This window comes from Microbacterium meiriae, from assembly GCF_040686935.1.
Classification (GTDB): domain Bacteria; phylum Actinomycetota; class Actinomycetes; order Actinomycetales; family Microbacteriaceae; genus Microbacterium; species Microbacterium meiriae.
The window spans coordinates 112,231-169,901 of record NZ_JBFBMF010000004.1; the positions used below are offsets into that span (position 1 = coordinate 112,231).

The window sequence follows — 57,671 nt, forward strand, 5'->3', positions numbered from 1 at the left end:
GAGCCCGGCATCTACTTCCCGGGAGAGTGGGGCGCCCGCATCGAGGACATCGTGGTCGTGACGGCGGACGGGGTCGAACGCCTGAACACGGCACCGCACGGACTCACGGCAACCGACGGGTGAGGTGAGGCGGGGGAGAGGATGGTGGAGCCTAGGAGATTCGAACTCCTGACATCCTGCTTGCAAAGCAGGCGCTCTACCAACTGAGCTAAGGCCCCCTGAGGGAATTCTTGAATTGAAAGGGTGGGGCTACCAGGACTTGAACCTGGGACCTCTTCATTATCAGTGAAGCGCTCTAACCGCCTGAGCTATAGCCCCGTCAACCTCCAGAACTTTACCGGAGTTTCGGCGAAAATCCGAATCGAGGGCGGGGACCCCGCACGGGAGCCCCGCCCTCGCCCGGTTCATCGTCCGGGGTCGACGTTCACACTGCCGGCCGACACGGACACGTCGATCGTGCGACGGGCGCTGGGCGACTCGTCGACACGGGCATCGAACGACCCCGCATTGACGTCCCGACTGATCCGGTACTCCACATCCGGAAGGGTCAGGTTCAGGGATCCGGCGCTCACGTCGATGGTGGTCGTCGTCGGCGCGTCGCCGGTCAGCTCCACCGTCAGATCACCCGCGGCGATTCCGAGATCCGCCTGGTCGACGCCGTCGAGGAGGACGTCCGCCCGCCCCGCGTTCATCTGCACATCGACGGCCGAGGCCGCTCCGGAGACATCGAGGGATCCGGCGTTGATCTGCACCTCGAGGGTGCCGAACTCGCCGGAGACGTCGAGAGCGCCGGCATCGAGCGTGAGGCTCGCGTCGAGGTCCGAGCTGCTGAGCTCCTTCGGAAGGGTGAGCACGGCGCGCTCGTCGTCACCGAACCAGTTGCCGAACCACCAGCCGAAGGCGGGCCGAGGGCTCCGGACGACGAGCTCGTCCGCTTCGCGCTCGAACGTCCACGAACCTCGACCGTTGGTCACGGAGAGCTCCGCCGCGTCCACATCTCCGAAGTCGATGCGGACCATGCTCGCATCGGCGTCGAGATCGATCGCGGTGACGCCGTCGACGTCCACCGTCTGCACCGAATCCGGTCGGCTGGAGGACAGAAGGGTGCCGGTCGCCGCGACCGCCGCCGTACCTCCGGCTCCGAGCAGGGCGATCCCACCGACCACGGCGGTGACGATCATGACGGCGGTCGCTCCGGATGAACGCCGCGGTCCGGGCGCGCTCGGCGACGTCGTGGGGGAAGCCCCGGACGGCGGCGGCGGGGGAGTGATCGGGGTGTGCCCGCCCTGTGCTCCGGTGTTCTCGGTGGTCATCGTGAGACTCCTGTCTGGCCGTTCGGCGGCGTCGTGCCGCCCGTGTTCTCGAGGTGGGCCAGCGCGGCGAGCACGCGGCGGTTGCCCGCCTCGTCCTGTTCGAAGCCCAGCTTCTGGAAGATGGAGGTGATGTGCTTCTCGACGCTCGCTCCCGAGAGGAAGAGGAGGGCAGCGATCGCCTGGTTCGACTTGCCCTCGGCGAGCAGCGCCAGCACGGTGCGCTCCCGCTCGGTGAGCCGCATCATGCGATCGTCGCGGTTCCGGCGGGTCAGGAGCTGGGCCACGACCTCCGGGTCCAGCACGGTGGCGCCGTCGGCGATCCGCTGCACCGAATCGATGAACTCGGCGACATCCGCCACCCGGTCCTTCAGGAGGTAGCCGAGCGGACCGCCCTGCGCGGCGATGAGATCGGACGCGTAACGCTCCTCCACATACTGGGACAGCACGAGGATGGCGAGCGACGGATGCACCGCCCGCAGATCGAGCGCCGCGCGGATGCCCTCGTCCGTGAAGGTCGGCGGCAGCCGCACGTCCAGGATGCAGAGGTCGGGCGTGGTCGAGACCACGGCCTCGCGGAGACCGGTCGTGTCGGTGAGGGCCGCGACCACCTCGTGGCCGGCGTCCTCGAGCAGACGCACGAGCCCCTCGCGCAGGAGGACGGAATCCTCACAGATCATGATGCGCATGGCACGTTCACCTCCAGGCTGGTCGGACCGCCCTGGGGGCTGTCGAGTCGGAACGTTCCGCCCGCGGCGAGGATCCGGTTCGCGATGCCGTCGAGGCCCCCGCCCGGGATGACCTGGGCGCCGCCCATGCCGTTGTCCTCGACCCGCGCCCAGAGGATGTTCCCCTCGCGGAGCCGGACGCTGACCCGCGCTTCGCTCGCTCGGGAGTGCTTCGCCGCGTTGGTCAGCGATTCCGCGATGGAGAAGTACACCGCCGCCTCCGCATCACGTCCCGGCCGGCTTGCCCCGGCGCCGCCACCCTGGGTCCCTGAGCCGTACCCCTGGGTCCCTGCCCCGCCACCCTGGGTCCCTGAGCTTGTCGAAGGGTCCATCCGCACGTCCAACTGCACGGGGATGGGGGAGCGGCTGGCGAGCGCGGACAACGCGGCGTCGAGTCCGCGGTCGTCGAGCACAGAGGCGTGGATCCCGCGGGCGAGCTGCCGCAGTTCGGTGATGGCGGCCTTCGTCGACGTGTGGGCCTCGGAGATGAGCTCTTTCGCGGCGCCCGGGTCGGTGTCGATCTTCTGCTGGGCGAGCCCGAGCGTCATCCCGACGGAGACGAGCCGCGGCTGGACGCCGTCGTGCAGATCGCGCTCGATCCGCGTCCGTTCCACATCGGCCGCACGGACGGCACCCTCACGCTGGGCGGTGGATGTGCGGACACGCTCGGTGAGCTCGACCTCACGAGCCCGGGCGACGATCGCCAGCGCGAGTGTCCGGGCCAGGAGCGCGAGGCCGATGATCCCGGCGGCGGAGGCGAGTGCGCCGAGGACGCCGATCACGGGCGCCCAGGACACCGGGATCTGCCCGCCACCGAAGGGGCCGACGATGGTCTCGGCCGAGGTCAGCGGTGCGAAGGCGATGATCATCGACCAGAGGAGTGCCCAGAACAGTCGGAGCACCACGAAGCCGAGGACCGCGGTGATGGCGAAGTTCGCCACCGCACGCCACATCCGCCCATCGATCGCCTGCCTCCCGAGCGCGCGGAGCCAGCCGCCGAAGCCGGGACGGTCCCGCGGCTGGAGCCGCAGCGGGGCGTTCGGCACCCGGTACAGGGCGGCGACGCGGGCGATCTCGAACCAGCCGACGCCGAAGAGCGCATATACGAGGCCCACGAGCACCACGATGCCGACGCCGAAGACGAAGAGGAGGCCGAGTCCGGTGCCGAGGAGCCCGCCGAGCATGCCGAAGATGGCGCCCCCGATCACCCCGACACCGGCGAGATGCAGGATCGTGAGCGGGATGCGCAACGGCGGCTTCACCGCCGGCGCGGTGCCCGGGGTCGCAGTCTGTGTGGTCATGCTTCCACGGTAGGGCCGCCGTCGGACCTCGCCCACCGAGTCAACCGGACACTCCCGTTCGGGTTTTCCCTACCCCCACCCGCCGAGACCCCGCGCTATCGCCGAAACCCCGGCCTGCATCGGTGCGCAGGCCGGGGTTTCGGCGGAAAGACGGGGTTTCGGGTCAGTTCGACATGAAGCCGACGAGCAACCCGCCCGTGACCTTGACGGCCAGGTTGTAGATGCCCGCGACGACGGCGCCGAGCACCGTGAACACGATGAGGTTGAGGATGGCGACGACGGCCGCGAACGCCATGACCTGCGGCAGCCCCACGAGCTCGGACAGCGGGATCGCGCCGTCGGTGAAGCTGCGCACGAACTCGTCGGCGGTGGACATGATGCCGGTCGCCTGCAGCACGAGGAAGATCAGGAAGAACGACACCATCGTGACGACGGCCAGAGCGACCGCTCCCAGGAACGAGAGCTTCACCGCGGACCAGAAGTCGACGTAGACGAGCCGCAGCCGGACCTGCTTGCCGCCGGTCTTGCGTGTCGACTTCTTCGCCAGCTTGTCAGCCACTGTGCTCATGCGTCTGTATCCTCGGGTGTCTCAGTCGTCTGGGGGGCCTCGGCGTCGGCATCCGGCTCGGTCTCCTCTTCGGTGAGACCACGTTCGCCGTTCCGGGCGATGGCGAGGATGCGGTCGGCCTCCGTCGTGCGGGCGAACACCACTCCCATGGTGTCGCGACCCTTGGCGGGGACCTCGGCCACGGCAGAGCGTACCACCTTGCCGCTGGACAGAACCACCAAGACCTCGTCGTCCTCGGACACGATCAGACCACCCGCGAGAGTGCCCCGATCGTCGTTCAACTTGGCGACCTTGATGCCGTATCCGCCACGCCCCTGGACGCGGTATTCCTCGACGGCGGTGCGCTTCGCGTAGCCCCCGTCGGTGACCACGAAGACGTACTTCCCGGGTGCGGCGACGGAGGCGGACAGCAGGCTGTCACCCTCACGGAACTTCATGCCCTTCACCCCGGCGGTGGCACGGCCCATGGGGCGCAACGCCTCGTCGGTCGCCTGGAATCGCACCGACATGCCCTTGCGGCTGATGAGCAGGATGTCGTCCTCGGCGTTGACGAGGAGGGCGCTGACCAGCTCGTCCTCGTCGTTCAGACGGATCGCGATCACGCCGCCCTGGCGGTTCGTGTCGTAGTTGTCCAGACGGGTCTTCTTGACCAGGCCCTCGCGCGTGGCGAGGACGAGGTAGTCCGCCACCGCGTAGTCGCGGATGTCGAGGACCTGCGCGATGCTCTCGTCCGGCTGCAGCGCGAGGAGGTTCGCGACATGGGTGCCCTTCGCGTCGCGCCCTGCTTCCGGCACCTCGTACGTCTTCGCGCGGTAGACCCGGCCCTTGTCGGTGAAGAACAGCAGCCAGTGATGCGTCGTCGTGACGAAGAAGTGCTCGACGATGTCGTCCGCGCGCAGCTGGGCGCCCTTGACACCCTTGCCGCCGCGGTGCTGCGAGCGGTAGTTGTCGCTGCGCGTGCGCTTGATGTAGCCCTCGCGCGTGACCGTGACGACCATCTCCTCCTCGGCGATGAGGTCTTCCATCGACACGTCGCCGTCGAAGCCGTGCAGGATGTGCGTCCGCCGCTCGTCGCCGAACCGCTCGACGATGCCCGTCAACTCCTCGCGGATGATCGAGCGCTGGCGGCCCTCGTCGGCCAGGATCGCCTTGTAGTCGGTGATCTGAGCCTCGAGCTCGTTGGCCTGATCGATGATCTTCTGACGCTCGAGAGCGGCGAGTCGACGCAGCTGCATCTGCAGGATCGCGTCGGCCTGGATCTCGTCGATGTCGAGGAGCTTCTGCAGTCCCTCGTTCGCATCCGCGGTGGTCTGCGAACGACGGATCAGGGCGATGACCTCGTCGAGCGCGTCGAGCGCCTTCAGGTAGCCGCGCAGGATGTGCATGCGCTTCTCGGCTTCGCGGAGGCGGAACTCCGTGCGTCGGACGATCACATCGATCTGGTGAGCGATCCAGTGCGAGATGAAGCCGTCGATCGCGAGCGTCCGGGGGACACCGTCGACGATCGCGAGCATGTTCGCGCCGAAGTTCTCCTGCAGCTGCGTGTGCTTGTACAGGTTGTTCAGCACGACCTTCGCGACCGCATCGCGCTTGAGCACCACGACCAGGCGCTGACCGGTGCGGTCCGACGACTCGTCACGGATGTCGGCGATGCCGGTGATCTTGCCGTCACGGGCGAGGTCGCCGATCTTCACCGCCACGTTGTCGGGGTTGACCTGGTAGGGCAGCTCGGTGATGACGAGGCAGGTGCGACCCTGGATCTCCTCCACGTTGACGACTGCGCGCATCGTGATCGAGCCGCGACCCGTGCGGTACGCCTCATGGATGCCCTTGGTGCCGAGGATCTGCGCGCCGGTCGGGAAGTCCGGGCCGGGAATGCGCTGGATCAGACCCTCGAGCAGTTCCTCGCGCGAGACCCCGGGGTTGTCGAGAGCCCAGAGCGCCGCGTCGGACACCTCGCGCAGATTGTGCGGCGGGATGTTGGTCGCCATCCCGACCGCGATGCCGACCGAGCCGTTGACGAGCAGGTTCGGGAAGCGGGCGGGCAGGACCGTGGGCTCCTGCGTCTGACCGTCGTAGTTGTCGGTGAAGTCGACGGTGTCTTCCTCGATGTCGCGCACCATCTCGAGCGCGAGCTGAGCCATCTTCGTCTCGGTGTATCGCGGGGCTGCGGCACCCATGTTGCCCGGGGAGCCGAAGTTCCCCTGGCCGAGGGCGAGCGGGTACCGGAGCGACCAGGGCTGCACCAGACGGACGAGGGCGTCGTAGATCGCCGAGTCGCCGTGCGGGTGGTACTGACCCATGACCTCGCCGACGACGCGGGCGCACTTGGAGAACGACTTGTCGGGGCGGAACCCACCGTCGTACATGCCGTAGATGACACGGCGGTGCACCGGCTTGAGGCCATCGCGGACGTCGGGGAGGGCGCGGCCGACGATGACCGCCATGGCGTAGTCGAGATAGCTGCGCTGCATCTCCGACTGCAGATCGACCTGGTCGATCTTGCCGTGCTCGTGACCCTCGGTGATGTCGGGGCGTTCTTCGTCAGTCATGTGTCTTTCCTGGTGGGCTGAGCTGGTCGGAGCAGCGGGTCCCGTTCGACGGACTCAGGGACCCCGCGGTGATCAGATGTCGAGGAACCGGACGTCCTTGGCGTTGCGCTGGATGAAGCTCCGACGCGATTCCACGTCCTCGCCCATCAGCACGCTGAAGATCTCGTCCGCGGCGGCGGCGTCCTCGATGGTCACCTGACGAAGCGTCCGGGTGGTGTGGTCCATCGTGGTCTCCCACAGTTCCTTGGCGTTCATCTCGCCGAGACCCTTGTAGCGCTGGATGCCCGCGTCCTTGGGGATGCGCTTGCCGTTCTCCAGGCCGTAGGCCAGCAGCGCATCGCGCTCGGCGTCGCTGAACACGTACTCGTGTGCCGCGTTCGACCACTTGAGGCGGTAGAGCGGCGGCATCGCGAGGTACACGAAGCCGGCCTCGATGAGTCCGCGCATGTAGCGGAAAAGCAGGGTGAGCAGCAGGGTGGTGATGTGCTGACCGTCGACGTCGGCATCGGCCATCAGCACGATCTTGTGGTACCGCGCCTTCTCGATGTCGAACTCCTCGCCGATGCCCGTGCCGAAGGCCTGGATCATCGCCTGGACTTCCTTGTTGCCGAGCGCCTTGTCGAGACGCGCGCGCTCGACGTTGAGGATCTTGCCGCGCAGCGCCAGGATCGCCTGCGTGTGCGGGTCCCGACCCTGCACCGCCGAACCACCGGCCGAGTCGCCCTCCACGAGGAAGATCTCGCTGATCGACGGGTCCTTGCTCGTGCAGTCCTTGAGCTTGTCGGGCATCGCCGCGGATTCGAACACGCTCTTGCGACGCGCGGTCTCGCGTGCCTTGCGCGCGGCGAGGCGTGCCGTCGCCGCGTCGATGGCCTTGCGGATGACGTTCTTCGCCTGGTTCGGGTTGCGCTCGAACCAGTCGCCGAGCTGATCGCCGACGACCTTCTGCACGAAGGCCTTCGCCTCGGTGTTGCCGAGCTTCGTCTTGGTCTGACCCTCGAACTGGGGCTCGCCGAGCTTGATCGAGATGACGGCGGTCAGCCCCTCGCGCACGTCGTCTCCGGAGAGGTTGTCGTCCTTCTCCTTGAGGAGGTTGTTCGCACGGGCATAGCGGTTGACGAGAGTGGTGAGCGCCGCCCGGAAGCCCTCCTCGTGCGTGCCACCCTCGTGCGTGTTGATGGTGTTGGCGTAGGTGAACACGTTCTCCGTGTACGACGTCGTCCACTGCATCGCGACCTCGAGCGAGATCTTGCGCGCTGTGTCCTCGGACTCGAAGGCGATGATCTCCTCGTTGACGACCTCGGCGTGGCGCACCTTGTTCAGGTACTCGACGTAGTCGACGAGACCGCGCTCGTAGAAGAAGACGTCGCCCGGCTGCTTCGTGACCGCCTGGCCGTCTTCCTCGGTCTCGTACGCCGACTCCGGCCGCTCGTCGGACAGCTCGATGCGGAGTCCCTTGTTGAGGAACGCCATCTGCTGGAACCGGGTGCGGAGCGTGTCGTAGTCGAACTCGACGGTCTCCTGGAAGATCTCCGCGTCCGGCCAGAACGTGATGCTGGTCCCGGTCTCCTCGGTGGCCTCGCCCTTCTCGAGCTTCTGCTGCGGGACGCCGCCGTCGGCGAAGCTGTGCCGCCAGACGAAGCCCTTCTGCTTGACCTCCACGTCGAAGCGGGTCGACAGGGCGTTCACCACCGAGGATCCGACGCCGTGCAGACCGCCGGAGACGGCGTAGGCGCCGCCACCGAACTTGCCGCCCGCGTGCAGGATCGTGAGCACGACCTCGACGGTCGACTTCGAGGGGTCCGACGAGTGCGGGTCGACGGGGATACCGCGACCGTTGTCGACCACGCGCACGCCGCCGTCGGCGAGGAGGGTGACGAAGATCGTGTCGGCATACCCGGCCAGCGCTTCGTCCACCGAGTTGTCGACGATCTCGTAGACGAGGTGGTGCAGTCCGCGGGGACCGGTCGAGCCGATGTACATGCCGGGTCGCTTGCGGACCGCTTCGAGTCCTTCGAGGATCTGGATCGAGTCGGCGCCGTACTCGCCGGGCTGCTGCTTCTTCGGTGCGGGTGCCGCCGATCCTCCGGCCTGTGAGCCCGACGAAGCGTCGTTGTTCGGTTCCGTCTCGTCAGCAGGGGATTCAGGCGTCATCAGAGGGCATTCTCCAGATCGATATCTCGAACTCCCATTCTAGCCGGGTTTCGAGTCGAAATGCCGCTCAACGGCCGCGTGTGGCCCTCTGAGCGTTTCGGACCCCTTGCATGGTGCCCTACCCGTAGGTATCGCGCGGGCCCCGCCCTGGAACGGCTCTGGGACCCCATTTCCACGAGGGGACGTCCGGTCCGATGAAGCGGAGGTTCTCCACTCCCGCCTCCGGGTACCGTCGTCCGATCTCCGTGAGGATCGTCGCGCGCATGAACTGGAGGTTCTTCGCCCACGCGGTGGAATCGCACTTGACGGTGAGCAGTCCGCGCTCGAGAGACACCGGCTCCGAGTGCTTCGCGGTGTCCGCCCCCGCGAGGTCAGCCCACTGGCGGACGAGGTCCTCCCGGGCGAGCGTCGTCTCCCAGCCGGATTCGCGGCTGAGCGTGTCGAGGACGGAGCCGAGGCTTCCCGGATCGCGGCCGGGGGTGAACGGCGCGTTGTCGTCGTCGACGGAGATCCGCCTTTTGCGCTTCCAGTTCTTGGCGCTCGGCTTGAGTCCCCGCAGTCGCAGGTAGGTGGCGACGGTCTCGGGAGCCTCCGCCGAGGCCGCGCTGTCGGTGACCACGTCAGTCATTCGGCGCACCGTCCTCTCCCTGCAGCCGGTCCCGCTCATCGGTGATGGTCCCCGCCGTGATGCGGACGACGTGAGCATGGAGCACGTCGGGGATATCCTCCTCCACCGCTGCCGTGACCACCACCTGCTCGTAGCCCGCGGTGAGCGCGGCGAGCCGCTGCCGCCGATCGGCGTCCAGCTCCGCGAAGACGTCGTCGAGGATCAGTACGGGGTCGCCGGCCGGGGACTCGCTGCGGAGCAGCTCGGCGGACGCTAGTCGCAGGGCGAGTGCGACCGACCAGGACTCGCCGTGGGAGGCGTACCCCTTCACCGGCAGGTCCCGGACCCGCAGCACCAGGTCGTCCCGATGGGGTCCGGTGAGGGTGAGGCCGCGATCGAGTTCGTTCGAGCGTTTCGCCGCGAGAGAGGCGCGGAACATCTCGGCGATGCGACGGGCGTCCCCGCGCACGTCGTCGACGGGAGCGGCACCGTCCGCGTCATCGCGGTCGTCGTCATCCTCGGGATCGCTGCCGGCGACCGACAGCGTCCAGTCGAGCCGGGGACGGTGGTCCGCGCCGGCGATCGCCGCGTATGCATCGGCGACGGGCTGCTGCAGATCGGACGCCAGCCGCTGCCGTGCCGTGATGATCTCGGATCCGAGGGAGACGAGCTTGTCGTCCCAGACGTCGAGGGTGCTCAGCGCTTCACCGCGGATGCCCCGTGCCCGCGCCGACTTGAGCAGGGCGTTGCGCTGCTTGAGCACGCGATCGTAGTCACCCAGCACGGCGGCGAGTCGCGGGGTGCGCTGGATGAGGAGCTGGTCCGCGAACCGGCGGCGGGCCGAGGGGTCGCCCCGTACGATCTGGAGATCCTCCGGCGCGAACAGCACGACATGTGCGTAGCGGGGGAGCTCGTTCGTCTTCGACGGGGAGCCGTTGATCCGTGCCTTGTTCGAACCCTGGCGATTGAGCTGCACCTCGACGAGCACGCGTCGCTCACCGTGCGCGAGCCGGGCCCGGATGACGGCGAACTCCTGGCCGTCCCGCACCATCGGCGCGTCCGAGGACACCCGATGCGATCCCAGCGTCGCGAGGAACACCACCGCCTCCGCGAGGTTCGTCTTGCCCTGGCCGTTCCGCCCGACGAGGACGTTCGGCCCGCGGTGCAAGGCGAGTTCCGCGGTCGCGTAATTGCGGAAATCGACCAGGCTGAGATGCTCCACAATCACGGAGCCAGCCTACCTTCCGGGTCGGACACTCCCTCGGGGCCGGGGGCGCTCAGCGCAGGAGGAGGTTGGGCTGAAGGAGGTACTTGAACGAGTCCAGACCGGCCTGGTCGACCGACGTCTGACTGGTGATGAGGACCGGGCTCAGCTTGTTGGCGTTGTCGCTGGAGGTGAAGGTCACCCGCACGAACTCGCTCTTGACCGCACCGAGGGCTTCGATGAGGTACTGCGGGTTGAGACCCAGCGTCACCTCGTCGCCGCCGGAGAGGATCGCGTCGACCGACTCGGACGCGCGGGCGTGCTCGCTGCCCGATGCATCCATCGTGACGCTGTCGGTCGAGAACGTGAAACGCAGTGGCGCTGCGCGGTCGAGCACGAGGGAGACACGGCGGACGGCCTCGATGAGATCGGCCGTGTTGACGACGGCGTAGTGGTCGGTCTGCTCGGGGAAGAGGCGGCGGACCGGGGGGAAGTTGCCCTTGATGAGCAGCGACGTCACGGTCTTGTTGCCGGCGGTGAACGCGATGATCTCGCGATCCCCGGCACCCGAGAAGGCGATCTGGATCGTGCCGGCGTGACCGAACGTCTTGCCGACCTCGACGAGGGTGCGGGCGGGAACGAGTGCGGTGGCCTCGACGGCCTCGCCGTCCCAGGGCACGTCGCGGAGCGAGACCCGGTAGCGGTCGGTGGCGACGAGGCTGAGCGTCTGGCCGGTGACCTCGAGCTGGACACCCGTCAGCACGGGAGTCACGTCGTCACGGGACGCGGCGAAGCCGACCTGCGCGATCGCCGTGCCGAAATCGTCGGCCGGGACGACGCCGGAGGATCCGGACACCTCGGGAATGGACGGGTATTCCTCGACCGGCATGGCCGCGAGGGTGAAGCGAGCCGAGCCACAGGTCACGGCGATTCCGCCGTCATCCTCGACGGCGATCTCGATGGGAGCGTTCGGGAGGCGGCTCGCGATGTCGGAGAGCAGCCGCCCGTGGACGAGGATCGTGCCCGGTGTCTCGACCGTCGCCTCGATGGTCGTCCGTGCGGATGCTTCGTAGTCGAAGGCCGAGAGCGTGAGTCCGGAGCCGTCCGCCTCGATCAGGACACCGGCGAGGATCGGCTGTGGATTGCGCTGGGGCAGCAGCTTGACGACGAAGGACACAGCCTCGCTGAAGACATCGCGGTTGACCTGAAACCTCACGGGTGCTCCCTTGTCGTCGAACATGACGGGTCGTCGTCGGGTCCTGCCACTGCAGGGAATCCCATGCTAGCCCCACAGTCCTGCGGTTCCCTACGCCGGAGGACTTGTCATGCCGCCGCCGGTTCTCCCCACCGTCTGGTGATCGGATCGCACCCTGAATGACTTAACTCCTTAACGGTGTTAACACCTGTGGATACTGTGGATAAGTCGGTGGAAAGCAGGCGCGAGTAGGGAACTACACACGTGTCACTTGTGGAGACCCTGAGGAATCCGCGGGTGGACAGGGGTCGGTCGTCGTTTCGCCGTCCCGCGGTTATCCACAGGTTTCCCCGATCGCCCCACATTCGCGACGGCGCGTTCCACGTTCATCCACAAGTTATCCACATGTGCATAGACGCATCTATCCGGCGGATGCATGTCGCCGAAACGCCGAGAGGGACGCCGTCCGGTGTCGGATGCGGCGTCCCTCTCGCGGGTGCAGGTCGTCAGCGACGACCGAGCTGCGTGGTGATCTCGGTCACCTGGTTGTAGATCGAGCGACGCTCCTTCATGAGTTCGCTGATCTTCTTGTAGGCGTACATGACCGTCGTGTGGTCCCGGTTGCCGAAGAGCTGACCGATCTTCGGGAGGGAGAGGCTGGTGCGCTCACGGCAGAGGTACATGGCGATCTGCCGTGCGGTGGCGATCTGCTGCGAACGGCTGGAGCCGTAGAGGTCGTCGACGGTGAGCTTGAAGTACTGCGCGGTCGCGGTGATGATGTCGGTCGGCGAGATGATGTTGTCCTCGGCCGTGTCGATGATGTCCCGCAGCACGGTCTGAGCCAGGGAGATGTCGAGGGCAGAGCGGTTCAGGCTCGCGAACGCGGAGACGCGGATGAGTGCACCCTCCAGCTCGCGGATGTTCGAGGACACGACCGTGGCGATGTATTCGAGCACCTCGTCCGGGATGTGGAGGGCCTCGCTCTGCGCCTTCTTCCGCAGGATGGCGATACGGGTCTCGAGGTCGGGCGCCTGCACGTCGGTGATGAGGCCCCACTCGAACCGGCTGCGCATGCGGTCCTCGAAGCCGGTCAGGTGCTTCGGTGCGACATCGCTGGTGATGACGACCTGCTTGTTGTGGTCGTGCAGCGTGTTGAACGTGTGGAAGAACGCCTCCTGCGTCTCCGCCCGTCCCTGGAGGAACTGGATGTCGTCGATGAGGAGGATGTCCACGTCGCGGTACCGCGCTTGGAACGCGGCGCCGCGGTTGTTGGCGATGGAGTTGATGAAGTCGTTCGTGAACTCCTCGCTCGATACGTACCGCACCTTCACCCCGGCGTAAAGGGACTGCGCGTAGTCACCGATGGCGTGGAGGAGGTGTGTCTTGCCCAGTCCGGAGTCGCCGTAGATGAAGAGCGGGTTGTAGGCCTTGGCCGGAGCCTCGGCCACGGCCACGGCGGCCGCGTGGGCGAACCGGTTGGACTGGCCGATCACGAAATTGTCGAAGGTGTACTTCGGATTGAGGCGGGACTCGTGACGCAGCGCCGTCGGCTGCTCCATCGGCGACTCGGCGCGCACCGGCTCCTGGCGACCGAAGTCGGCGACCGCGATGGGGGCCGTGGGCTGGTCCGCGAGTTCGTGGTTCACGACCACCCGGTAGGACGTGACCTCTTCGCCGACGTGAGCGAGGGCCTCCATGATGGGCAGGCGGAGGCGCTTGTTGATCTGGGCGGCGGTGAGGTCGTTCGGCACCTCGAGGTACAGGGTCGCCGACATCACCCCGGCCGGCACCGCGAGGCTCAGGAAGCCCTGGAGCTGCGGCGTGACCCGATCGTCGGCTTCCAGCAGCTCCTGCACCGTGGTCCAGATCGGGACTTCGGGCTGGGCTGGTGAGGACATGGTGCTCCGGACGACGGATCGGGTCGGGGTCGACGTGCCGTTCCCCTGTGGATAACTTCGGATGCCACGGTAGTCACACCGGCTCGGAACGGCAACCTGCCCTTGAAAACACGCGGGCGTGTTGGATGTGGCGGATGCGTTCGGCTTGTGGATAATGGCTGTGCGGTACGCATGGGATGAGAAGCGGTACAGGTCGCAGATTTGCCCTGTCCGCCGCCAAGACGTACCCTTAGTCGGTTGACTTATGCCTGTTTGGCAGTTCCCTATGTCTCCGGTCGAAGTGAATCCGGTGACAGCATTCCCGGAGTGATCTCATGAGCAAGCGCACCTTCCAGCCCAACAACCGTCGTCGCGCCAAGAAGCACGGCTTCCGTGCCCGCATGCGTACCCGCGCCGGCCGTGCCATCCTCTCGGCACGCCGCGCGAAGGGCCGTACCGAGCTTTCCGCGTAAGCAGCTGTGCTCGCCCGCCCGTTCCGTTTGACCCGCGGGAGCGACTACCGACTGGTCGTTCGACGCGGATCGCGTTGTGGCGGGGCCCGCGTCCTCACCTCCATGCTGGCGACGGGCGAGAGCAGGGCCGCGCGGTTCGGCTTCATCATCAGCAAGCAGGTGGGCACGGCCGTGGTGCGCAACACCGTCCGTCGGCGACTCAAAGCCGTCTGTGCGGAGGCGCTCCCGCGTGTTCCTCAGGGCACGGATGTCGTCATCCGTGCCCTTCCTGCGTCCGCGACCGCCTCCTACGCGGAACTTCGGAGTGACGTGCACCGCTGTCTGGCGCGGCTCGCGCCCGTCGAGGCCACATCATGACCGCGTTGCCAGCGTCGTCGGTGGGCACGGGGGAAATGCACGGACGCGACGTGCTCCGGAGCATTCCCCTCCTTCCTCGCAACGCCGTGCTGGCTTTTCTCGCGGGGTACCGCAAGGTGGTCTCGCCGATGTACGGAGACGTGTGTGCGTACTATCCCTCCTGTTCCGCCTACGCTGTAGGTGCGGTGCAGCAGCACGGCGCCGTGCGGGGGGCTCTGCTCTCGGCGTGGCGCATCCTCCGCTGCAATCCCTGGTCTCGCGGAGGCGTCGACGACGTCACACCGCACCGACACTTCCGCTACGACCTGACCGCACACGGTTTCGTCGTCCCCTCCCGAAAGGACTGATCGGTGGGTCTTGACCTTCTGTTCGCCAGTGCCACCCCCAGCCCGGAGCCGGCATCCGGCGGATTCGACCTGCTCGGCACGATCCTGTGGCCGCTGAAGTGGGTCGTCGAGCTCATCCTCGTCGCCTGGCATTGGCTGCTGACCGCCGTCGGTCTTCCTGCGGCCTCGGGCATCACCTGGGTCCTCTCGATCGTCGGCCTCGTGATCGTGGTCCGTGCAGCGCTCATCCCGCTGTTCGTGAAGCAGATCAAGAGCCAGCGCAAGATGATGGAAATCGCTCCTGAACTGCGGAAAGTTCAGGAGAAGTACCGCGGCAAGAAGGATCAGCTCTCTCGTGAGGCGATGAGCCGCGAGACGATGGCGCTGTACAAGAAGCACGGCACGACGCCGATGTCGAGCTGTCTGCCGCTGCTCGTGCAGATGCCGATCTTCTTCTCGCTCTACAGCGTGCTGAGCGACGTCAGCAAGCACGCCCGCGACAACGTGGGTGGCGTGGGCCTGCTGAGCCCGGAGCTCACGAAGGAGTTCTACGACGCGAAGCTCTTCGGCGTCGCGTCGCTGCACGAGAACCTCGGCAATGCGATCGAGGCCCAGAACGTCACGGCGATCATCATCCTCGTCACCCTGGTCGTCCTGATGATCGCGTCGCAGTTCTTCACCCAGCTGCAGATCATCTCGAAGAACCTCTCGCCGGAGGCCAAGACCGGCCAGGCGTACCAGATGCAGAAGATCATGCTCTACGTGCTGCCGCTGGGCTTCATCTTCTCCGGTGTCTTCTTCCCGCTCGGTGTCGTCGTGTACTGGTTCATCTCGAACCTCTGGACCATGGGCCAGCAGTTCCTCGTCATCCGTGAGATGCCCACCCCGGGCTCGGAGGCGGCGAAGGCGCGCGAAGAGCGTCTGGCGCGTAAGGGCAAGGCCATCGATTCCTCGGGCAAGGTCGTGCCGATGTCGGTGTACGAGGCAGAGCAGCAGCGTCTGCTGGAGCAGGCCGAGAAGGCGAAGGCCGAGGCACCGAAGCGACAGCAGCCGGTCGGCAAGAAGCGCGCGAAGAAGAAGGGGAACGCGTCATGAGTGAGGTCGTGACCGGGAGCACGGAGCCCACTGTGGCGCAGCTCGAGAACGAAGGCGATGTGGCCGCGGACTACCTCGAGGAGCTGCTGGACATCGCCGACATCGACGGCGACCTGAACCTCGATGTCCGGCAGGGGCGTGCCTACGTCTCGGTCGAGGCCGAGGGTGACGGCCTCGCGCTGCTCTCCGCTCCAGACACGGTGCAGGCGCTGCAGGAGCTCACGCGTCTCGCGGTGCAGAACAAGACCGGCTCGTTCTCGCGTCTCATCCTCGACATCGGAGGATCCCGCGACACGCGCCGCCGGCAGCTCGTGACCCTGGTCGAGGCGGCGGCCGCCAAGCTCGATGAGGGCTCGTCGCAGGCGTCGCTGCCGGCGATGTCGAGCTACGAGCGCAAGCTGGTCCACGACATCGCTGCCGAGCGAGGGCTCGTCTCCGAGTCGTACGGCGAGGGCGCGGACCGTCACACGGTCCTGCGTCGTCACTGACGTACCGAAGGCGAGTACTGGCGGGTGTCTGAGACGAGCGATTCCGGCGAGAAGACCGTCGAGCAGGAGCCGACTGTCGCTGCCGATCTTTTCGGAGACCGCCTGGAGATCGCTCGGCGGTTCACGGACTCCCTCGCCCGTGAGGGGGAGGAGCGGGGTCTGATCGGACCGCTCGAACTGCCCCGCCTGTGGACGCGTCACATCCTGAACAGCGCGATCGCCGCACCGCTCTTCCATGGTTCCGTGGCGGACATCGGGTCTGGTGCCGGGCTGCCCGGTCTGGTGCTCGCCATCGCCCGCCCCGATGTGTCGTGGACACTGGTCGAGCCGATGGAGCGTCGGATCAACTGGTTGACGGAGCAGGTGAACGATCTCGAGCTCTCGAACGTCACCATCCTCCGGGCGCGTGCGGAGGACGTCCGTGCGAAGGGTGCCTTCGACGTCGTCACGGCTCGCGCGGTGAGCGCGCTGCGTACCTTGATTCCACTGACGGCTCCGCTGGTGCGCGATGGTGGTGAACTCGCCCTCTTGAAGGGCATGAACGCCGCGAACGAGATCGAGGCGGCGCGGAAGCAGATCGCGAAGTTCACACTCTCCGACGTTCGCGTCGAGGTTCTGGGCGAGGGACTGCTTCCCGAGACGACCCGGGTCGTCCGTGCCCACGTGCGCTGAGGACATTGTCGTTTCACGTGAAACTCTGCCGTCAGAGTGGCCTGCTTTGGTGGGCACTACCTCTTGATCGACTGATCCGAAAAGGCTGTGCCCCCTCACGCATGGAGTCCGCCCGGACAGGCCATGTTTCACGTGAAACAACAACGAGTGTCGGAGCAGTGCGGTAGGACGCTACTCTCGGCTCCGAAGGCGCTGAGTCGGGAATCGCGTTCACTGGGTGCATCGGCGACGTCGGTGTCTGGTTGCTCCAGTTACGGTGAACCGGAAACGGTGACCGACCTCTGTCTGACACGGTTGTCGGGAGCGCTGGGTTCGGCGGCGTAAGGTTCATCCATCGCGGGAGCATCTTCACCGAGGCGGTCAGAGGCGAGTATCACGTCTCCGGAGGCAGGCCTCGGAGGAGGGAATGGGTAGGCGCCGCCACACAACTCCCTGGCATCGGAGCTGTGGACGGGCGTACTCATCAACGTCCCCGAGTCCTTTTTGAAAGCGCGTGTGGAGACCGGTGGGGCATCCACCGATCGAGCCAAGGAGCGTGGGGCGCTGCCCCCGGGCGGTCCGTGGGTCAGAAGTGATGGTCTCCGGCGAGGTCATCGGACGCACTGCTCGTTGAGTGCCCTTCTGCTCGACACTGATACCTGCCCGTGCTGGTGGGTCAGCGGGCGGGGTGTGCTGTCTTCACGGTGCGGCGTGGTGGGCTGCGGATCGCAGAACCTCCCGTGGGTTAGACGCGGGAGGTGGGATCGCGGTCGGCGTGGTCACATCAGACACACAACTGTTTCACGTGAAACGTCGCGCGATTCGCTTCGACGAGTTATCGCACGCGGCGTACCTCGTCCGCTGACCATCTCCGACCGTTTGCCATGGCCCATTCGGAAGTGGGGGAGGTATCCCTCAGTCACAGCGATCTTGAATGACTGTTTCACGTGAAACAGTCGGTTTCTCGGGGTGGCTCCCACGGTGCCCGAGTGCCCGTCCTTGCGCTGAGGGGCACTGATCCTCAGCGCGTGCGCAGCGTGTGGTGACGGTGAGCGCGGCACGGGGCGAACGTGTCATCGGTCGTCGGGGGGAGCCCTCGTCAGAGTCGACTGGGTCGTACCGCTGGCTCCTGCAGGTCGCTGCGGCAGTGGAGGTCCCCGCGGGGGTGTCGACAGGCAAGAACGTCATCCGCGCGGCGAAGCTACCGCAGGGGTGCCTCGGTGCCTCGTTTCCTCTGCCGGCTGAGACGGACATGGTGCCACCAGTCCTGTCAGTGACGTTCGGGGTGTGCCTCGAAGCCTGGACTGGAGCCGGCGGGCGGCATTCTCGTGGGAAAGTGTGATGGTGTCGCCGGGTTCTGCGGCTGGGGAGGCGGCGCGATACTTCGTCCCGTGCCTGGTCAATGACGACTCGGGGCAACCGGGCCGGGCCCTGGCGTTCGATGGTGTGTCGACGTGTAAAGGCACCCGGTGAGTGGCCTTCTTCGGAGGAGTGGCCTCTGAACCTTTCTGCGGCGCTATCGGATCCCTCGTTCCTCGTCTCGAGTGTCGTCGGGGGAGACGGGGTGTAACCGGTGCAGGCCTGGCATTGGATGGTGTGTGTCCATGTGTGGAGGGGGCCGGTGAGTGCCTTGACGCGGGACTGGGCTTTGGAGCTTTTGGCCGCTGCGGCAGAGGCGCTCATGCCTCGTCTCGTGTTTCGTCCGGGGAATGACTCCGGACACCCGGGGCTGGCCTTGATGCTCAACGGTGTCCCTCGAAGTGTGGGCACGCCCCGGTGATCGGCCTTCCCGCGGAGGATTGGGCAACGGTGTGACCGAGCGCCGCTGTGGCAGACGTGCCGTGGTGCCTCCTCTCTATAGGGGTCCGCGGCGGACCTGCTGCGACGAGCTCTGATCCTCGCTATGGACGGTGTGGACAGGAAGGGGAGTGCGGCGTTTGCGCGAAAGTCGGGCGTGAACGTGCCCAGCCGCCGCCGGGGGGCTATCGCTGGCGTGACGCAGATGGCTCTTGAGCGACGGTCGTTCCACACACTTCGAGTACGCATGCCGAGTGATGTGCGTGGATGGGCGACGCCACGTCGTTCGATGGGCATCGCCGTGAAGGGAAATCCCTCCGCGCCAGAACTGCTCCCAGGTGTGCTCCGTCGTCGTGGCGACCCGAGCAGCGGCTGGGAACACGTGCTGCTGTGCGTGGCCGAGATGGTGAACGGATGTGAACAGGTCAGGACGGGTCGTGTTTCACGTGAAACAGACCGCGATCAGGCGGCGGATTCACGGGAGACGAGCCGTCGCAAAGGGCGAAGGGACGGGCCAGATTGGGGGTCGGTGCCCCCATGCCGCGCTATCCTTCGTCCACCTGCCGGCTCGGACGCTGGCGGAGGCAGCCGTTCGATGCTCCGCGAGTTGTGCGGGCGGGCAGGTCATGGAGAGGCGAGAACGACGCGGCGCGCCTGTCGCGCTGTCATACGGAGCACGGGGCACCCGCGGACCGGATCGGTGCCGCGCGACGCTGGCGTCCTCCCGGCCGAAGGTGTAAGCGTGAAGGATCCGCGTGCTCTGCGGGGGAGGTGCCCGGCAGAGCGGTGGCTCGCGGGTGTAGGCAGGGGTTATCCAGAAGGACGCGGTCGCGGATTCGCCTGACCGCGGCAGGCACCCCGCGTGGAAGCTGCGACAAGGTACCCGAGTGAGGTGGGGAGGCGGAGGTTTGCGAGCGCGGGACTGGGCCTCGAGAAATGTGGCGTCGAGCCGGACGACGCGGAGAAGCTACGCCGGACCGCCAGGCGCTCTCATCGAGGAGGGGCACGAGGTCGGCTCGCGAGCACGCTTCGGTGGCGAGGTCGGGTCCCCAGTCGCGTGACTCACCCACCCGTCTCAGCACGGGACGCCGCTACCAGCGCTGGGGCGTCCCTTCGCCCTTCGTCGGCATCGAGTTGCGCGAAGCCACCGGTGACGAAAGCCGCGTTCAGCGGGCCGTGCTGAAGCCGTCGTTTCACGTGAAACGAACCTCACCGGAGCTGACTGTCGGCGTGTATGCGGAAGTGCGCGGACGGGAAGCATCTCTGCCGCCCGGTCGTGCCTGTGATCCGACGTCGGTCGCTGCGATTAGAGTGGAACGCGGTCCCGAAAGGAGTGGATGTTTCACGTGAAACAGTCCGAGAAGGCATCGTCGAACGAATCGTTCGGGATGGACACCCCCCTCGCGCGAGAAATCGCGGATCTCTCCGTTCGTCGCCGCGCGCTCGAAGCAGTCACCGTGGAGTTCGGGGGAGACACGCGAATCCTGACGGTGTCGAACCAGAAGGGTGGCGTGGGTAAGACCACGAGCGCCGTCAACATCGCTTCGGCATTGGCAGGTCTGGGTGCGAAGGTGCTCGTCATCGACCTGGACCCTCAGGGGAACGCCTCCACGGCGCTCGGGGTGCCGCACAATGCCGACACACCGAGCGTCTATGACGTCCTCATCGACGAGTTCCCGCTCGCGGAGATCGTGCAGCCCAGTCCGGAGAGCCCCAATCTCTTCTGTGCGCCGAGCACCATCCACCTCGCGGGTGCCGAGATCGAACTCGTCGCACAGGTCGCCCGGGAGCACCGACTTCGCCGCGCTCTGGAGGACTACCTCGTCGACAACCCTGTCGACTTCGTCATCATCGATTGCCCCCCATCGCTCGGACTCCTCACGATCAACGCGTTCACCGCGGCGAACGAGGTCTTCATCCCGATCCAGTGCGAGTACTACGCCCTGGAAGGCCTGAGCCAGCTGCTCGGCAGCATCCAGATGATCCAGAAGCACCTGAATCCGAGCCTCCATCTCTCGACGATCCTCCTGACGATGTTCGACGGGCGGACGCGTCTGGCGCAGCAGGTTGCGGAGGAAGTGCGCTCGCACTTCCCGTCACAGGTGCTGGACACCGTGATTCCGCGGTCCGTACGCGTATCGGAAGCCCCCAGTTTCGGCCAGACGGTCATCGCCTACGACGGTCAGTCCGCCGGAGCGATCGCCTACCGTGAGGCCGCCGTCGAGATCGCGTCGCGACAGACGCAGAGCAAGGAGAAATAATGGCGAAGCGCACTGGACTCGGCCGCGGCATCGGCGCCCTCATCCCGACGGCGGACCAGGCAGAACGTCCTGTCGACGTGTTCTTCCCGGGCGCGAAGCTCGCTCCGGCACCCGAGGCTCCCTCCGCGAAGACCGACGCGGCACCCGAGGCTGAGCTCGAGGCGGTGCCCGGGATCCACCTGATCCAGGTCGACCCGCAGGCGATCGTCCCCAACCCCCGCCAGCCGCGCACGCACTTCAACCCGGAGGACCTCGCGGAGCTCGTGCACAGCGTCCGCGAGTTCGGCGTGCTGCAGCCGGTGGTGGTCCGGAAGAACAGCGACGGCGAGTACGAACTCATCATGGGGGAGCGGCGCACGCGGGCTGCCCGCGAGGCCGGACTCGAGTCGATCCCGGCCATCGTCCGGGATACCGCCGATGAGGACCTGCTGCGGGACGCGCTGCTGGAGAATCTCCACCGCTCGGAGCTGAATCCGTTGGAAGAGGCGTCGGCCTACCAGCAGCTCCTCGACGACTTCGGCATCACGCAGGAGGAGCTCGCCACGCGCATCGGGCGTTCCCGTCCGCAGATCAGCAACACCATCCGCCTGCTCAAGCTTCCTGTCCCCGTGCAGCAGCGGGTGGCCGCTGGTGTCCTGTCCGCCGGACACGCGCGCGCGATCCTGAGCGTGGACTCGCCGGAGGCCATGCAGCGCCTGGCGGACAAGGTCGTCAACGAAGACCTCTCCGTCCGTGCCACGGAAGAGGCGGCCAAGTCGCAGCCCTCCGCAGGGAAGACTCCCAAGCCCACCCCCGGGGCGCGGCGGGCGTACCTGGATGAGGTCGCCGGCAAGCTGGGGGACCGGCTCGACACCCGCGTCCGGATCGCACTGGGCGCTCGCAAAGGCCAGGTCACGATCGATTTCGCTTCGATCCAGGACCTGAACCGCATTCTCGAGGAGCTCGGCGAAGAAGGGTACGGCTCCGCGCGCTGACCCCGCCCCTGGTCGGGGGTGACATAGACTCGCGTCATCTTGTCGATGCGAGGGGGATGTCATGTCCAGACCAGCTGATCCAGCGAGTATCAAGCGTCGCGTGATCGCCGTCAGTATTGCGGCGGCTCTGGGCGGATTCCTCTTCGGATTCGACACCGCGGTGATCAACGGTGCTGTCGACGCCCTGGCGGGAGATGTCTCAGGGTTCGACCTCGGCACGGGTCTCAAGGGCTTCGCTGTCTCCTCCGCCCTGATCGGCTGTGCGGTCGGCGCCTGGTTCGCCGGCCCGGTGTCGAACAAGTTCGGACGCATCCCGGTGATGGTTGTCGCCGCGGCGATGTTCTTCGTCTCGGCGATCGGCTCCGGACTCGCGTTCAGCGTCGTCGACCTCATCGTCTGGCGTGTGATCGGCGGCCTCGGCGTCGGCGCGGCTTCGGTGATCGCCCCCGCCTACATCGCGGAGGTGTCTCCCGCTGCGATCCGCGGTCGTCTGGGCTCGTTGCAGCAGCTCGCCATCGTCCTCGGCATCTTCGCCGCCCTGCTGTCGGACGCCCTGCTCGCCGGCATCGCGGGGGAGGCCGACCAGCCGCTCTGGGGCCTGACCGCCTGGCGATGGATGTTCATGGTCGCGGCCATCCCCGCGCTCGTCTACGGGTTGATGTCGCTCCGGCTGCCGGAATCCCCGCGCTACCTGGTGCGCAAGGGCGAAGTGAAGCGTGCCGCGGAAGTGCTCCAGACCGTGACCGGGACGATCGATACCGAGGCGAAGATCAAGGAGATCACGGGCACGATCGACACGGAGCGCTCCGAGTCGCTGCGAGACCTGCGAGGCAGCCGTCTCGGCCTCAAGCCGATCGTCTGGGTCGGCATCCTGCTGTCGGTGTTCCAGCAGTTCGTCGGCATCAACGTGATCTTCTACTACTCCACGACGCTGTGGCAGTCGGTCGGATTCGACGAGTCCAGTGCCCTCCTCACGTCCGTCATCACCTCTGTGACCAACATCGTCGTCACGATCGTCGCGATCCTGCTCGTCGACCGGATCGGACGCCGGATCATGCTGCTCGTCGGCTCCGTCGGCATGACGGTGACCCTGGGACTCATGGCGCTCGCCTTCTCGTTCGGCACGCTGGACGCCTCGGGCACCGCGACGCTTCCCGACCCCTGGGCCACCGTCGCCCTCGTCTGCGCCAACGGCTTCGTGGTGTTCTTCGGTGCGAGCTGGGGGCCGCTCGTGTGGGTGCTCCTGGGCGAGATCTTCCCCAACTCGATCCGTGCGGGCGCTTTGGCCGTGGCTGCCGCGGCGCAGTGGGTGGCGAACTTCTTCATCTCGACGACGTTCCCCGCGTTCGCGGAGATCGGCCTCACCTTCGCGTACGGCTTCTACGCCTTCTTCGCGCTGCTGTCGTTCTTCTTCGTGTTCTTCAAGGTGCCGGAGACCAAGGGCCGCGAGCTCGAGGACATGAGCGAGGATGCGAAGGTGGAGCGCCGACCCCGTCGCGCACGCGCGTAGGCTGGAGGGATGACCGAGTCCGTCCCCCGTCGCGCCAGCCTGGAAGTGCTGCGCGCCGAGGCCTCGGACGAACTCGCCGTCCTCGTCCAGGAGCGCCTGCTCGGCGGTGAGGACCCCTGGGAGTTCATGGAGGAGCTGCCCAGTGTCGACGAACTCGTCGTCTACCTGCTGCGCGCCGACAACATCGCCGCCAACGACGGGATACGTCCCAACGCCGCGCGGCATTACCGCGTGCTGCGCCAGATCGCCCTGGAGTACCCGGAGCTCACACCGGCCGTCTGGGGACTCCTGGACGAGAAGCAGCGCCATCGTCGCTGGGACCCTCGCATCGCCGACGCCTCCTGACGACCGATGCTCCTCGTTCCCTACGACCCGTCATGGCCGCAGCGATTCGAGGAGTTCGCGGCCTCGATCCGTGCTGCGGGGGTGGACGGCTGGATCGTCGAGCACATCGGTTCGACGGCCATTCCTGGGATGAACGCGAAACCGATCGTCGACCTTGCGGTGCGGGTGCAGACAGGAGGGGAGTTCGACGCGTACCGGTCCGCGTTGGAGTCGGTGGGATGGCACACCGGCAGCGGAATCCGCACTCATCCGGTGATGATCATGGAGGCGGCCGGGGAGCGCCTCGCCATCGCACACTTCTTCACGGCAGCCGAATGGGATGCCGCGCCTCAGCGCCTGCTGCGGGACTGGTTGTGCGCGCACCCGGACGATGCGGAGCGATACGAACGCGTCAAGCACGACGCAGCGCGGGCGGCGGAGGAGCGGAACTCCTCCTACAACGCAGCGAAGACCGCCGTCATCCAGGAGATCGTCGACAGGGCGCGGGCAGCACGCGGGCTCGAGCCGGTGGACGTGTACGACAAGCGCTGATCACCCTAGGCTGGCCGAGCATGCGAGAAGGGCCGCGCCCGGAGGCGCGGCCCTTCTCGTGGTCGTGGGGATCAGCCGAGGAAAGCGGCGAGATCCTGCTCGAGGGCGAACTTCGGCTTGGCGCCGATGATCGTCGTCTTGACCTCTCCGCCCTGGAAGACCTTCATCGCCGGGATCGACGTGATCTGGTACTTCATGGCCAGCTCCGGGTTCTCGTCCACGTTGAGCTTGAGGATGGTGATCTTGTCGGGGTTGTCGGACTGGATCTCGTCCAGCACCGGCGCGACCATACGACACGGACCGCACCACTCGGCCCAGAAGTCCACCAGCACGGGACCATCGGCCTGCAGCACGTCCTGCTCCCAGGTCGCCTGGCTCGTTGCCTTTGCACTCATCAGAGTTCTCCTTGTTCGAGGTTCGCCTGTTGCAACAACGGGCGGGGGGAAAGTGTTCCCGGCCGTCGTCAGGCCGTGATGACCTCGGCGGCCTCGGCCGCGGGGACCTCGACGGAGGAGTCCTCGAGGTCGGCGAGGAAGTGCTCGGCGTCGAGGGCCGCGATCGTGCCCGTCCCGGCGGCGGTGATGGCCTGGCGGTAGGTGGGGTCGATCACGTCACCGGCGGCGAAGACACCGGGGACCGACGTCCGCGAGGAGCGTCCGTCGACCCAGATCGTCCCTTCGGGCGTGAGCTCGAGCTTCTCGTGCACGAGGTGCGTGCGCGGGTCGTTGCCGATCGCGATGAACAGGCCGTCGAGAGGGAGGTCGCGCAGCGACCCGTCCTCCGTGGAACGCAGCTGCACGCCGGAGACGGCGGTGTCGCCCAGGATCTCGACGACCTCGCTGTTCCACACGAACTCGATCTTCTCGTTCGCGAAGGCGCGCTCCTGCATGATCTTCGAGGCGCGGAGGGAGTCCTTGCGGTGGATGACGTACACCTTGTCCGCGAAACGCGTGAGGAAGGTGGCTTCCTCCATCGCCGAGTCGCCGCCGCCGACGACCGCGATGGTCTTCTGACGGAAGAAGAAGCCGTCGCAGGTGGCGCACCAGGAGACGCCGAAACCGGAGAGACGCTCCTCGCCCGCGATCCCGAGCTTGCGGTAGGCCGAACCGGTGGCGTAGATGATGGTCTTGGCCTCGTGGGTGGCGCCCGAACCGAGGGTGACCTTCTTGACGGGGCCGGCGACATCGAGCTCCGTGACGTCGTCGTAGAGCACCTCGGTGCCGAACTTCTCGGCCTGCTCCTGGAACTTCGCCATGAGCTCAGGGCCCTGGATGCCCTCCGGGAAGCCGGGGTAGTTCTCCACCTCGGTCGTGTTCATGAGCTCGCCGCCGACCTCGACGGAGCTCGCGATGAGGAGCGGCTCCAGGTTCGCGCGCGCCGCGTAGATGGCAGCCGTGAATCCGGCGGGGCCGGAGCCGATGATGATGACCTGACGCATGTGATCTCCGTTAGAAAAGCGGTGCCGTCGAAAGACGTCCGACTGCTTCAACCCATGGTAACCGCGGGGCATTCCCACGTCAGCGGCCGGGCAGGAAGCGGCGGACGAGCCCGCCGGCGGCCTTCAGCTCCGGGGCGCGGAAGACCGCGAGGATCGCGACGTAGACGATCACGACGACGAGGCCGACGACGGCGGTCGCCAGGGCGCCGGGGATGACTCCGGACGTGGCCCATCCGGTCGTCCCCCCGATCAGGAGGAACGTTCCCCATCCGGCGAGCCCCGCCGGGATCGCGGCGACCGCGAACAGCGCGAGCGCACGCAGCCAGGACAGGATTCCGATGCCGCCGATCTTGCGATGCAGCAGCCAGGTGGCGACGATCGTCTGCAGCGTGCTGGCGATGGACTGCCCCAGAGCCACGGCGGCGGCCAGCTGCGTGAGGTCGATGACCTCCGCCGACAGCAGGGCGACGGCTCCCAGCGCGGTCACGACGATCAGCGCGCACTGGAAGATCGTGAACCAGAAGGGCGTGCGAGTGTCGTCGTACGCGTAGAACGTGCGCTGCACGATGAACAGGATCGTGAGGGGGATCAGGCTCACCAGGTAGCAGAGGAGGACGACGGCCGCCCCCTCGGCGTCGGAAGCACTCTCGGTGAAGACACGGGAGGCGGGGATCGCCGCAGCGGCCACCGCGGCGACGGCGGCGACGATGAAGAACAGCAGCGTGCGGATGCTGCGCGAGATGTCTCCGCGGACCTCGTCGTGCCGCCCGGCGGCGGCGTGCTCGCTGATCTGCGTGAAGTACGGGGTCCCGATCGACAGCACGATGACCGAGTAGGGGAGCATGAAGATGAGCCAGGCGTTCGTGGTCACGGCGAGCGAGGCGCCCGACTCCGAGGCGTTGCTGACGATGTTGCCCTGCAGCACGCCGGCGGACAGTGAGGCGAACGCCATCAGGAACGTCCATCCCGCGAGCTTTCCCACGTTGCCGAGGCCGACGCCCCGCCACTGGAAATCGGGGCGGAGCGAGAGGCCCGTCCGACGCCAGAAAAGCAGCAGGACGAGCGCCTGCACAGCGATGCCGAGGGTCGCCGTGCCGCCGAGCAGGGCGATCATCTCCGGCGTCCAGTCGGCGGAGTCGCGGGACACCGGCGAGAACGCCCATCCCAGGATCAGGAATCCGATGATCGAGACGATGTTGTTGACGACCGGCGCCCAGGTGAACGGACCGAAGATGCGCCGCGCGTTCAGGGCTTCGCCCAACAGGGCGTACAGACCGTAGAAGAGGATCTGCGGGAGACACCAGTACGCGAGCGCGGTCGCGAGCGCCTGGGTCGCCGAGGAGAGCCCGCCTGCCACGATCTGCACGAGCCAGGGCGCTGCGATCGTGGCGAGAGCCGTGACGGCGACGAGCACGACCGTCCCGAGGGTGAAGAGCTTCGAGATGAACGCGTTGCCCCCGTCGGCGTCGGCGGTGGCCTTGACGATCTGCGGCACGATCACCGCGGTGAGGATGCCGACGGAGATGAGGGAGAAGACGCTGTTCGGGAGCGTGTTCGCCGAGGCGAAGGCGTCGGCCGGGCCCGACTTGAACGAGCCGATCACGGCCACGAGGACGATGCTGCGCAGCAGCCCGGTCACGCGGGAGACCAGGGTGCCCGCGCCGATGATGGCGCTGGCGCGCCCGAGACTAGTCACGCGACTCCTTCGTGGGAGGGGCATCCGGGCCGTCGGGGCGCTCCTGCACCGCGGCTTCCGCTTCCTTCTCCTCGATCAGTTCCTCGACGGCGGCCTCCACGGCCTGCTCCTCGATGGCCTCCCGACGCTTCCGGCGCACCGTGCGCACCACCCCGAGGGCGATGAGCAGCACGGCGAGGCCGCCGAAGACCACCAGGCCGATGGTCTCCCATTCCGCGCGCACCGCGACCCGGATGGTCTGCTCGGACTGGATCGGGACACCGGTCGGGCTGGTCAGACTGAGGCGCAGGTCGAGCTCGCCGCTGCCGACCCGGGCCGACACCGGCACCTTCGCCCTCGTGGTCGAGCTCGCCTGGACGGCGACGTCGATCACAGGTGTCACCTCGAGGCGCGGATCGGTGGGGGAGGCGTACAACCGCACCGTCACCGGCCACGGGAGGTCGTTGCGCACGGCGATGGGGAGGTCGGCGTTGGCCGTGAGGAGCTGGATGGTGCTGGAGTCGGGGATGCTGACGGCGCCGAGGGTCTCGGTGGTGCGCGCGCGATGGGCCGCGACCTTCTCGGTGAAGGCTTCCGCGGAGGAACCGACCGCGATGGTGCGCAGGATCCGGATCCGCTCCGGGCTCAGCAGCACGAGGGGGTCACTGAGGATGGTCGCGAAAGCGGTGAGGGAGCGCTCATCGGCGAGGAGGTTCGTGAGGTCGGACGCCCGGGTCGCCGCGGCCGTCTCCGGCAGTGTCACCGCGACGGCAGGGGCCGCCCGCACCGCCGAGAGCTCGAAGCCGATGGAGTCCGCGGTGGAGATCGCGTCACGAAGGGCCTCTGCGGGACGACTCTCGTCGCGCTCCAGGCCGATGAGGAGCGGAGCGCCAGGCGCCCGGGCACCGGCGAGGAAGAGCCGCGCTGCCGCCTCTGCCAGCAGCCCCTGGCGGGGAGCCGAGCCGGATTCGGTCGCCGCTGCGGAGAGGGCCGCCGACGTGGCCCCGTCGGTGACGAGCAGGTCCTGTCCGCCCGCCGTCGCATGAGCCGCACTCTGACCGCCGACCGTCTCGGACGACACGACCGTCGTGGCGGTGCCGCCCAGGTAGCCGGTGAACGACGCGAGGTCAGCCTGCGTGAGGTCGCTCTCCGGCCAGACGATTCCCGGGACCGCGCCGTCGATCTCCGCGAGCTCGTCGTCGGTGGGAAGCGCGGGCCCGTCGGTCGGCGTCGCCGAGGGATCGGCGGTGGCGGCGGGGGTGTTCGTCGGTGTCACGGCGCGCTGCTGCGGGAAGGCCGCGGGATCGAGCAGCGAGGTCAGCGGCAGCGGCGCCAGCGCCTCGGGCAGACCGGCCTGCGCCTGCACCGTGAGGTCGGCATCGCCGAACTGCAGGGCGAAGCGGGCGTTGGGGAGTTCGTCGAGCCTCTGCAGCCAGTCGCTCGCCGTGGAGGGAGCCGCGGTGCCCAGTGCGCGGATCGAGGTGAGGATGGCGGGATCGACCGCGAGCACAGCCGTCGTCCCGGCGACGCCGTCGAGCTGCGCGGTGAGGTCGCCGTCCGGGGCGGTCAGCTCCGTGAGCTCGTCAGCGCTCAGGAGGGCGCCGCCGGCCGGGGTGGCGGTGATGGGCACGAGGACGCCGACCGGACTGGTCGGGCTGGAGCTGACCACGAGGACGCTCGTCGCGCTGGTGTCCCAGGTGGTGGTGCGCTCCCCCTCGGCGTCCTCCGTACCGGCATCGCTCAGGGTGGCCCGCAGCGGGTACACCCCCGGTTTCAACGGCTTCAGCGTCTCCTGCGGCACGAACACGGTGGTGGTGGCGGATCCGCCCGCCTCCGCCGGCTTGGTGGCCTCTTCGCCGAGGGAGAGGAAGGAACCGGCGGCCTGTCCCTCGTCCAGCCATCCGGTCACGGCATCGTCGTCGGTCAGTGGCGTGCTCCCGAGCTCGATCTCGACGCGACCCGCGGAGAGCTCCGCCTCGGTCTCGTTCTCGATCGTGACCACGGCCGACGTCGACGTGCCCGGCGCGACGGTGCCGCGTAGACCCGCCGTGACGTGCAGTTCGACACGGTGGTCGTCGTCCGCGGCGGGCTGGTCGGCCGCCATCGCGGGACCGGCGACACCCACCGCGCAGACGCCGGCGGCCACCACGAACGCCGCGAGCCGGCGCGCACGCGCGCGGAGGCCCGTCGGGGGAGTGATCGCGGTCATGAAGGTCTTCCTCGAACGCCGGGGAGAGGCGGATCGTGAGTACTGACCCTGTGATTCTAGGAGGCCGGACGGAGGAGAACCCTGAAGACGCGTAGAGTGACGGCCGTGTCCGACACCCCCGCCCCCCGCCCCGACCCGCTCCGCAGCGCTGCGTTCGCCGCGGATCTCGATGCCGCCGATCTCCGATCCGAGCCGCTGCGACGTCTCTGGGGCGAGGAGGCGGATGATGCACTCGCCCGTGGTCTGCGCGAGCCCATCCTTCGGGCGATCGCCGAGGATGAGGGGGTCCTCGCGACCCTCGGACGCCTCCTGGTGCTCGGGCTTCCGCAGCCCCGAGCGGCGGTGGAGCGCGCCCTGCCCACCCTCGGCGTGGACGGGCTGGAGGCTCTGGGGATGGCGACGACCGACGCCGACACCGTGACGCCGAGCGCGCTGCTGCGCCCGCAGTCGTTCGTCGACGAGGACGGAGTCGGGGAATGGTGGATCGCCAGCGACCTGGACGAGGTCGCCCTCGACGGCCCGCTGCCCGCCGACCACGTCCTCGGTGTGGGCGGAGCCTCCCGCACGCTCGCTGAGACGGTCGTCCCGCTCGCGGTGGATCGTGCCCTCGACCTCGGCACGGGCTGCGGCATCCAGGCGCTCCTCGTGGCACGACGCGCCGGCCGGGTCGTGGCCACCGACGTCTCCCGCCGCGCCCTCGCCTACGCCGCGCTGAACGCGCAACTGAACGGGGTCACGAACATCGAGTTCCGTCACGGGAGCATGTTCGAGCCGGTCGCCGGGGAGGCGTTCGACCTCATCGTCTCGAACCCGCCGTTCGTGATCACCCCGCGCACGGCGGGGGTGCCCGCCTACGAGTATCGCGACGGCGGTCTGGTCGGCGACGCACTGGTCGAGCAGTTCGTCCGCACGGCACCGGCGCACCTCACCCCGGGCGGCATCGCGCAGCTGCTGGGCAACTGGGAGTCGCGGACGGGCATCACCGGCCTCGCGCGGCTGGACGCGTGGGTGCCCGCTGACCTCGACCTGTGGGTCGTGGAGCGGGAGGAGCTGTCCCCTCTCGCCTATGCCGAGCTGTGGATCAGGGACGGCGGGATCACACCGCGCGATGCCGCCTTCACTCCGCTGCTGACCGCGTGGCTCGACGACTTCGCGGCGCGCGGCGTGACCGCGATCGGCTTCGGCTATGTGCTGCTCCGCCGCGGGCGGGGCGAGCCGCTGCGGCGATCGGAGCGGGTGACGCAGCCCGTGGCGAACGTGGGCGCGGCGCTCGGCCTCGGGCTCGCGGCCCACGATGCGCTCGCCGCAGGGCTGCCCGACACCCTCGTCGTGGCTCCGGACGTCACCGAGGCGCGCCACCTTCTCCCCGGTAACGACGACCCGAGCGTGATCGAGCTGCGTCAGGGCGGCGGGTTCGCGCGCACCGTCGCGGTGGACCCCGCGCTGGCCGGCTTCGTCGGCGCGTGCGACGGCGAGCTCCAGGTGCTGCAGATCGCCCCCGCCCTCGCGGACCTCTTCGAGGTGCCATTCGCGCAGCTGTGGGCGGAGCTCGAGCCGCGCATCCGCGGGCTCGTCCTCGACGGCTTCCTGCTCCCGGGGGAATAGTCCCGGCTTCCATGCGTTCGAATACACCATGAAGGCTTTCGGATTCCTCTCGTTCGGTCACTACGCCGACGTGCCCGGCTCGGCCACCCGCACGGCGGGCGACATGCTGAAGCAGACCATCGAGATCGCGGAGGGCGCCGACGAGCTCGGCGTCAACGGCGCCTACGTCCGCGTGCACCACTGGGCACGCCAGGCGGCGTCCCCGATGCCGCTGCTGACGGCCATGGCCGCGCGCACCGAGCGCATCGAGGTCGGCACCGGCGTGATCGACATGAGGTACGAGAACCCGTTCCAGTTCGCCGAGGAGGCGGCCGCACTCGACCTCATCGCGGACGGCCGTATCGCGCTCGGCGTGAGCCGCGGGTCACCCGAGACGGCGCTGCGCGGCTACGAGACCTTCGGCTTCCGCGACGAGGAGGACCCGGAGCGCGGCAGCGTGCTCGCACGGGAGAAGTTCGAGATCTTCCTCCGCGCCATCGACGGCGAGCGACTCGCTCCCGGCGACCCCCGGATGGTGGGTGCGGGACAGTACCTCGCGATCGAGCCGCAGTCCCCCACGCTGCGCGACCACATCTGGTGGGGCTCGGGTTCGCGCGCGACGGCCGAGGAGACCGGCCGCAAGGGGCTCAACATGATGAGCTCGACGCTCGTGACGGAGGCCACCGGTCAGCCCTTCCACGAGCTGCAGCGCGAGCAGATCGAGCTCTTCCGCTCCGCCTACCGTGAGGCCGGCCACACCGGGACGCCTCGCGTGTCGGTCAGCCGGAGCGTGTTCCCGCTCGTGTCGGACATGGACCGCGCCTATTTCGGGCTGCGCAGCGAGGAGAACGGCGACCAGATCGGCATCATCGACGGGTTCCGCTCCACGTTCGGCAAGACCTACGCCGCGGAGCCCGATGTGCTCATCGAGCAGCTCCGGCAGGACGAAGCCGTCATGGCCGCGGACACCCTCATGCTGACGATCCCGAACCAGCTCGGGCCGGAGTACAACCTCCACGTGCTCGAGGCGTTCGCGGAGCACGTGGCGCCGGCCCTCGGGTGGAAGCCCAACACGGAGGGACCGGTCCAGGGCGACCCCGTGGTCTGATCCGGTACGGCGGTCCGCTCTTGACAGCGGCCGCGGAACGCCCGACGCTGGGGACGGCGCGCCGACCGGTGCCCATCCCCACCGCTTCGGAGGCACCATGACCCGCGTGCGCGTCGACCTCAACATCACTCTCGACGGCTTCGCCACGACGACCGATCAGACCCCGGAGAACCCGTTCGGCGAGGACTGGGGACGACTCACCGCGGCCTACACGGCGACCCGCACCTTCCAGGAGCGCGTCTTCCACGACACGAGTGGTGCGGGCACCACCGGGGTGGACGAGAAGTACGCGGCGCAGTACTTCCAGGGCATCGGCGCCGAGATCATGGGGGCCGGGATGTTCGGGCTCCATGCGAACCCGGACGACCCGGAGTGGCGCGGCTGGTGGGGCGAGGAGCCGCCGTTCGAGGTGCCGGTGTTCGTCCTCACCCACACCCCGCGGCCGCCGATCGAGTTCGCGAACGGCACGAGCTTCCGCTTCCTCTCCGCGACCCCGGAGGAGGCGCTGCGGGAAGCCGTGGCCGTGGCCGGAGGACGTGACGTGCGCGTCGGCGGCGGGGCGACCACGGTCCGGGAGTTCCTGCGCGCCGGGCTCGTCGACGACCTGCACGTCGGCATCACCCCCATCCTCACCGGCAGCGGCATCCGGCTGTGGGACGACCTGCGCGGCCTCGAGGCCGGCTATCGCGTGACCTCCGAGGTCGCGGAGTCCGGCGTGACCCACATCACGTTCTCCCGCGAGGGCTGAGCCACCGGGGCGCGGTCGCAGAGTCACACCGAGGTCGCGGGGACTCCGTGAATCCCTGCGACCTCGTGCGGAAGTGCGCTGTCAGAGTGGAGGGCCGAACAGCTCCTCGCCGTGCTCGTGGAGGAGCCGGTACGCGTCGGCGAAGGTCTCGGGTTCCTTCTCACCCGGCGCGCCGTACCGGGCGAGGAGGAGCCCGAGAAGGCCGCGGGCGGGAGGCGTGAGCGGCTTGAGGTGATCCGCCTCGTTCGGCTGCGGGGTGCCGCCCTCGGGATTCGGCGGCGTGTACGCGGGTGTGGTCACGGGCCAGTCGGCCGGGTGCCGCGGCTTGTCGAGGTTCACGACGTTGAGCAGCGTGTTGGCCGACTGATCGCGGTCGTTCAGCGGCTCCAGGCCGTGCAGGCGCGACAGCGTGGCCGTGACCGACCCGTGGTGCATCTCGTCGTGGATGATCGTGCCGCGCCGCGTGTACGCCGACACCGCGATCGCCGGGACACGACAGCCGAGCCGGTCGAACGTGAAGCCCATCTCCCCGGCGCCGGTGTCCTTCGTGGGTTGCGTGGCTGCGGGGGGCGGCACGTGGTCGTAGCAGCCGCCGTGCTCGTCGAAGGTGATGAGCAGCAGCGTGTTCACGGCGTTCGAGCCGCCGGGCGTCGCGCTCGTGCGCACGGCCTCGTAGACGTCGTGGATGAGCCGATCGCCCGCCCGCACGTCGGAGATGGCGCTGTCGTACACGGGCTCACCGTCGACCATGCTCTCCCGCGGCTTCCCGAACGGCGGATGGAAGTCGTTGTGGTCGTAGACCATCCGCGGCTCGATGAACGCGTACGCCGGGAGGGTGCCGTTCTTCGCGTCGGCGTAGAAGTCCTCCATCGTGCCGAAATGATCCGTGCGCCAGTACTTCTCCAGCACCGCCGCATGCAGCATCCCGGTGAAGGAGACGAGCTGGAGTTCGTCGATGTAGATCCGCCAGCTCACCTTGCGGTCTTCCAGACGGTTGAACACGGTCGGTGCGGCAGGGGCATCGAGCCACTTCCGGTAACCGCCGCCGGCCTGGTTCGTCACGAAGCCGTGCGAGGTCGAGGCGTGGAAGAAGGAGCGGTTGCAGAAGGTCTGGGACGGCACTCCCGCGTACCAGTGGTCGAATACGGCGAACTCGGCGGCGAGGGTCGAGAGCACCGGAAGCATCTCCGGGGAAAACGAGCCCATGATGTGCCGCGCTTCGTCCAGGCCCGGTTCCTTCCCGTCGCGCAGTCGGCGGAAGTTGATGATGTAGTCCTCGAGGAAGCCGGACATCGTCGCCTTCTCGCCGTGGGTGGGGGCGTTGAAGGGCGTGGTCATCTGGTCGACGAACAGGTCGGCGTTGGTCTTCGGGTCGACGGTGCCGAAGATCTGCGTGTTGACGTGCGGGTACTCCTCACCCGGGTCCGGATCGGGGCGGCTCATGATGCGGTCGGTGTCGCCCCGGTAGACGTGCGCCTCCACGACCGTGCCGTCCGGGGCGGTGTTGCTGTGGGTGCCGAACGCGAGACCCTCGAAGGTCTCGCCCGCCGGCAGTGTCTCGGCCGTGTAGAGGTAGCCGAGGAGGTTGTCGAAGGAGCGGTTCTCGCCCATCACCACGACCACGTGATCGAAGCCGGGCTCGGAGCGCGGCGTGAGTGCGGCGAACGGATCCGGATCGTCGGCGAAGCCGTCCCGGCTTCCGGCCCCGGCGACGGAGGCCCCGATCGCCGCCCCTCCCGCGCCCCCGATCACCGCTCCGGCCAGGGCGGCGCCGCCGACGGTGAGGAATCCGCGCCGGGAGGGGTCGCGGGGAGAGGCGTCGGAGGGGTTGTCGGCGTCGACCATGCCGCGATCCTACGGGCCGGGCGGGCCCACTCAGCATTCCGGAGTTCCAGGAAAGTCGCGGAACGGGTCTCGAAGGGTCGCTGTGCGCGGGGTGGTTCAGGCGGCGGGGATCCAGAGGACGGCGCCGTCGCGCCAGCCGAGGCCGGCCGCACCCTCGGCGAGCGGGTCCTCGTGCCGCGGACGGACCACGCGGAGGCGGCGCCCGGCGAGCTCGACGATGTAGACGACGTCGGCGCCGCGGTAGACGTGCGCGATGACCTCGACCGGGACGGGGGCGCCCGGACCCGCCGCGGGCGACAGATGCAGATCCTCCTGCCGGAGCACGACCTCGCCGGAGCCGTCCGGCCCGGCGCCGGCGAGCGGGACCTGCACGGCGGTGCCGTCGAGGGTCGCGACCGCGCCGGAGCGCGTGGCCGGAAGGAGGTTCGCGGCACCGATGAAGTCGGCGGCGAAGGGGGTGAGCGGGGCGCTGTACAGCTCGGCCGGCGCACCCTCCTGTTCGATGATCCCGCCGTTCATGAGCACGATGCGGTCGGAGAGGCTCATCGCCTCCTCCTGGTCGTGCGTGACGAACACGGTCGTGAGGCCGAGTGTGCGGTGCAGTTCCTTCAGCTCGACCTGCATGTCCTCGCGCAGACGCGCATCGAGGTTGGACAGCGGCTCGTCGAGGAGGAGCACGCGCGGCTCGAACGCGATGGCGCGGGCCAGGGCGACGCGCTGCTGCTGTCCGCCGGAGAGCTGCGCGGGCATGCGATCCGCGAGGTGGCCCATCTGCACACGCTCCAGCGCCCGGACCGCGAGCTCCTTCTGCTCGGCCTTCGACTTCTCACCGGACATCCGCAGCCCGAAGCGCACGTTCTCGGCGACGCTCATGTGCGGGAAGAGCGCATAGCTCTGGAACATCATGCCGAGGTGACGCTTCTCGGGCGGCAGCTTCGTGACGTCGTGCCCCGCGATCTCGATCGTGCCGCTCGTGGGCGACTCGAGCCCGGCGATGCAGCGGAGCAGCGTCGTCTTCCCGCAGCCCGAAGGACCGAGGAGCGAGACGAACTCGCCGGACCGCATCGAGAGGTCGATGCCCTTGAGCACCTTCGTCCCCTTGAAGTCCTTGGTGAGTGAGGTGATGGTGAGCGTTGTCATCAGACGAACAACCTTCCCAGGCCGATGATGCGTTCGAGGACGATCATGAGGACGACGGTGAGTAGGACCATCAGGGTCGAGACGGCCGCCACGGTGGGCGACGTGCTGAACTCCAGCTGGCCGTAGATGGCGATGGGCAGGGTCTCCAGCTGCGGGGTGCGCAGGAAGAGGGCGATGACCGCATCGTCGAACGAGATGTTGAAGGCGAAGAACGCTCCGGCCGCGATGCCCGGACGCGCGATGGGCAGCACCACGAGGCGGTAGCGGTTCCAGGTGCCGGCGCCGAGGGTGCGCGCGGCCTCCTCGGTGAAGTGGTCGGCACGGGTCATCACGCCGGTCACGGTGCGCATGACGTAGGGGATCGCGATGACCACATGGATCGCGATGAGCACGCCCACGTTCGGGGAGCCGATCGTGAGCGAGGCGATGGAGAGGGCGCCGATCGCGAGGATGATCGTGGGGATCGTCAGCGGCGACATCAGCAGCGCCTGGATCGCCGCGCCTCCCGGAACACGGAACCGCGTCAGCGCGAGGGCGGCCGCGGTGCCGATGGCGGCGGCGAGGATCGCGACCGTCACGCCCACCACGAGGCTCAGACGGAACGGCTCCAGGTAGGTGTCGGAGGTGAGGGCCTCCACGTACCAGTCGAGCGTGAAGCCCTGTCCGGGGAACGTGAGGAACCGGTTCTCGCCCACCGAGGCGCCGGCGACGACGAGCAACGGGACGAGCATGTACAGCGTCACGATGACGCCGAGGAGGATCGCGAGGATACGGCCGAGGATCGGGACGGAACGGACCATGGTCACACCTTCTGCTTCCCGAGCCGGGACGTGGCCGCGAGCACGAGCATCACGCCCGCGAACAGCAGCACGGCCTGCGCCGCCGCGAACGCCCAGTCGAGGTTGGTGGTCGCGTCGACGTAGATCGTCTGTGCGAACACGGGGATCTGCGAGCCGCCGATGAAGCGGGGGGTGATGAAGGAGCTCACCGAGAGCACGAACACCAGGGAGGCGCCGGCGACGATGCCGGGCACCGACAGCGGCAGCACCACGTGCCGCAGCGTGCGCCAGAATCCGGCGCCGAGCGTGCGCGCGGCCTCTTCGAGCTGCGGGCGGATGCCGGAGATGACGCCGAGGATGCTGAGCACGGCGAACGGCAGCAGCACCTGCACCATCGCGATCACGACGCCGGTCTCGGTACCGAGGAATCCCTGGGTGCCGCCGACGAGGAATTCCGCGCCGGGGATCTGCATCATCAGGCCGGACGGCCCCATGAGCACCACCCAGCCGAAGGTGCGGACGACGACGCTCGTCATCAGCGGCAGGATCACGACGATGAGGAGGAAGGAGCGCACCTTCGAGCCGGCGCGCGCCATGATGTACGACAGCGGGACGGCGATGACGAGGGTGATCACCGTCTGGATCACCCCCAGGCGGAGCGATCGCAGCGCCGCCTGGAGGTGATACTCGCTCGCGAACAAGCGGGTGAAGTTGTCGAGGGTGAACCCGCCTGCCGGCGATTGCACGCTCATGAGCAGCATGCCGGCCACCGGGGTGACGAAGGCGAGCGCGAGCAGCACGATCGCCGGCAGGAGCAGGAGCCAGGGCTCCTTACGGGTTCGGACGCTCATTTGGTGATCAGCGCATTCCACTCATCGGTCCACGCCTGACGCGACGCGGCGATGTCGCCCGGGGCGTAGACCACGACGTCGTCGAGCTCGTCGCCGGTGAGCACGGCCGCGGCCGCCTCGTCCGACAGCTCGGCCTCCGTGTTGACGGGGGAGTAGCGCATGTTCTCGGCGAAGACGGTCTGCGCTTCGGGGCGCAGCTCGTAGTCGATGAAGAGCGTCGCCAGCTCGGGGTTGTCCCGGCCCTCGACGACGTTCGCCGTGATGAGCGACGCGGTCGCGCCCTCCTCCGGGACGATGAACTCGACGGGCAGACCCGCGTCCTGCAGGGTGCCCGCGTAGTCCATCGCGTACGGCGCCAGCCACGTGCCGCGCTGGGCGAAGGCGGTCTGCAGGTCCGGCGAGGTGGGGACGACGATCGCGTCACCCGAGGAGGCCAGCGCTCCGAGGTCGGCGATGGCCGCGGACGGGTCCTCGATGCCACCCCCGAGGGCGTCGGCCACGCGCAGCATCGACAGCACCCCGTAGGTGTTCGAGAAGTCCGTCAGGGCGACGTGACCGGCGTACGCGTCGTCGAAGAGGTCTTCCCAGGACGTCGGCGCCGGGGCGTCGGCCTCGGTGTTGTAGACGAGTCCGATGGGCGCGAGCTGGATGACCGGACCCTCGCCGCGCTCGAGGCCGGCGGTCGCGATGTCGACGAGGTCCCCCGCTGCGGACAGGTCGTCCGCGGCGATCGGGGCGATGAGGCCCTGCTCCGCGGCGGTGAACTCCTGCCCGCCGGAGAAGTGCACGACGTCGATCTGCGGGCTCGCCTTCTGGGCGGTGACCTGGGCGAGGGCGTCGGCGCTGTACAGGGTGATCAGCTCGACCTTCGCTCCGGTCTCCTCCTCGAACGGGTCGACGACGGCCTCGATGAAGGCCTTCTCCCAGTCTCCGCCGAACGACGTGACGACCAGGGTCTCGCCGGCGAACTCCTTGTCACCACCGGACGAGGACTCGCCGTCGCCGGACGCGCAGCCGGCGAGGACGAGGGCACCGGTGGCGACGAGCGCGCCGGCGGTGAGGATTCTGCGGGTGTTCATGCACTGCTCCTTCGGGATGGGTCCAGCACGGGGGGTGGACGCCTAGACCAGGCGTCCGATGGTGAGCTGCTTCGCTCCGTCGATGCGGATCGCGGCGCTCTCCTGAGCGAACTCCGCGAGTCCTTCGGTGATGCCGGCCCAGATGTTGACGGGTGTCCATCCGAGGGGGCCGAGAATACGGGCACCACGATCGTAGAAGACTCCGATCTCGTACCACTCGAACGGCAGTCCGCCCATCTGCATGGGGCGCTGCCAGTACCACTGCAGGTCACCCGGTGCGGGCACGACCTGCTGGTTCTCCGCGGGCACGGCCTCGGGGTCGAAGTTCTGGGCCTCCTCGGGAAGACCGACCATGACCTCGGGTCCGGCGTACATCGCGTGCATCGCCTGCATCGTGACCGGCTTCTCCAGCGCGCCCCACATCGCCTCGCACGTGCGAGGGGCGAGGTCCTCGAACAGGGTGGCGACGGCGCGGACGCCGTTCTCGTACTCGAGGAAGACCTGCTTGGTCATCGTGTTCCTTTCTGGGCAGCGGACGGTTCCGCTGCGCGTTCGCGGGCGGCCGCGACGAACGCCGCGAACAGCGGTCGCTCCTCGGCGGCCTCTTCGGGGTCTGTCATCTTCTCGGGGTGCCACTGCACCGCCCAGAAGGCCCAGTCGTCGTCCGACTCGACGGCCTCGACGATGCCGTCGGGCGCCCACGCGACGGGGCGCAGCCCGGGGGCCGGGGTGTCGACGGACTGGTGATGGATGGTGTTGACCGTCCTCGCCGTCGTCCCGTAGAGCGCGGCGAGCCTGCTGTCCTCCGCGAACGTGACGGCGTGCCGGGCGGAGAGCTGCTCGTCTGCTCCTCGCACCGGGTGATGGTCGGCCGTGGCGGGGATGTCGACGATGAGGGAGCCGCCGAACGCGACGGTGCAGACCTGGAGCCCGCGGCAGATCGCCAGCACCGGCAGGTCGCGTTCCCTGGCGCCGAGGGCGAGCGCGATCTCGTAGCCGTCGCGGGCCGAGTCGTAGGACTTCCCGTCCTGCGGCTCGGCGCCGTAGTGCGAGGGGTGCAGATCCTCCCCGCCGGAGAGCACCAGCCCGTCGAGCCGATCGAGGACCTCGTCGACACCGGCGGTCGGAGGCAGCAGCACGACGGCGCCGCCGGCGGCCTCGATCGGCGTGGCGTACTCGGCGCCGAGGGTGTGCGCGGGGCGACCCGTGCCGAGGTCGGTGTCGATGGCGCGGCGCCAGGTGGTGATGCCGATGAGCGGGCGGGTCACGACAGCTCGATCCACGTGGTCTTCAGGTCGGTGAACTTCTCCATCGCGTGCAGACTCTTGTCGCGCCCGAAGCCGGAGCCCTTGACCCCGCCGAAGGGGATGGTCATGTCGCCCTCCTCGAAGCAGTTGACCCAGACGACACCCGCCCGCAGCCGGCGGGAGAGGGTGTGCACGGCGTTGAGGTCGGTGCTCCACAGCGCGGCGGCGAGGCCGTACTCGGTGCCGTTGGCGATGGCGAGGGCGTCCTCGACGTCGTCGTACGCGATGACCGACAGCACGGGGCCGAAGACCTCGCGCTGCGCCACCTCGTGCGCGGGGGTCACGCCGAGCACGACGGGGGCGAAGTAGCTGCCGCCGTCGACGGCGGAGAACCGTTCGGTGCTGCCGGCCGCGAGCTCGGCGCCGTCGGCCACCGCGCGCTCGACGAACCCCGCGATCCCGGCGAGCTGCTTCTCGCTGACGATCGCCCCCATCGACGTGGACACGTCGAACGGGTCGGCCGGGAGAGCCGTACGGGCGACGTCGGCGGCGATCTCCAGGGCCCTGTCGTACTGCGCGCGGGGGACGAGCAGCCGGGACGAGGCCGTGCACATCTGCCCCTGGTTGTAGAAGCAGCCGTCGGCCGTGGCGCGGACCGCCCGCTCCAGATCGGCGTCCGGCAACACGAGGCTCGCCGTCTTGCCGCCGAGCTCCGGCCACACACGCTTGCCGTTCGACGCCGCGGCGTATCCGAGGAACCGGCGGCCGACCTCAGGCGAGCCCGTGAACGTGACGACGTCGACATCGGGGTGCTCGCCGAGTGCGCGGCCGGCGACGTGGCCGGCGCCGGGGGTGACGTTCAGCACGCCGGCCGGGATGCCGGCCTCGTGGGCGAGCTCGGCCAGGCGCAGGGCCGAGAAGGTGGTGTGCTCGGCGGGCTTGAGGACGACGCTGTTGCCGACGGCGAGAGCGGGGGCGAGCTTCCAGGCCGTCATCGTGAGCGGGAAGTTCCACGGCACGACCGCGGCGACGACGCCGGCCGGCTCCCTGGTGACGAGGGCGAGGCTGCCCGGCGCGGTGACCGGGAGCTCGTCGAGCACCTTGTCGGCCGCCTCTCCGTACCAGCGGAAGCAGTTCACGACCGCGCGCAGCTCCGTCTGGAGCGCTTCTCGCACCGGCTTGCCCATCTCGAGCGAGATCGTGAGGGCCAGCTCCTCGGCGTTGTCGTGGATGCGCTGCGCGAAGGCGATCAGGCGCTGGCCGCGCTCGCGCGGGGCGATGCGCGACCACACGCCGGAGTCGAACGCGGCACGGGCGGAGCGGACCGCGCGGTCGACGTCGGCGGCGGAGGCGGCCGCGATCCGGGGCAGTGCCCGGCCGTCGCGGGGACTGATCGGTGCGAGGGGATCGGCGGTTCCGGCCTCCCAGGAGCCGTCGATGAACATGCGGGTGTGCAGCGACAGTGCCGCCGCGCGGTCCGCCCAGTCGTCTCCAGTTGCCGTGAACACGGTCGTCCTCTCCAGGGGTGAAGGCCCTGGAAGGGATACTCGCTCTATTTCGCCATTGCGTCAAGGCAATGCGAACGATCCCGCCATTTCTTTACACGTCCGTAACAGAATCGGCCTACAAGCGGATGGCTCCCGTCGGCATGTCCTGCGCCAGCGCCGCCGGCGCCTCGTCCACGATCAGCGACCCGCGGAGCACCGGCGTGATGACGACGAGCGACTCCACGACCTCCAGCCCGTCGTGGCCCGCCACCGCGGGACCGGTGAGGAAGTCGTAGAACTCGTCCGCGTCGCGCACGAGCACGTTCATCAGGAGCTGCGACGTGCCGGTCGTCGCGACGATGAACTTCACCTCGGGGGCGGCGGCGAGGGCGGATCCCACCTTCTCCAGCCGGTCCATCGGCACGCGCAGCCACACCAGAGCCTCCAGCCCGAGGCCGAAGAGGCTCGGGACGATCTCCGTGCGCGGGTGCATGAGCCCGCGGCGGTTGAGCGATTCCATCCGTCGGCGCGTCGTGGTGACGTTCAGTCCGAGCGCGCGGGCGAGCTGTGCGACGGGCATCCGTCCGTCCTTCAGCAGGAGTCGGATCAGCGCCTCCTCGTCCGCGCTCAAGGCGTCCGCCGGGTCGACCTCGGACCCGGAGGACTCGTCCAGCATCCGCACCTGCTCGTCGGACAGCACCCCCACCCGCCAGTCGTGTCCGGAGCGGAAGAACTTCAGCACCGTGGTGACGTTGATCGACGCGATGCCCTCCACCTCGGGGAAGTCGGTGAAGAGCAGCTCGCGGATCGATGCGTCGTCGTGGGGGAGGAGCATGCCGGCGATGTCGCTGCTGCCCTCGAGGACCGACACGGACGAGGCGTCGGCGCGACGGGCGAGGGTGCGGGCGACGTGCCAGAGCGCATGCGGTTCGGTCGTGATCCGGAACAGGACGGCGCGGGCATGGAGCACGCGGGCGGGGTCGACGTAGGTCGAGACGCGCACGAGGCCGCGGTCCAGCAGACGCTGTCCGCGGCGGGCGACCGTCCGCTCGGGGAGGTCGACCACACGGGCGATCTCGCCCCAGGACGCGCGGCCGTTCACCTGCAGGGCCGCCGCGACGATCCGATCGGTCTCATCGGCCAGGGCATCGTTCGCGGGCACGGGTTCTCCTTCGCGGGTCGGGCACGTGAAGGTTATCCCAGTCCCGCGGCGCGTCCATCGTGCACATCTCCGGAGATTCGTGTCGACACGCCGGGGCCGCCCTCCCGGGCGCGGCGTGTCGGCTGAGATCTCCTGAGTTGTGCACGGGAGGGACGGCACGGGCGCCGCCGGGAGGACCGGCGGCGCCCGCGGAGGGGACGGGTTACTCGGCGTCCGTCGACTCGACGACCGCGGTCGCACGGCGACGACGCAGGGCGAACAGGCCGAGGCCGGCGGCGAGCAGCACGATGGCCCCGATGACGAACGGCATGCTGTCGGCGCCCGTCGTCGCGAGGTCGCCGTCGGTTGCGTCACCCGAGCCGTTCTCGCCGGGGACGACCGCTCCGCCGCCCGCCGCCGCGGTGACGGTGAGCGAGGCGGTGACCTCGGTGCCGTCGGGACGGATCACGGCGAGCGTGTGCGTGCCGGCCGGGGTGCCGGCGGGGATGGTGACCGTGCGGGAGAACGTCCCATCTGCCGCCGCCGTGACCGTGCCCAGCGAGACCGGGTCCGAGCGGAGTTCGAGCGCCAGCTCGGCGCCCTCCGCGAAGCCGCTGCCCGACACGGCGAGCGTGCCGCCGGCGGTGACCGAGGACGCGCCCAGCTCGACGGTCGCGGGCTTCTCGGGCTCCGGCTCCTCCGTGACCGGCGGGGTGACGCCGGCCTCGGTGACCCACTTCTCGCCCGCGTCGGACTTGGTCACCGTGAACGTGTCGTAGACCGCGCCCACGGGGAGCTCGGTCGTGGCGTCCGGCTGCTTCTCGGCGAGATACGACCGGTAGACGAGCTGGTTCTTCGAGACATCGATCACCTGGTAGGTCGTCACGCCCTGACCGCGCAGCACCTGGGTGGCGCCGTTGTTGGTCCAGACGTTCTTCTCGGGGGTCTCCAGGTCGTAGTGCTTGGCGCCGGAGTTCGACACGACGTACACCGGCCCCGTGGTGAGTCCGGCGGTGTCGGTGGCGTCCGTGTTCACGTAGCCGCGGGCGTACGTGTGATCGTGGCCCATGAGCACGAGGTCGATGTCGTTGCGCTGGAAGACGGGCAGCCACTCGGCGCGGAGCACCGGCTCGTCACGACCGGCCGACGCGGAGAACACCGGCTGGTGGAACGTGACGACGTTCCACTTCGACGGGCTGTTCTGCAGCAGCAGGTCGAGCCACGCCGCCTGGAAGCGGGTCCACAGCGTGCCGATCTGCGACGACGGGCATTCCGCGCCCGTGCAGGACGGGAGCCCGGCCGGCGTGAGGAAGGTCGTGTCGCGGGTCGCGTTCAGGGTGATGAAACGGACGCCCTGGTAGTCGGTGTAGTACGCGGTCTCTGCGGCGAACGAGCTCCAGTGGTCGAAGAACGCACGATACTGCTGTGCGACCTCGGAGTCGCCCTTCGCGAGGTTCGCGAGGTCCCCGATCGAGCTCGTGGACGGGTTGTTGTGCGGGTACTCGAACGCGGCCTTCCAGGCGGTGAGGAGCTTGTCCCCCGAGTACTCGTGGTTGCCGGGGGCGGCCATGACGTTGGTGCGCACGGCGGAATCCTCCATGCCCTTGAACCAGTTCAGCCACTCGTTCTCGTTGCTGGACGTGTTGATGAGGTCTCCGGCGTGCACGGAGCCGATCGATCGCGGGGCGTGGGCCTCTGCCTGCTTCACGACGCTCGGCCAGGTGGTGTCGAGACCGATCTGGGCGTCGCCGTAGTAGATGAACTGGAAGTCGCTCGCCTTCGGGTCCGCGGTGCGGAACTCGTGCCAGTCGCTCCAGCTGCCGGGGAGGCCGACGCGGTAACGGTACGCGGTGGCCGGGATGAGGTCGGTGACCGTGGCCGAGAAGTGCTTGTTCGGGTTGCCGTTCACCACTCCGGCGTCATAGGCGTCGACCGTCCTGGTGGCACCACCGGATGCGGGGCCGATCTCGACCTGACCTGCCGTGTGCGACGCGTCGCCCGCGAGCCAGGAGAACGACTGCGACACCTCCGGCTTCTCGGTCGGGGTGAGGATGACCCGGGTCGGCGGTGCGACGACGGGAGTGCCGGGGTCGGAGGCCTTCACGAGGGTCAGCGACGACATGTCGAAGTAGATGTCGGAGCTCGAGGCCCGGTCCTGGAACAGCGACACGGCGATGGTGTTCGTGCCGTCGCGGAGCAGGTCGCCCTCGGCGCTGAACGTGCTGGTCAGGGGGTCGCCGTTGGAGTCTCCGGCGTACTCGACGTTGGTGGTGTCGGTGATGCGGCCGTCGACGTAGCGGGCGACCTCCTCGCCGTTGACCCACACGATGATCGCGTCGTCGAAGGTGACGGTGCTCTGCAGGGCGGCGACCCGCTCGGCGACGCCGGCCTCCAGCTCGAAGGTCGTGCGGAAGAAGTACGTCGGCACCGTCGGTGCCTTCACCCCGTCGAGGTAGTGGTTGAGGAGTGTCTTCGGGGTCTGCGGTCCCACCGGCGCGAGGGCGCCGTTCTTGGCACCGAAGCTGCCCGGTGCGGTCTTCCAGGCGCTGTCGTCGTACGCGGGCAGGGTCCAGTCGCGCAGCGCGGCCGGGGCGGGCGACGGGTCGGAGCCGTCGTCGAGGTAGTGCCAGGGGGTGTCGCCGGTGAGGAGCGAGCCGGTCGGCACTTCCGGGTCGGGCGCGGCGAGGGCCGCGGGGGCGACGACGGCGCCGCCGAGCACGGCGAGCAGCGCGACGGACGTCAGTCCGCGACGCCGCCACCGCACCGCAGGGGTGGGGGAGGTCATGTCTGTCCTTCGTGGGTGGGTGTCCGTGCTCAGCCGCACGGGGCGCCCCCAGCCCAGCGGAGCCGGATGACCGGGGTCTGACATCAAGACGACCGGGAGGTGAACGCGGGCGCGTCAGGGGGTGGCCGGTACGCTGGAACCCATGCTCAACATGGCCGACGGCCTCGCGCGTCTCGGCGCGCTCGCCGAGAATCCCGTCGTCCGTACCCTCGCGGAGGCCTTCGACGAAGCCGGTTTCGAGCTCGCCGTCGTGGGCGGTCCGGTGCGCGATGCGCTGCTCGGGCGGCAGACGCACGACCTCGACTTCACGACGAGTGCGTCGCCGGATCAGATCCTCGCGATCGTGAAGCCGGTGGCATCCGCGCACTGGGACATCGGTCGGGCCTTCGGGACCATCGGTGCCCGGGTCCGGGGCGAGCAGGTCGAGATCACGACCTATCGGGCGGACAGCTACGACGGCGTGACGCGCAAGCCGACGGTGGAGTTAGGCGACTCGATCGACGGCGACCTCGTCCGCCGCGACTTCACGGTCAACGCGATGGCCCTCCAGGTGCCCGCGGTGAAGCTCGTCGATCCGACCGGCGGGGTCGAGGACCTCGTGGCGGGGGTACTGCGGACGCCGACGGATCCTCGGGTGTCGTTCGGCGACGACCCGCTCCGGATGCTGCGGGCCGCCCGGTTCAGCGCGCAGCTCGGCTTCACGGTGGAGGAGGACACGGAGCGGGCGATCACCGAGCTCCGCGAGACGCTGAAGATCGTGAGCCCCGAGCGCGTGCAGTCCGAGCTCGTGCGCCTCATGCAGACCGACGACCCCGTCCGCGGCATCCGGGTGCTGGTGGAGACCGGTCTCATCGACGAGTTCCTCCCCGAGGTGAGCGCCCTCAAGCTCGAGGTCGACGAGCACCACCATCACAAGGACGTCTACGAGCACTCCCTCACGGTGCTCCGTCAGGCCATCGCGCTCGAGCACGCCAGGAACCCCGGGGCCCCGGCGGATGTGCCGCTGCGGATCGCGGCTCTGCTCCACGACATCGGCAAGCCCCGCACGCGCAAGCTCGAGCCGGGTGGCGCGGTCACGTTCCACCACCACGACGTCGTCGGCGCCCGGATGGCCCGCAAGCGGCTGCAGGCCCTGCGCTTCGACTCGGCGACCACGGACGCCGTCGCGACCCTGATCGAGCTGCATCTGCGGTTCTTCGGCTATGCGGAGGGGGCGTGGACGGATGCCGCCGTGCGCCGCTACGTCCGCGATGCCGGGGACCTGCTGGAGCGGCTGCACATCCTCACGCGCGCCGACGTCACCACGCGGAACAAGCGCAAGGCCGCCCGGCTCGCCGCCGCCTACGACGACATCGAGTCACGGATCGCGGCGCTCCGGGAGCAGGAGGAGCTCGACGCGATCCGTCCGGAGCTCGACGGCAACCGCATCCAGGAGGTCCTCGGCATCAAGCCGGGCCGGGAGGTCGGCGAGGCGTACCGGTTCCTCCTCGATCTGCGCCTCGACGAGGGTGTGCTGGGCGAGGCCGTCGCGGAGCAGCGACTCCGGGAGTGGTGGGCGTCGCGCGGCTGACTCCTGCCGGCCCACCCCCTTCCGTGCGTCCCGGCCCCTTACGGCCGCGCGCAGGGGGCCGGGAGGACCGGAGAGGGGTGGGTCGACCTCAGTTGACGATGGCGGCGGCGTCCGGGGGGAGTGTCAAGGACGTGGAGGAGCGCGTCAGGGCGGCGGTGGCGAGCAGGAGGTCGGCCGTAGCGGGGACACTGAATGTCGCGGGGGCGGGGGAGAGGTTCACGAGCACCGACACTCCTCCTCGGTCGATGCGGTAGACACGGTGCTCGGGGCGGCCGTCCGTCTCCCGGACCTCGACCGTCGTGTGCGCGGAGTCCGGGTCGGTGAGCTCCGGTCGCGCTCGCCGCAGTCGTGCCAGGTCGCGGTACAGCGACAGGAGCCGGGAGTGCTCCGGGGCCTCGGCCTCCGCCCAGTCGAGGTGCGAGCGGCGGAAGGTCTCGGGGTCCTGCGGGTCGGGCACCGCATCCGGATCCCATCCCATGCGGGCGAACTCCGCCGTGCGGCCCTCGGCGACCGCGCGGCCGAGCTCGGGTTCGGGGTGGGAGGTGAAGAACTGCCACGGGGTCGTCGCCCCCCACTCCTCACCCATGAACAGCATCGGGGTGCCCGGGGCCGTCAGCGTGAGGACGGCGGCCACCGCGAGCCGATCGGGGGACAGGGTGGCAGGGAGCCGATCCCCGGCGGCGCGGTTCCCGATCTGATCGTGATCCTGCGCGAAGGTCACCAGCCGCCAGCTCGGCACCTCGGCCGGGATCGGGGACCCGTGCGGACGGTCGCGGAAGGACGAGAAGGAGCCGTCGTGGAAGAAGCCGCCCTCCGTCACCTTGGCCACCGCGTCGTCCGCGGCGAAGTCGGCGTAGTACCCGGCGGTCTCTCCGGTGAGCGCGACGTGCACGGCGTGGTGCCAGTCGTCGGACCACTGCGCCGTGAGCCCGTAGCCCCCGGCCTCCCGCGGCAGGATGAGCGTCGGGTCGTTGAGATCGGACTCGGCGATGAGCGTCAGCGGTCGGTTCTGCTGCGCGGACAGCGCATCCACGCGTTCGGCGAGCTCCCGCAGCAGGTGCACCGGCCGCCGGTCGTGGAGGGCGTGCACGGCATCGAGCCGGAGTCCGTCGACGTGGAAGTCGCGCAGCCACATCAGGGCGTTGTCGAGGATGTACTCCCGCACGGCGTCCTCGTCGAGGTTCACCGAGTCGCCCCAGGTGGTGCTCTCGCCCTCGCGCAGGTACGGACCGAAGAGCGGGAGGTAGTTGCCGCTCGGGCCGAGGTGGTTGTAGACGACGTCCTGCACGACCGCGAGCCCGTGCGCGTGGGCGGCGTCGACGAAGCGCTGATAGGCCGCGGGGCCGCCGTACTCCTCCTGCACCGCGTACCAGAGCACGCCGTCGTATCCCCAGTTCCAGCGGCCGTTGAAGGCGTTGACGGGCAGCAGCTCGATGTGGGTGACGCCGAGCTCGACGAGATGCGCCAGGCGGCCGACCGCCGCGTCGAGCGTGCCCTCCGGTGTGAAGGTGCCGAGGTGCAGCTCGTAGATCAGCCCGCCCGCGAGCTGCCGTCCGGTCCAGGAGGCGTCGGTCCAGGCGAAGGCTGCGGGGTCGAACGCCGCCGAGGCCCCGTGCACGCCGTCCGGCTGCCGCCGCGAGCGAGGGTCCGGGCGGAGGTCGTCGCCGTCGTCCAGCAGGAAGCCGTAGCGCTCCCCGTCCGCGAGGACCAGATCGGTGGTCCAGCGCCCCTCTGCCCCCGCCGTGAGTGCGCGCTCCTCCACGGTGGTGCCCGCGTCGTCGAGGCGTCGTACCCGCACGCGCGACGCCCGCGGCGCCCACACCTCGATCATCGAGCCAGCTCGATCAGCGCGACCGGGTAGGTGTCGAGGAGTTCCGCCAGTCGCACGGGCCCGGGCGGGATCCGCCGGCCGGTGAGGAGGTCGGTCCCCGGCAGCTCGGGGCGCATCATGACCGTGTCGCCCCAGCCCCCGCGGCGCGCCAGCGCGACCGGCAGCCGTGTGGCCACGGCGGTTGCGCCGCCGCGGTGCACGGCGATCGCGTGGTCTGCGGCCTCACCTTCGACGACGGCCGGCCGGTAGAAGCGGAACAGCTCCGGATTGTCCCGCCGCAGTCGCAGTGCCCGCGAGGTCACCAGCAGCTTCGCGGCGCCGGAGTCGTCGATCGGGGGGACCACACCGCGGGCGTGGTCCGCGTCGAGCTCCCGCAGCATCCGGGCGCGCAGAGCGAAGTCGACGGGTCGACGGTTGTCGGGGTCGACGAGCGAGAGGTCCCACAGCTCGGTGCCCTGGTACACGTCGGGCACGCCGGGGCCGGTGAGCTGCAGCAGCTTGGCGGAGAGGGAGTTGGAGCGACCCGCGTCGACGATCTCGGCCACGAAACGGTCGAGGATCGGGGCGGCCTCCCCCTCGACGGATCGGGCGATCGCGGCCAGGCCCTCTTCGAACTCCGCATCCGGATGCTGCCAGGTCGTCCCCTCCGCGGCCTCACGCGCGGCCTTGGTGGCGTAGGCGAGCAGCCGGTCGGAGGGCAGCGGCCAGGCGCCGACCGCGGCCTGCCAGATCAGCGCGTCGAGCGGGCCGTGCCCGGTGGTCGCCACGTCGCGTAGCTCGGCCAGCACCTCGGCCCAGCGCTCCGGGATCTCCGAGAGCACCGACAGGCGCGCGCGCACGTCCTCCGAGCGCTTCGTGTCGTGCGTGGAGAGCGTCGTCATCGAGTGCGGCCACGCCGCCAGCCGCGCCCGCTGCGCGTCGTGGAACTCCTCGACCGACAGCGCGGGGAGGGACGGGTCGGCGCCGACCTCGGTCAGCGTTCCGAGGCGGGTGCAGCGGTAGAACGCTGTGTCCTCCACACCCTTCGCCATCACGGCGCCGCTCACCTGCGGGAATCGCTGCGCGACCTCGAGGCGCGGATCGTTCAGCAGCGGCTCCAGCGCTGTGAACGCGGTCGCGAGGTCGGGGCGTCGGCGACGGGCCTCCGCGAAGGCGGCGCGCAGGTGTTCCCGGCCCTCCGGGAGATAGGAGCGATACACGGGGAAGCAGGCGAGGAGCTCGGCCAGCGCGTCGTCGGCGTGCACGATCCCGTGGGGGAGCGTACGCACCAGTCGGCGCACCTCGGCGGCCAGGAGAGTGTCCGCGATCATCCGCTTCGTGTCGTGGATGAGGTCGTGCCAGGGGAGCGCGTCCGGGAGACCGGTCTCCGCGCGGAGCCTGGCATCCAGCCGGTCCAGCGCCGCGACGCCCTCCGCGTCGACGAACAGGCGGTCGAGCTCGGCCAGCGCGTCGTATCCGGTGGTGCCGTCGGTCCGCCACCAGGCCGGCAGGGCCTCGCCCGGCTCCAGGATCTTCTCGACGAGCGTGTACGCGCGTCCGGTCGCGTCGGCGAGCTGCTCCAGGTACGCGCCGGGGTCGACGAGGCCGTCCGGGTGATCCACCCGCAGACCGTCCGCGAGGCCCTCCCGGATCCAGCGCAGGATCTCCCGGTGCGACTCGGCGAACACTTCGGGCCGTTCGACCCGGATGCCGGCGAGTTCGGAGACGGCGAAGAACCGGCGGTAGGTGAGGTCGGTGTTCTGGTCCTGCCAGAACCGCAGCTCGTAGTTCTGGGCGCCCAGGAGCGCCGGGAGATCATCCGCCAGTGCCGCGGTGCCGGGGGCGAGGGGCAGCTCATGCTCGAAGTAGCGCAGAACGCCGTCCGGCGCGTCGGCGGCCGGCGTGGTGTCGACCACGAGCTCGCCGTTCGCGACGACCTCGTCCGGGCTCGCGCCCAGCAGCGGCAGCAGGAGACGCCCGCCGCCCGCTGCCCAGTCGATGTCGAACGCCGCCGCATGACGGGTCTTCCGGCCCAGCCGCAGCACCTCCCACCACCACGGGTTCTGCCGCGGCACGGCCACCCCCACGTGGTTGGGCACGATGTCGACGAGGATGCCGAGGCCGGCCGCCCGGGCGGCCGCCGTGAAGCGGACGAGCCCCTCCGCGCCGCCGCGGTCGGGATCGATGCGGCCGTGGTCCACGACGTCGTAGCCGTGGTTAGAGCCGCGGGTCGCCGCCAGCAACGGTGACAGGTAGGCCCACGAGGCGCCGAGCTCGGCGACGTATCCGGTCACCTCCGCGGCCGCGTCCAGGGGGAAGTCCTCGCTGATCTGCAGGCGATACGTCGAGACCGGTCTGTCGGTCATGACGCAGCCTGCTCGCTCTGCGCGCGGAGCGAGGCATCGACGGAGTCATCCGTGTCGACGGGCTCGCCGTCGAGTTCCTGCAGCACGAGCATGGCCTTGCCCTCGAGCGGCACGCTGTCCCGCGCCCGGAGCTTCCGGTCACCGAGTTCGCCGGCGGTGTCCACGGAGACGAGCCATTCCGCGCCGTGCCGGTCGTCCGGCAGGGCGAGGTCGACGGGCTCGTCGCCGCTGTTGAAGTAGACGAGGAAGTTCACGTCCTCCACGGGACGTCCGCGGCGGTCGTTCTCGCGGATGCCGCGGCCGTTCAGGAACATGCCCACGGAGCGTCCGAAGCCCGAGTCCCAGTCCTCCGGCGTCATGCGGGCACCGTCCGGGCGCAGCCACACGACGTCGGGGATGCGCTCGCCGTCCTCGTCCTCGTCTGCGACCGGGCGTCCGTCGAAGAAGCGGCTGCGGCGGAAGGTCGGGTGCTCGTGCCGGAGCCGAGCGACCGCCGCCGTGAACTCCACGAGCGGCAGGTCGGCCGCCTCCCAGTCGATCCACGTGAGCTCGTTGTCCTGCGCGTAGCCGTTGTTGTTGCCGTGCTGCGTGCGGCCGAGTTCGTCGCCGTGGGAGATCATCGGCACGCCCTGCGAGAGCAGCAGGGTCGCCAGGAAGTTCCGCTGCTGACGCGCACGGCGCCGGTTGATGTCGATGTCGTCGGTCGATCCCTCCGCGCCCATGTTGTCGGAGCGGTTGTGGGATTCGCCGTCGTTGTTGTCCTCGCCGTTGTCCTCGTTGTGCTTCTCGTTGTACGACACGAGGTCCCGCAGCGTGAAACCGTCGTGGGCGGTGACGAAGTTGATGGAGGCGACCGGGCGCCGGCCGGAGTGCTCGTACAGGTCGGCGGAGCCGGTGAGGCGGGAGGCGAACTCGCCGAGCGCCTGGGGCTCGCCGCGCCAGAAGTCGCGCACGGTGTCGCGGTACTTGCCGTTCCACTCCGTCCACTGCGGCGGGAAGTTCCCGACCTGATAGCCGCCGGGGCCGATATCCCACGGCTCGGCGATGAGCTTCACCTGAGAGACGATCGGATCCTGCTGCACGAGCTCGAAGAAGGCTGCGAGGCGGTCGACGTCGTAGAACTCGCGGGCGAGGGTCGCCGCGAGGTCGAAGCGGAAACCGTCGACGTGCATCTCGGTCACCCAGTAGCGCAGCGAGTCCATGAGCAACTGGAGCGCGTGCGGGTTGCCCGCGTTCAGGCTGTTGCCCGTGCCGGTGTAGTCCGTGTAGTACCGCTTGTCCTCTTCGAGCCGGTAGTACGCCTCGTTGTCGATCCCGCGCATGGAGAGCGTCGGCCCGAGGTGGTTGCCCTCAGCGGTGTGGTTGTAGACGACGTCGAGGATGACTTCGATGCCGGCCTCGTGGAGCGCGCGCACCATGGCGCGGAACTCCTGCACCTGCTGGCCGTCTTGGCCGCCGGCGGCATAGGCGTTGTGCGGGGCGAAGAATCCGAGGGTGTTGTAGCCCCAGTAGTTCGACAGGCCCTTGTCCTGCAGCACCGAGTCGTTGACGAATTGGTGCACCGGCATCAGCTCCAGGGCCGTGACGCCGAGGCGCTGGAGATGCTCGATGACCGCCGGATGCGCGATGCCGGCGTAGGTGCCGCGCAGCTCCTCCGGGACCTCGGGGTGCCGCTGGGTGAGCCCCTTGACGTGGGCCTCGTAGATGACCGTCTCCGCGTACGGGGTCTTCAGCGGACGGTCGCCGCCCCACTCGAAGAACGGGCTGACGACCACGCCCTTCGCCATCGCGGTCGCGGAGTCGTCGTCGTTGCGGGAGTCGGGGTCGCCGAAGTCGTAGCCGAAGAGGGACTGGCCCCAGTCGATCTCACCGGCGACGGCCTTCGCGTACGGGTCGAGGAGCAGCTTGTTCGGGTTGAAGCGCTGTCCCTGCGCGGGATCGTACGGACCGTGCACACGGTAGCCATAGCGTTGCCCCGGCTGCACCGTGGGCAGGTAGCCGTGCCAGACGAAGGCGTCGACCTCGGTGAGCGGCACCCGTGTCTCCGTGCCGTCCGCGTCGAAGAGGCAGAGTTCCACGCGCTCCGCGCCCTCGCTGAAGAGCGCGAAGTTGGTGCCCTGACCGTCGAAGGTGGCCCCCAGCGGGTACGCGGACCCGGGCCAGACCTCGCCGCTCATCCGGCGAGGGCGTGGTCGCGCGAACCCGCGGCCATGGCACTGACGATGCTGACGGCATGGTCGTAGTCGTACACCTGAGCGATCTCCACAGCCCGAGGATACGGGTGACCGAGGTAGCAGACGTAGAGCGGCGGCACGACCTCGATGTATCCGACGGGAGCGTCGTGCGCGACGACGTACCGGTCGAAGTCGATCCGCTCGCAGGCCGGCTCGGTCGCGGCGGGGTGGGCCGCGTCGGCGCGCTGCGAGGAGCCAGTGCTGGTGGGGGTGTGGACGTTCATGGCGCCTCCTGACTCGTGATGGGACCACGATAGGAACCGGGAACGGATTCGAGAACGGTATTGCCATCCGGGCCTCGACCGGCTACGCACCCGATGACGGCGGGATCACTCCCTGCGCCGACGCACGTACTCGGTCACCACGACGCCCGATTCATAGGGAGTCGTCTCCACGGCATCGAACCGCTCCGGACGGTACGGACGGTCGCCGAAGAGGGGGGTTCCCGAGCCGAAGAGCAACGGCTGCCGCTTCAGGACGAGCCGGTCGATCTCGTCGGCCAACGTCGCCGCGAGGGCCCCGCCGCCGCACAGCCAGATCGCGCCGCCCTCCTCCTGCTTCAGCCGCCGCACGACCTCCACCGGATCCTCCGCCGTCACCTCGAGGTTCTCGGCCTCGGCTGTGCGGGTGCGGCTGAAGACGATCTGCCGCAGGTGCCGGTAGGGACTGGGGAGCCCGCCCACCTCGTAGGTGTTCCCGCCCATCAGCACCGTGTCGAACACGTCGTTGCGCTGCGGGATGCCGAGGGCTTCGGCGGCCACGGTCGGCAGGGTGTCGGCGAAGCGCGCGTTGATGCCGTCCATGTGATCGCCTTCGACGAGGAAGGCGTCGAACTCCCCATTCGGACCGGCGATGAATCCGTCCAGGGTCACCGCGACGTAGTACACGAGGTCTCGCATGATTCTCCAATCACTACATCTGTTGCGGTTGAGAGTACAACAGTCGTAGTGATTGCGCTAGGGTGGCGGCATGGTGAGGAACGAGCCGCGTCGACGCCAGCTCGCGGACGCCGGGCTGGCCGTGCTCGCCCGCGAAGGTTCGCGGGGGCTCACGCATCGAGCGGTCGACGCCGAGGCGCAGGTCCCCGCGGGGACGACCTCGAACTACTTCCGCAGCAGGGGCGCGCTGATCGAGGGTCTCGTCGACCGCATCGGGGAACGTCTGGCTCCGACGCCCGAGGACCTGGAGCATCGCGCGGCGATCGCGCCGAGCCGCGAGCTGTTCGCCGACTACATACGGGACATCGTGCGTCGCCTCACGGCCGACCGCGACGTCACCCTCGCACTGTTCGCCCTGCGGCTCGAGAGCGCCCGTCGTCCCGAGCTCGCCGCCGTGCTCGGCGCCTGGCAGCGGGCGGGCTTCGACGCGGACGTCGCCTTCAACGTCGCCGCGGGCCTCCCGGGAGGGCGGCGCGAGATCGCCCTGTTCCACTACGCGATCGACGGTCTGCTGCTCGACCGGCTCACCACGCCGATCGACCCGGAGACCTCGACCGACGAGGTGATCGACGATCTCGTGGCCGGGCTGCTGCCCTGACCACTGCCGCGGCCGCTGTTCCGCCCGGTCGATCCTGCTCGTACACTGAGGGCACGCTCTCGACTCCAGGAACGGAGAACGCGTGTCTGCGACGTGGCACGATCCGCGGGAGGCGTCGCCGACGGCGTCTCGCCTCCTCGTCGAGCGTGCGCACGAGGAGCTCATCGCCGGCAATCTCGACGACCACCGCCTCCGCGAGGTGCGGCCACTCGTGCGGGAGTCGTGGGAGCGGTCCTGGCGCCGCCGTGTCGGTCCGGAGGCGCTGCCACCGCTCGACCTGTTCGAGGACGAGCTCGACGCCTATCGTCTGACTCACCCGCTCGCCTCCGCGATGGAGATGATCCGCGCGCTGCTGCTTCCCGGCGACTCCGAGGACTCGGGGGTCGTGATCGCCGTCGGAGATCAGGCAGGGCGCCTGCTGTGGATCGAGGGCGATGCGCAGCTCCGGTCCCTCACCGAGGGCATGGGGTTCGTGGCCGGCGCGAACTGGGCGGAGGACGCCGTCGGCACGAGCGCCCCGGGCACGGCGCTCGCCCTGGAGCGGTCGGTGCAGATCCGTGGGGCCGAGCACTACAACCGCCTGGTGCACCCGTGGTCGTGCAGTGCGGCGCCCGTGCGCGACCCGGAGACGCAGCGGGTCCTCGGCGTGATCGACATCACCGGCGGACCCGAAGTGGTGACCCCGCAGGCGCGACTGCTCGTCGACGCGACGGCGCGGGCGGTCGAGTCCGAGCTCCTCGTGGCGCGGCTGCAGCGACGTGCGGAGCCTCCGGCTCGACGACTGCCGGGCAGGACCCCGCCGGAACCCCTCGCTCGCGCGCGACTGCAGGTGCTCGGACGCGACCGTGCCCGGTTGGAGACCGCGTCGGCACACGAGGAGGCCGTCACCGAGCTCAGCGCCCGGCACGCGGCCATCCTCCTGATGCTGGCCGTGCACCGCCAGGGCCTCTCCGCCGACCGGCTCGCGGAGCTCGTCTACGGTCCCGGGGTCTCGCCGGACACCCTGCGGCCGGAGATGGTGCGCCTGCGCAAGGTCCTGGAGCGGGCGGCCCCGGATCTCGTGCCGGAGTCCCGCCCGTATCGCCTTCCGGTGCCGCTGGAGACCGATGCTCAGGACGTGCTGTCCCTCCTGGATCGCGGGGCGCACCGCGTCGCGCTGACGGCCTACCGGGGGCCGGTGCTGCCGGATTCGACTTCGCCCGGCGTCGAGGAGTTCCGCGATTCGGTCCGTGCCGCGCTGCGGGAGGTGATGCTGTCGGGCGCGAGTCTGGACGTGCTGCTCGCCTATGCGGACACCCCCGAGGGGAGCGAGGACGCGGAGGTGCTGCGGCTTGCGCTGGAGATGCTGCCGGCGCGCTCGCCGCGTCGTGCCGTTCTCGTGACGCGGATCGAGCGCCTCGGCTGATTCGAATCGCCCGATTGGTGCCATTTCGGCCGCGGATGCAGCCAGGTGAGCGATTCGAACGGGGCGCAACCGGCTGCAACGTTGCGCATCGGGAGTGCAACGGGGCGCGGCCTAGCGTCGAGGGAACACCGCGGCATCGACGCCGCGGCGCCCCCGTCGAAGGAGACCCCATGACCATCGTCGAAGTAGACGTGTCCCTCGCCTACGCCGCCCCCGGACAGCCCGGAGCGGTCGCGGACTACCGGCCCCGCTACGGTCACTACATCGGCGGCGAGTTCGTCGAGCCCGCCAAGGGCCAGTACTTCGAGAACATCAGTCCCGTCAACGGCAAGCCCTTCACCGAGGTCGGACGCGGCACCGTCGAGGACGTCGACCGCGCCGTCGACGTCGCCTGGAAGGCCTTCAGCGCCTGGGGCAAGACCAGCCCCGCGGAGCGCTCCGTGATCCTGAACCGCATCGCCGACCGGATGGAGCAGCACCTCGAGGAGATCGCGGTCGCGGAGACGTGGGAGAACGGCAAGCCCGTGCGGGAGACCCTCGCCGCCGACATCCCGCTCGCGATCGACCACTTCCGCTACTTCGCGGGGGTGCTCCGCGCGCAGGAGGGCGGCATCAGCCAGCTCGACGAGAACACCGTCGCGTACCACTTCCATGAGCCGCTCGGCGTGGTCGGGCAGATCATCCCCTGGAACTTCCCGATCCTCATGGCCGTGTGGAAGCTGGCGCCGGCGCTCGCCGCGGGCAACTGCATCGTCATCAAGCCTGCGGAGCAGACCCCTGCGTCGATCCTGTTCCTGTTCGACATCATCGGCGACCTGCTGCCGGCCGGGGTCGTGAACATCGTGAACGGCTTCGGGATCGAGGCCGGCGCGCCGCTCGCGCAGCACAAGCGCATCCGCAAGGTCGCCTTCACCGGCGAGACCACGACCGGCCGCCTCATCATGCAGTACGCCTCGCAGAACCTCATCCCGGTCACCCTGGAGCTCGGCGGCAAGAGCCCGAACGTCTTCTTCGAGGATGTCGCCCGCTCCACGAGCGACCCGTTCTACGACAAGGCGCTCGAAGGCTTCACGATGTTCGCGCTCAACCAGGGCGAGGTCTGCACCTGCCCGTCACGCGCCCTCATCCAGCGCTCGATCTACGACGGCTTCCTCGCCGACGGCCTCGAGCGTGTGGAGAAGGTCGTGCAGGGCAATCCGCTCGACCCTGCGACGATGATCGGCGCGCAGGCCTCGAACGATCAGCTGGAGAAGATCCTCAGCTACATCGACATCGGCAAGCAGGGCGGGGCCCGGCTGCTCACGGGAGGCGAGCGCGCCGACCTCGGCGG

48 protein-coding genes and 2 tRNA genes (2 of these 50 only partly in view) are annotated in these 57,671 nt (G+C 69.0%); 19 read left to right on the forward strand and 31 right to left on the reverse strand.

What is annotated here, in order from left to right:
- Positions 1–123, forward strand: the final stretch of a protein-coding gene (locus AB0P08_RS13775; protein ID WP_363590220.1) for a M24 family metallopeptidase. It extends 999 nt beyond the left edge of the window; only the last 123 of its 1,122 coding nucleotides appear in the window; its start codon lies beyond the left edge, outside the window; it ends in the stop codon at positions 121–123.
- A 19-nt stretch (positions 124–142) separates the two neighbouring features.
- Here AB0P08_RS13775 and AB0P08_RS13780 read toward each other — a convergent pair.
- From AB0P08_RS13780 to dnaA, 12 genes are all read right to left on the reverse strand, one after another.
- Positions 143–218: transfer RNA gene (locus AB0P08_RS13780), tRNA-Ala, on the reverse strand.
- Positions 219–244: 26 nt separating this feature from the next.
- A tRNA-Ile gene (locus tag AB0P08_RS13785) sits at positions 245–318 on the reverse strand.
- An 86-nt stretch (positions 319–404) separates the two neighbouring features.
- Positions 405–1,313, reverse strand: coding sequence for a DUF4097 family beta strand repeat-containing protein (locus AB0P08_RS13790; protein ID WP_363590221.1), 909 nt, complete (start codon positions 1,311–1,313; stop codon positions 405–407).
- Positions 1,310–1,999: a LuxR C-terminal-related transcriptional regulator gene (locus tag AB0P08_RS13795; protein WP_363590222.1), complete on the reverse strand. Its 690-nt coding sequence runs from the start codon at positions 1,997–1,999 to the stop codon at positions 1,310–1,312. Before AB0P08_RS13795 ends, AB0P08_RS13790 begins: the two co-directional genes overlap by 4 nt.
- Entirely contained in the window at positions 1,987–3,339 is a 1,353-nt protein-coding gene (locus tag AB0P08_RS13800) for a sensor histidine kinase (protein WP_363590223.1), read from the reverse strand. The genes AB0P08_RS13795 and AB0P08_RS13800 overlap by 13 nt, the downstream gene beginning before the upstream one ends.
- Positions 3,340–3,502: 163 nt before the next feature.
- Positions 3,503–3,907, reverse strand: a complete 405-nt coding sequence (locus AB0P08_RS13805) for a DUF3566 domain-containing protein (protein WP_025102877.1) — start codon at positions 3,905–3,907, stop codon at positions 3,503–3,505.
- Positions 3,904–6,459 carry a DNA gyrase subunit A gene (gene gyrA, locus AB0P08_RS13810; RefSeq protein ID WP_363590224.1) on the reverse strand — a complete coding sequence of 852 codons (2,556 nt, stop codon included), beginning with the start codon at positions 6,457–6,459 and terminating at the stop codon, positions 3,904–3,906. Before gyrA ends, AB0P08_RS13805 begins: the two co-directional genes overlap by 4 nt.
- A 72-nt stretch (positions 6,460–6,531) precedes the next feature.
- Positions 6,532–8,613 carry a DNA topoisomerase (ATP-hydrolyzing) subunit B gene (gyrB, locus tag AB0P08_RS13815; RefSeq protein ID WP_187662791.1) on the reverse strand — a complete coding sequence of 694 codons (2,082 nt, stop codon included), beginning with the start codon at positions 8,611–8,613 and terminating at the stop codon, positions 6,532–6,534.
- A gap of 118 nt (positions 8,614–8,731) precedes the next feature.
- Positions 8,732–9,241 (reverse strand): DciA family protein, encoded by a 510-nt coding sequence (locus AB0P08_RS13820; protein ID WP_363590225.1) that lies wholly within the window; start codon positions 9,239–9,241, stop codon positions 8,732–8,734.
- Positions 9,234–10,448, reverse strand: coding sequence for a DNA replication/repair protein RecF (gene recF, locus AB0P08_RS13825; RefSeq protein ID WP_363590226.1), 1,215 nt, complete (start codon positions 10,446–10,448; stop codon positions 9,234–9,236). The genes AB0P08_RS13820 and recF overlap by 8 nt, the downstream gene beginning before the upstream one ends.
- Before the next feature lie 49 nt (positions 10,449–10,497).
- Positions 10,498–11,640: a DNA polymerase III subunit beta gene (gene dnaN / locus AB0P08_RS13830; protein WP_259954814.1), complete on the reverse strand. Its 1,143-nt coding sequence runs from the start codon at positions 11,638–11,640 to the stop codon at positions 10,498–10,500.
- 485 nt (positions 11,641–12,125) lie between these two features.
- Positions 12,126–13,517 carry a chromosomal replication initiator protein DnaA gene (dnaA, locus tag AB0P08_RS13835; RefSeq protein ID WP_187662787.1) on the reverse strand — a complete coding sequence of 464 codons (1,392 nt, stop codon included), beginning with the start codon at positions 13,515–13,517 and terminating at the stop codon, positions 12,126–12,128.
- A gap of 314 nt (positions 13,518–13,831) precedes the next feature.
- On the opposite strand from dnaA, the gene rpmH reads away from it, so the two are divergent.
- The 11 genes from rpmH to AB0P08_RS13890 all read left to right on the forward strand — a co-directional run bounded on the left by rpmH (position 13,832) and on the right by AB0P08_RS13890 (position 24,304).
- Entirely contained in the window at positions 13,832–13,969 is a 138-nt protein-coding gene (rpmH, locus tag AB0P08_RS13840) for a 50S ribosomal protein L34 (RefSeq protein WP_022879826.1), read from the forward strand.
- Positions 13,970–13,975: 6 nt separating this feature from the next.
- Positions 13,976–14,326 (forward strand): ribonuclease P protein component, encoded by a 351-nt coding sequence (gene rnpA / locus AB0P08_RS13845; RefSeq protein WP_081811539.1) that lies wholly within the window; start codon positions 13,976–13,978, stop codon positions 14,324–14,326.
- Complete coding sequence (gene yidD / locus AB0P08_RS13850; protein ID WP_062637723.1) at positions 14,323–14,673, forward strand: membrane protein insertion efficiency factor YidD; 351 nt, start codon at positions 14,323–14,325, stop codon at positions 14,671–14,673. The genes rnpA and yidD overlap by 4 nt, the downstream gene beginning before the upstream one ends.
- Positions 14,674–14,676: 3 nt before the next feature.
- On the forward strand, positions 14,677–15,747 hold the full coding sequence (yidC, locus tag AB0P08_RS13855) for a membrane protein insertase YidC (protein WP_363590227.1): 1,071 nt from the start codon (positions 14,677–14,679) through the stop codon (positions 15,745–15,747).
- Positions 15,744–16,235 carry a Jag family protein gene (locus AB0P08_RS13860; protein WP_187662783.1) on the forward strand — a complete coding sequence of 164 codons (492 nt, stop codon included), beginning with the start codon at positions 15,744–15,746 and terminating at the stop codon, positions 16,233–16,235. Before yidC ends, AB0P08_RS13860 begins: the two co-directional genes overlap by 4 nt.
- Positions 16,236–16,259: 24 nt before the next feature.
- Complete coding sequence (gene rsmG / locus AB0P08_RS13865) at positions 16,260–16,907, forward strand: 16S rRNA (guanine(527)-N(7))-methyltransferase RsmG (protein WP_363590228.1); 648 nt, start codon at positions 16,260–16,262, stop codon at positions 16,905–16,907.
- Positions 16,908–20,071: 3,164 nt separating this feature from the next.
- On the forward strand, positions 20,072–20,944 hold the full coding sequence (locus AB0P08_RS13870; protein WP_315636775.1) for a ParA family protein: 873 nt from the start codon (positions 20,072–20,074) through the stop codon (positions 20,942–20,944).
- Positions 20,944–21,918: a ParB/RepB/Spo0J family partition protein gene (locus tag AB0P08_RS13875; protein ID WP_363590229.1), complete on the forward strand. Its 975-nt coding sequence runs from the start codon at positions 20,944–20,946 to the stop codon at positions 21,916–21,918. Before AB0P08_RS13870 ends, AB0P08_RS13875 begins: the two co-directional genes overlap by 1 nt.
- 61 nt (positions 21,919–21,979) lie before the next feature.
- Entirely contained in the window at positions 21,980–23,428 is a 1,449-nt protein-coding gene (locus tag AB0P08_RS13880; protein ID WP_187662780.1) for a sugar porter family MFS transporter, read from the forward strand.
- A gap of 9 nt (positions 23,429–23,437) precedes the next feature.
- Positions 23,438–23,773, forward strand: a complete 336-nt coding sequence (locus tag AB0P08_RS13885) for a tryptophan synthase subunit alpha (protein WP_363590230.1) — start codon at positions 23,438–23,440, stop codon at positions 23,771–23,773.
- Positions 23,774–23,779: 6 nt separating this feature from the next.
- Complete coding sequence (locus AB0P08_RS13890) at positions 23,780–24,304, forward strand: GrpB family protein (RefSeq protein WP_363590231.1); 525 nt, start codon at positions 23,780–23,782, stop codon at positions 24,302–24,304.
- Between the two features lie 71 nt (positions 24,305–24,375).
- Here AB0P08_RS13890 and trxA read toward each other — a convergent pair whose 3' ends face one another.
- From trxA to AB0P08_RS13910, 4 genes are all read right to left on the reverse strand, one after another.
- The gene (gene trxA / locus AB0P08_RS13895; RefSeq protein WP_025102859.1) at positions 24,376–24,699 is read right to left on the reverse strand and encodes a thioredoxin; all 324 of its coding nucleotides are present in this window, start codon (positions 24,697–24,699) and stop codon (positions 24,376–24,378) included.
- Between the two features lie 68 nt (positions 24,700–24,767).
- A complete protein-coding gene (gene trxB, locus AB0P08_RS13900; RefSeq protein ID WP_363590232.1) occupies positions 24,768–25,742 on the reverse strand; it encodes a thioredoxin-disulfide reductase in 975 nt (324 codons plus the stop codon).
- Between the two features lie 79 nt (positions 25,743–25,821).
- The gene (gene murJ, locus AB0P08_RS13905) at positions 25,822–27,438 is read right to left on the reverse strand and encodes a murein biosynthesis integral membrane protein MurJ (RefSeq protein ID WP_363590233.1); all 1,617 of its coding nucleotides are present in this window, start codon (positions 27,436–27,438) and stop codon (positions 25,822–25,824) included.
- On the reverse strand, positions 27,431–29,626 hold the full coding sequence (locus AB0P08_RS13910; protein WP_363590234.1) for a DUF6049 family protein: 2,196 nt from the start codon (positions 29,624–29,626) through the stop codon (positions 27,431–27,433). Before AB0P08_RS13910 ends, murJ begins: the two co-directional genes overlap by 8 nt.
- A gap of 96 nt (positions 29,627–29,722) precedes the next feature.
- Between AB0P08_RS13910 and AB0P08_RS13915 the strand changes: the two genes are divergently transcribed.
- The 3 genes from AB0P08_RS13915 (at position 29,723) to AB0P08_RS13925 (ending at position 33,066) form a co-directional block, all read left to right on the forward strand.
- Entirely contained in the window at positions 29,723–31,231 is a 1,509-nt protein-coding gene (locus tag AB0P08_RS13915; protein ID WP_522727316.1) for a class I SAM-dependent methyltransferase, read from the forward strand.
- Between the two features lie 28 nt (positions 31,232–31,259).
- Positions 31,260–32,318, forward strand: a complete 1,059-nt coding sequence (locus tag AB0P08_RS13920; RefSeq protein ID WP_259953747.1) for an LLM class flavin-dependent oxidoreductase — start codon at positions 31,260–31,262, stop codon at positions 32,316–32,318.
- Positions 32,319–32,415: 97 nt separating this feature from the next.
- Positions 32,416–33,066 carry a dihydrofolate reductase family protein gene (locus tag AB0P08_RS13925; RefSeq protein ID WP_363590236.1) on the forward strand — a complete coding sequence of 217 codons (651 nt, stop codon included), beginning with the start codon at positions 32,416–32,418 and terminating at the stop codon, positions 33,064–33,066.
- Between the two features lie 81 nt (positions 33,067–33,147).
- Here the strand turns inward: AB0P08_RS13925 and AB0P08_RS13930 are convergent, their stop codons facing one another.
- The 10 genes from AB0P08_RS13930 to AB0P08_RS13975 form a co-directional block, all read right to left on the reverse strand.
- Complete coding sequence (locus tag AB0P08_RS13930; protein ID WP_363590237.1) at positions 33,148–34,911, reverse strand: alkaline phosphatase family protein; 1,764 nt, start codon at positions 34,909–34,911, stop codon at positions 33,148–33,150.
- Positions 34,912–35,007: 96 nt separating this feature from the next.
- Positions 35,008–36,051 carry an ABC transporter ATP-binding protein gene (locus AB0P08_RS13935; protein ID WP_363590238.1) on the reverse strand — a complete coding sequence of 348 codons (1,044 nt, stop codon included), beginning with the start codon at positions 36,049–36,051 and terminating at the stop codon, positions 35,008–35,010.
- Positions 36,051–36,851 (reverse strand): ABC transporter permease, encoded by an 801-nt coding sequence (locus tag AB0P08_RS13940; RefSeq protein ID WP_025102849.1) that lies wholly within the window; start codon positions 36,849–36,851, stop codon positions 36,051–36,053. The genes AB0P08_RS13935 and AB0P08_RS13940 overlap by 1 nt, the downstream gene beginning before the upstream one ends.
- A gap of 2 nt (positions 36,852–36,853) precedes the next feature.
- Positions 36,854–37,681, reverse strand: a complete 828-nt coding sequence (locus tag AB0P08_RS13945; RefSeq protein WP_363590239.1) for an ABC transporter permease — start codon at positions 37,679–37,681, stop codon at positions 36,854–36,856.
- On the reverse strand, positions 37,678–38,760 hold the full coding sequence (locus AB0P08_RS13950) for an ABC transporter substrate-binding protein (RefSeq protein WP_363590240.1): 1,083 nt from the start codon (positions 38,758–38,760) through the stop codon (positions 37,678–37,680). The genes AB0P08_RS13945 and AB0P08_RS13950 overlap by 4 nt, the downstream gene beginning before the upstream one ends.
- Positions 38,761–38,802: 42 nt before the next feature.
- Positions 38,803–39,273: a DUF3830 family protein gene (locus tag AB0P08_RS13955; protein ID WP_025102846.1), complete on the reverse strand. Its 471-nt coding sequence runs from the start codon at positions 39,271–39,273 to the stop codon at positions 38,803–38,805.
- Positions 39,270–40,028 carry a gamma-glutamyl-gamma-aminobutyrate hydrolase family protein gene (locus AB0P08_RS13960; RefSeq protein WP_363590241.1) on the reverse strand — a complete coding sequence of 253 codons (759 nt, stop codon included), beginning with the start codon at positions 40,026–40,028 and terminating at the stop codon, positions 39,270–39,272. The genes AB0P08_RS13955 and AB0P08_RS13960 overlap by 4 nt, the downstream gene beginning before the upstream one ends.
- Complete coding sequence (locus tag AB0P08_RS13965) at positions 40,025–41,515, reverse strand: aldehyde dehydrogenase family protein (RefSeq protein ID WP_363590242.1); 1,491 nt, start codon at positions 41,513–41,515, stop codon at positions 40,025–40,027. Before AB0P08_RS13965 ends, AB0P08_RS13960 begins: the two co-directional genes overlap by 4 nt.
- 115 nt (positions 41,516–41,630) lie before the next feature.
- Positions 41,631–42,656: an Lrp/AsnC family transcriptional regulator gene (locus AB0P08_RS13970; protein ID WP_363590243.1), complete on the reverse strand. Its 1,026-nt coding sequence runs from the start codon at positions 42,654–42,656 to the stop codon at positions 41,631–41,633.
- 202 nt (positions 42,657–42,858) lie between these two features.
- On the reverse strand, positions 42,859–45,420 hold the full coding sequence (locus AB0P08_RS13975; protein ID WP_363590244.1) for a fibronectin type III domain-containing protein: 2,562 nt from the start codon (positions 45,418–45,420) through the stop codon (positions 42,859–42,861).
- A gap of 142 nt (positions 45,421–45,562) precedes the next feature.
- Between AB0P08_RS13975 and AB0P08_RS13980 the strand changes: the two genes are divergently transcribed.
- Positions 45,563–46,990: a CCA tRNA nucleotidyltransferase gene (locus AB0P08_RS13980; RefSeq protein ID WP_363590245.1), complete on the forward strand. Its 1,428-nt coding sequence runs from the start codon at positions 45,563–45,565 to the stop codon at positions 46,988–46,990.
- Between the two features lie 88 nt (positions 46,991–47,078).
- On the opposite strand, the gene treZ is transcribed toward AB0P08_RS13980, so the two are convergent.
- From treZ to AB0P08_RS14005, 5 genes are all read right to left on the reverse strand, one after another.
- Positions 47,079–48,821: a malto-oligosyltrehalose trehalohydrolase gene (gene treZ / locus AB0P08_RS13985; RefSeq protein ID WP_363590246.1), complete on the reverse strand. Its 1,743-nt coding sequence runs from the start codon at positions 48,819–48,821 to the stop codon at positions 47,079–47,081.
- Positions 48,818–51,166 carry a malto-oligosyltrehalose synthase gene (gene treY, locus AB0P08_RS13990; protein ID WP_363590247.1) on the reverse strand — a complete coding sequence of 783 codons (2,349 nt, stop codon included), beginning with the start codon at positions 51,164–51,166 and terminating at the stop codon, positions 48,818–48,820. Before treY ends, treZ begins: the two co-directional genes overlap by 4 nt.
- A complete protein-coding gene (glgX, locus tag AB0P08_RS13995; protein WP_363590248.1) occupies positions 51,163–53,343 on the reverse strand; it encodes a glycogen debranching protein GlgX in 2,181 nt (726 codons plus the stop codon). The genes treY and glgX overlap by 4 nt, the downstream gene beginning before the upstream one ends.
- Positions 53,340–53,624 (reverse strand): hypothetical protein, encoded by a 285-nt coding sequence (locus AB0P08_RS14000; protein WP_060922071.1) that lies wholly within the window; start codon positions 53,622–53,624, stop codon positions 53,340–53,342. Before AB0P08_RS14000 ends, glgX begins: the two co-directional genes overlap by 4 nt.
- Positions 53,625–53,729: 105 nt before the next feature.
- The gene (locus AB0P08_RS14005) at positions 53,730–54,299 is read right to left on the reverse strand and encodes a dihydrofolate reductase family protein (RefSeq protein ID WP_363590249.1); all 570 of its coding nucleotides are present in this window, start codon (positions 54,297–54,299) and stop codon (positions 53,730–53,732) included.
- A gap of 70 nt (positions 54,300–54,369) precedes the next feature.
- On the opposite strand from AB0P08_RS14005, the gene AB0P08_RS14010 reads away from it, so the two are divergent.
- The 3 genes from AB0P08_RS14010 to exaC form a co-directional block, all read left to right on the forward strand.
- Positions 54,370–54,936 carry a TetR/AcrR family transcriptional regulator gene (locus tag AB0P08_RS14010; RefSeq protein ID WP_363590250.1) on the forward strand — a complete coding sequence of 189 codons (567 nt, stop codon included), beginning with the start codon at positions 54,370–54,372 and terminating at the stop codon, positions 54,934–54,936.
- Between the two features lie 82 nt (positions 54,937–55,018).
- On the forward strand, positions 55,019–56,341 hold the full coding sequence (locus AB0P08_RS14015) for a GAF domain-containing protein (protein WP_363590251.1): 1,323 nt from the start codon (positions 55,019–55,021) through the stop codon (positions 56,339–56,341).
- A 170-nt stretch (positions 56,342–56,511) separates the two neighbouring features.
- A protein-coding gene (exaC, locus tag AB0P08_RS14020; RefSeq protein WP_363590252.1) for an acetaldehyde dehydrogenase ExaC crosses the window boundary here: on the forward strand, positions 56,512–57,671 show its 5' portion. 391 nt of this gene lie beyond the right edge of the window; only the first 1,160 of its 1,551 coding nucleotides appear in the window; its start codon is at positions 56,512–56,514; its stop codon lies off the right edge, out of view.

Excerpts from the sequence above, each read along its gene's own strand:
- AB0P08_RS13925 (WP_363590236.1), top strand. The coding sequence starts at position 32,416 with ATGACCCGCGTGCGCGTCGACCTCAACATCACTCTCGACGGCTTCGCC.
- AB0P08_RS13875 (WP_363590229.1), top strand. The coding sequence starts at position 20,944 with ATGGCGAAGCGCACTGGACTCGGCCGCGGCATCGGCGCCCTCATCCCG.
- AB0P08_RS13800 (WP_363590223.1), bottom strand. The coding sequence starts at position 3,339 with ATGACCACACAGACTGCGACCCCGGGCACCGCGCCGGCGGTGAAGCCG.
- rpmH (WP_022879826.1), top strand. The coding sequence starts at position 13,832 with ATGAGCAAGCGCACCTTCCAGCCCAACAACCGTCGTCGCGCCAAGAAG.
- AB0P08_RS13880 (WP_187662780.1), top strand. The coding sequence starts at position 21,980 with ATGTCCAGACCAGCTGATCCAGCGAGTATCAAGCGTCGCGTGATCGCC.
- treZ (WP_363590246.1), bottom strand. The coding sequence starts at position 48,821 with ATGATCGAGGTGTGGGCGCCGCGGGCGTCGCGCGTGCGGGTACGACGC.
- glgX (WP_363590248.1), bottom strand. The coding sequence starts at position 53,343 with ATGAGCGGCGAGGTCTGGCCCGGGTCCGCGTACCCGCTGGGGGCCACC.
- trxB (WP_363590232.1), bottom strand. The coding sequence starts at position 25,742 with ATGCGTCAGGTCATCATCATCGGCTCCGGCCCCGCCGGATTCACGGCT.
- AB0P08_RS13930 (WP_363590237.1), bottom strand. The coding sequence starts at position 34,911 with ATGGTCGACGCCGACAACCCCTCCGACGCCTCTCCCCGCGACCCCTCC.
- AB0P08_RS13980 (WP_363590245.1), top strand. The coding sequence starts at position 45,563 with ATGCTCAACATGGCCGACGGCCTCGCGCGTCTCGGCGCGCTCGCCGAG.
- AB0P08_RS13890 (WP_363590231.1), top strand. The coding sequence starts at position 23,780 with ATGCTCCTCGTTCCCTACGACCCGTCATGGCCGCAGCGATTCGAGGAG.
- AB0P08_RS13950 (WP_363590240.1), bottom strand. The coding sequence starts at position 38,760 with ATGAACACCCGCAGAATCCTCACCGCCGGCGCGCTCGTCGCCACCGGT.
- AB0P08_RS13955 (WP_025102846.1), bottom strand. The coding sequence starts at position 39,273 with ATGACCAAGCAGGTCTTCCTCGAGTACGAGAACGGCGTCCGCGCCGTC.
- AB0P08_RS13790 (WP_363590221.1), bottom strand. The coding sequence starts at position 1,313 with ATGACCACCGAGAACACCGGAGCACAGGGCGGGCACACCCCGATCACT.
- AB0P08_RS13805 (WP_025102877.1), bottom strand. The coding sequence starts at position 3,907 with ATGAGCACAGTGGCTGACAAGCTGGCGAAGAAGTCGACACGCAAGACC.
- gyrB (WP_187662791.1), bottom strand. The coding sequence starts at position 8,613 with ATGACGCCTGAATCCCCTGCTGACGAGACGGAACCGAACAACGACGCT.
- dnaA (WP_187662787.1), bottom strand. The coding sequence starts at position 13,517 with ATGTCCTCACCAGCCCAGCCCGAAGTCCCGATCTGGACCACGGTGCAG.
- AB0P08_RS14000 (WP_060922071.1), bottom strand. The coding sequence starts at position 53,624 with ATGAACGTCCACACCCCCACCAGCACTGGCTCCTCGCAGCGCGCCGAC.
- AB0P08_RS14010 (WP_363590250.1), top strand. The coding sequence starts at position 54,370 with ATGGTGAGGAACGAGCCGCGTCGACGCCAGCTCGCGGACGCCGGGCTG.
- yidD (WP_062637723.1), top strand. The coding sequence starts at position 14,323 with ATGACCGCGTTGCCAGCGTCGTCGGTGGGCACGGGGGAAATGCACGGA.
- AB0P08_RS13820 (WP_363590225.1), bottom strand. The coding sequence starts at position 9,241 with ATGACTGACGTGGTCACCGACAGCGCGGCCTCGGCGGAGGCTCCCGAG.
- AB0P08_RS13945 (WP_363590239.1), bottom strand. The coding sequence starts at position 37,681 with ATGAGCGTCCGAACCCGTAAGGAGCCCTGGCTCCTGCTCCTGCCGGCG.
- AB0P08_RS13795 (WP_363590222.1), bottom strand. The coding sequence starts at position 1,999 with ATGCGCATCATGATCTGTGAGGATTCCGTCCTCCTGCGCGAGGGGCTC.
- AB0P08_RS13870 (WP_315636775.1), top strand. The coding sequence starts at position 20,072 with ATGGACACCCCCCTCGCGCGAGAAATCGCGGATCTCTCCGTTCGTCGC.
- gyrA (WP_363590224.1), bottom strand. The coding sequence starts at position 6,459 with ATGACTGACGAAGAACGCCCCGACATCACCGAGGGTCACGAGCACGGC.
- AB0P08_RS13885 (WP_363590230.1), top strand. The coding sequence starts at position 23,438 with ATGACCGAGTCCGTCCCCCGTCGCGCCAGCCTGGAAGTGCTGCGCGCC.
- AB0P08_RS13910 (WP_363590234.1), bottom strand. The coding sequence starts at position 29,626 with ATGACCGCGATCACTCCCCCGACGGGCCTCCGCGCGCGTGCGCGCCGG.
- AB0P08_RS14005 (WP_363590249.1), bottom strand. The coding sequence starts at position 54,299 with ATGCGAGACCTCGTGTACTACGTCGCGGTGACCCTGGACGGATTCATC.
- treY (WP_363590247.1), bottom strand. The coding sequence starts at position 51,166 with ATGACCGACAGACCGGTCTCGACGTATCGCCTGCAGATCAGCGAGGAC.
- AB0P08_RS13920 (WP_259953747.1), top strand. The coding sequence starts at position 31,260 with ATGAAGGCTTTCGGATTCCTCTCGTTCGGTCACTACGCCGACGTGCCC.
- AB0P08_RS13935 (WP_363590238.1), bottom strand. The coding sequence starts at position 36,051 with ATGACAACGCTCACCATCACCTCACTCACCAAGGACTTCAAGGGGACG.
- AB0P08_RS13860 (WP_187662783.1), top strand. The coding sequence starts at position 15,744 with ATGAGTGAGGTCGTGACCGGGAGCACGGAGCCCACTGTGGCGCAGCTC.
- AB0P08_RS13975 (WP_363590244.1), bottom strand. The coding sequence starts at position 45,420 with ATGACCTCCCCCACCCCTGCGGTGCGGTGGCGGCGTCGCGGACTGACG.
- trxA (WP_025102859.1), bottom strand. The coding sequence starts at position 24,699 with ATGAGTGCAAAGGCAACGAGCCAGGCGACCTGGGAGCAGGACGTGCTG.
- AB0P08_RS13940 (WP_025102849.1), bottom strand. The coding sequence starts at position 36,851 with ATGGTCCGTTCCGTCCCGATCCTCGGCCGTATCCTCGCGATCCTCCTC.